Annotated in this window: 58 protein-coding genes and 2 tRNA genes (2 of these 60 running past the window's edge); 28 read left to right on the forward strand and 32 right to left on the reverse strand. The window is 44.7% G+C overall.

Features of this window, described 5'->3' with window-relative positions:
* Positions 1-4, reverse strand: partial view of a PhoX family protein gene (locus tag DN92_RS04835; RefSeq protein ID WP_173960187.1) — the 5' end (the start) only. 1,952 nt of this gene lie to the left of the window's left edge; the window shows 4 of its 1,956 coding nt (coding positions 1-4); it begins with the start codon at positions 2-4; its stop codon lies off the left edge, out of view.
* Between the two features lie 166 nt (positions 5-170).
* Between DN92_RS04835 and DN92_RS10745 the strand changes: the two genes are divergently transcribed.
* Together DN92_RS10745 and DN92_RS04840 are read left to right on the forward strand one after the other, a co-directional pair.
* Complete coding sequence (locus DN92_RS10745; RefSeq protein WP_367651929.1) at positions 171-383, forward strand: GDCCVxC domain-containing (seleno)protein; 213 nt, start codon at positions 171-173, stop codon at positions 381-383.
* A 190-nt stretch (positions 384-573) separates the two neighbouring features.
* Complete coding sequence (locus DN92_RS04840; protein ID WP_254598370.1) at positions 574-2,055, forward strand: Ppx/GppA phosphatase family protein; 1,482 nt, start codon at positions 574-576, stop codon at positions 2,053-2,055.
* Positions 2,056-2,058: 3 nt separating this feature from the next.
* Here the strand turns inward: DN92_RS04840 and DN92_RS04845 are convergent, their stop codons facing one another.
* Genes DN92_RS04845 through DN92_RS04860 form a run of 4 tightly spaced genes read right to left on the reverse strand, consistent with a single transcriptional unit; the run spans position 2,059 to position 5,298 of the window.
* On the reverse strand, positions 2,059-2,997 hold the full coding sequence (locus tag DN92_RS04845) for a GNAT family N-acetyltransferase (protein WP_254598347.1): 939 nt from the start codon (positions 2,995-2,997) through the stop codon (positions 2,059-2,061).
* Positions 2,998-3,040: 43 nt separating this feature from the next.
* A complete protein-coding gene (locus DN92_RS04850) occupies positions 3,041-3,445 on the reverse strand; it encodes a diacylglycerol kinase (RefSeq protein WP_173960188.1) in 405 nt (134 codons plus the stop codon).
* A 9-nt stretch (positions 3,446-3,454) separates the two neighbouring features.
* The gene (locus tag DN92_RS04855; protein WP_173960189.1) at positions 3,455-4,483 is read right to left on the reverse strand and encodes a glycosyltransferase family 4 protein; all 1,029 of its coding nucleotides are present in this window, start codon (positions 4,481-4,483) and stop codon (positions 3,455-3,457) included.
* A complete protein-coding gene (locus DN92_RS04860) occupies positions 4,480-5,298 on the reverse strand; it encodes a UDP-2,3-diacylglucosamine diphosphatase (protein WP_173960190.1) in 819 nt (272 codons plus the stop codon). Before DN92_RS04860 ends, DN92_RS04855 begins: the two co-directional genes overlap by 4 nt.
* An 85-nt stretch (positions 5,299-5,383) precedes the next feature.
* Between DN92_RS04860 and DN92_RS04865 the strand changes: the two genes are divergently transcribed.
* The 5 genes from DN92_RS04865 (at position 5,384) to DN92_RS04885 (ending at position 9,110) form a co-directional block, all read left to right on the forward strand.
* Positions 5,384-6,160 carry a lysophospholipid acyltransferase family protein gene (locus DN92_RS04865; RefSeq protein ID WP_173960191.1) on the forward strand — a complete coding sequence of 259 codons (777 nt, stop codon included), beginning with the start codon at positions 5,384-5,386 and terminating at the stop codon, positions 6,158-6,160.
* 64 nt (positions 6,161-6,224) lie between these two features.
* A complete protein-coding gene (gene ppk2 / locus DN92_RS04870) occupies positions 6,225-7,130 on the forward strand; it encodes a polyphosphate kinase 2 (RefSeq protein ID WP_173960192.1) in 906 nt (301 codons plus the stop codon).
* A 59-nt stretch (positions 7,131-7,189) separates the two neighbouring features.
* Positions 7,190-8,017: a CYTH domain-containing protein gene (locus DN92_RS04875; protein ID WP_173960193.1), complete on the forward strand. Its 828-nt coding sequence runs from the start codon at positions 7,190-7,192 to the stop codon at positions 8,015-8,017.
* Positions 8,014-8,586 carry a chromate transporter gene (locus DN92_RS04880; RefSeq protein WP_173960194.1) on the forward strand — a complete coding sequence of 191 codons (573 nt, stop codon included), beginning with the start codon at positions 8,014-8,016 and terminating at the stop codon, positions 8,584-8,586. Before DN92_RS04875 ends, DN92_RS04880 begins: the two co-directional genes overlap by 4 nt.
* Positions 8,583-9,110, forward strand: a complete 528-nt coding sequence (locus tag DN92_RS04885; protein ID WP_173960195.1) for a chromate transporter — start codon at positions 8,583-8,585, stop codon at positions 9,108-9,110. The genes DN92_RS04880 and DN92_RS04885 overlap by 4 nt, the downstream gene beginning before the upstream one ends.
* 8 nt (positions 9,111-9,118) lie before the next feature.
* Here the strand turns inward: DN92_RS04885 and DN92_RS04890 are convergent, their stop codons facing one another.
* Together DN92_RS04890 and DN92_RS04895 are read right to left on the reverse strand one after the other, a co-directional pair.
* Complete coding sequence (locus DN92_RS04890; RefSeq protein WP_173960196.1) at positions 9,119-11,206, reverse strand: TonB-dependent receptor; 2,088 nt, start codon at positions 11,204-11,206, stop codon at positions 9,119-9,121.
* Between the two features lie 91 nt (positions 11,207-11,297).
* Positions 11,298-11,663 (reverse strand): hypothetical protein, encoded by a 366-nt coding sequence (locus tag DN92_RS04895; protein ID WP_173960197.1) that lies wholly within the window; start codon positions 11,661-11,663, stop codon positions 11,298-11,300.
* A 60-nt stretch (positions 11,664-11,723) separates the two neighbouring features.
* Here DN92_RS04895 and DN92_RS04900 point away from each other — a divergent pair.
* Both DN92_RS04900 and DN92_RS04905 read left to right on the forward strand, forming a co-directional pair.
* Positions 11,724-11,800, forward strand: a tRNA-Pro gene (locus DN92_RS04900).
* A gap of 36 nt (positions 11,801-11,836) precedes the next feature.
* Positions 11,837-11,913 (forward strand) — tRNA-Arg (locus DN92_RS04905).
* 44 nt (positions 11,914-11,957) lie between these two features.
* On the opposite strand, the gene DN92_RS04910 is transcribed toward DN92_RS04905, so the two are convergent.
* Entirely contained in the window at positions 11,958-12,935 is a 978-nt protein-coding gene (locus DN92_RS04910) for an alpha/beta hydrolase family protein (protein ID WP_173960198.1), read from the reverse strand.
* A gap of 178 nt (positions 12,936-13,113) precedes the next feature.
* On the opposite strand from DN92_RS04910, the gene gorA reads away from it, so the two are divergent.
* Positions 13,114-14,505 (forward strand): glutathione-disulfide reductase, encoded by a 1,392-nt coding sequence (gorA, locus tag DN92_RS04915; protein ID WP_173960199.1) that lies wholly within the window; start codon positions 13,114-13,116, stop codon positions 14,503-14,505.
* A gap of 334 nt (positions 14,506-14,839) precedes the next feature.
* On the opposite strand, the gene yghU is transcribed toward gorA, so the two are convergent.
* From yghU to DN92_RS04945, 6 genes are all read right to left on the reverse strand, one after another.
* A complete protein-coding gene (yghU, locus tag DN92_RS04920; RefSeq protein ID WP_173960200.1) occupies positions 14,840-15,694 on the reverse strand; it encodes a glutathione-dependent disulfide-bond oxidoreductase in 855 nt (284 codons plus the stop codon).
* A 112-nt stretch (positions 15,695-15,806) separates the two neighbouring features.
* Positions 15,807-16,136, reverse strand: coding sequence for a thioredoxin domain-containing protein (locus DN92_RS04925; RefSeq protein WP_173960201.1), 330 nt, complete (start codon positions 16,134-16,136; stop codon positions 15,807-15,809).
* A gap of 108 nt (positions 16,137-16,244) precedes the next feature.
* Positions 16,245-17,330, reverse strand: a complete 1,086-nt coding sequence (locus DN92_RS04930) for a sulfate/molybdate ABC transporter ATP-binding protein (RefSeq protein WP_173960202.1) — start codon at positions 17,328-17,330, stop codon at positions 16,245-16,247.
* 26 nt (positions 17,331-17,356) lie between these two features.
* Positions 17,357-18,238: a sulfate ABC transporter permease subunit CysW gene (gene cysW, locus DN92_RS04935; protein ID WP_173960203.1), complete on the reverse strand. Its 882-nt coding sequence runs from the start codon at positions 18,236-18,238 to the stop codon at positions 17,357-17,359.
* Positions 18,235-19,089, reverse strand: coding sequence for a sulfate ABC transporter permease subunit CysT (gene cysT, locus DN92_RS04940; RefSeq protein WP_173960204.1), 855 nt, complete (start codon positions 19,087-19,089; stop codon positions 18,235-18,237). The genes cysW and cysT overlap by 4 nt, the downstream gene beginning before the upstream one ends.
* 6 nt (positions 19,090-19,095) lie before the next feature.
* Complete coding sequence (locus DN92_RS04945; protein WP_173960205.1) at positions 19,096-20,088, reverse strand: sulfate ABC transporter substrate-binding protein; 993 nt, start codon at positions 20,086-20,088, stop codon at positions 19,096-19,098.
* Positions 20,089-20,426: 338 nt separating this feature from the next.
* Here DN92_RS04945 and DN92_RS04950 point away from each other — a divergent pair, with 338 nt between their 5' ends.
* A complete protein-coding gene (locus DN92_RS04950; protein WP_173960206.1) occupies positions 20,427-20,900 on the forward strand; it encodes a disulfide bond formation protein B in 474 nt (157 codons plus the stop codon).
* Between the two features lie 188 nt (positions 20,901-21,088).
* On the opposite strand, the gene DN92_RS04955 is transcribed toward DN92_RS04950, so the two are convergent.
* Entirely contained in the window at positions 21,089-22,330 is a 1,242-nt protein-coding gene (locus DN92_RS04955) for a c-type cytochrome (RefSeq protein ID WP_173960207.1), read from the reverse strand.
* 339 nt (positions 22,331-22,669) lie between these two features.
* Here DN92_RS04955 and DN92_RS04960 point away from each other — a divergent pair, with 339 nt between their 5' ends.
* Positions 22,670-23,326, forward strand: coding sequence for a peroxiredoxin (locus DN92_RS04960; RefSeq protein WP_173960208.1), 657 nt, complete (start codon positions 22,670-22,672; stop codon positions 23,324-23,326).
* A 208-nt stretch (positions 23,327-23,534) separates the two neighbouring features.
* On the opposite strand, the gene DN92_RS04965 is transcribed toward DN92_RS04960, so the two are convergent.
* The 9 genes from DN92_RS04965 to DN92_RS05005 all read right to left on the reverse strand — a co-directional run bounded on the left by DN92_RS04965 (position 23,535) and on the right by DN92_RS05005 (position 32,103).
* Positions 23,535-24,644, reverse strand: coding sequence for a lipocalin-like domain-containing protein (locus DN92_RS04965; RefSeq protein WP_173960209.1), 1,110 nt, complete (start codon positions 24,642-24,644; stop codon positions 23,535-23,537).
* Positions 24,644-27,181 (reverse strand): ABC transporter permease, encoded by a 2,538-nt coding sequence (locus tag DN92_RS04970; RefSeq protein WP_173960210.1) that lies wholly within the window; start codon positions 27,179-27,181, stop codon positions 24,644-24,646. Before DN92_RS04970 ends, DN92_RS04965 begins: the two co-directional genes overlap by 1 nt.
* Positions 27,181-27,831 carry an ABC transporter ATP-binding protein gene (locus tag DN92_RS04975; protein ID WP_173960211.1) on the reverse strand — a complete coding sequence of 217 codons (651 nt, stop codon included), beginning with the start codon at positions 27,829-27,831 and terminating at the stop codon, positions 27,181-27,183. The genes DN92_RS04970 and DN92_RS04975 overlap by 1 nt, the downstream gene beginning before the upstream one ends.
* 160 nt (positions 27,832-27,991) lie before the next feature.
* Positions 27,992-28,456 (reverse strand): CIA30 family protein, encoded by a 465-nt coding sequence (locus DN92_RS04980; RefSeq protein ID WP_173960212.1) that lies wholly within the window; start codon positions 28,454-28,456, stop codon positions 27,992-27,994.
* Positions 28,457-28,700: 244 nt separating this feature from the next.
* On the reverse strand, positions 28,701-29,201 hold the full coding sequence (locus DN92_RS04985; RefSeq protein WP_173960213.1) for an isoprenylcysteine carboxyl methyltransferase family protein: 501 nt from the start codon (positions 29,199-29,201) through the stop codon (positions 28,701-28,703).
* Positions 29,202-29,211: 10 nt separating this feature from the next.
* Positions 29,212-30,186: a type III polyketide synthase gene (locus DN92_RS04990; RefSeq protein ID WP_217426055.1), complete on the reverse strand. Its 975-nt coding sequence runs from the start codon at positions 30,184-30,186 to the stop codon at positions 29,212-29,214.
* A 92-nt stretch (positions 30,187-30,278) separates the two neighbouring features.
* The gene (locus DN92_RS04995; protein WP_173960214.1) at positions 30,279-30,998 is read right to left on the reverse strand and encodes a class I SAM-dependent methyltransferase; all 720 of its coding nucleotides are present in this window, start codon (positions 30,996-30,998) and stop codon (positions 30,279-30,281) included.
* Positions 30,999-31,124: 126 nt separating this feature from the next.
* Positions 31,125-31,448, reverse strand: a complete 324-nt coding sequence (locus DN92_RS05000; RefSeq protein ID WP_173960215.1) for a hypothetical protein — start codon at positions 31,446-31,448, stop codon at positions 31,125-31,127.
* 142 nt (positions 31,449-31,590) lie between these two features.
* On the reverse strand, positions 31,591-32,103 hold the full coding sequence (locus DN92_RS05005; protein ID WP_217426056.1) for an acyl-CoA thioesterase: 513 nt from the start codon (positions 32,101-32,103) through the stop codon (positions 31,591-31,593).
* A 494-nt stretch (positions 32,104-32,597) separates the two neighbouring features.
* Here DN92_RS05005 and DN92_RS05010 point away from each other — a divergent pair, with 494 nt between their 5' ends.
* The 10 genes from DN92_RS05010 to DN92_RS05055 all read left to right on the forward strand — a co-directional run bounded on the left by DN92_RS05010 (position 32,598) and on the right by DN92_RS05055 (position 39,347).
* A complete protein-coding gene (locus tag DN92_RS05010) occupies positions 32,598-33,224 on the forward strand; it encodes a class II aldolase/adducin family protein (RefSeq protein ID WP_173960216.1) in 627 nt (208 codons plus the stop codon).
* Complete coding sequence (locus DN92_RS05015) at positions 33,214-33,639, forward strand: DUF2237 family protein (protein ID WP_254598348.1); 426 nt, start codon at positions 33,214-33,216, stop codon at positions 33,637-33,639. Before DN92_RS05010 ends, DN92_RS05015 begins: the two co-directional genes overlap by 11 nt.
* A gap of 378 nt (positions 33,640-34,017) precedes the next feature.
* The gene (locus DN92_RS05020; protein ID WP_173960217.1) at positions 34,018-34,365 is read left to right on the forward strand and encodes a hypothetical protein; all 348 of its coding nucleotides are present in this window, start codon (positions 34,018-34,020) and stop codon (positions 34,363-34,365) included.
* A 54-nt stretch (positions 34,366-34,419) separates the two neighbouring features.
* On the forward strand, positions 34,420-34,701 hold the full coding sequence (locus tag DN92_RS05025) for a copper-binding protein (RefSeq protein ID WP_173960218.1): 282 nt from the start codon (positions 34,420-34,422) through the stop codon (positions 34,699-34,701).
* Positions 34,702-34,748: 47 nt separating this feature from the next.
* Positions 34,749-35,348, forward strand: coding sequence for a hypothetical protein (locus tag DN92_RS05030; protein ID WP_254598349.1), 600 nt, complete (start codon positions 34,749-34,751; stop codon positions 35,346-35,348).
* A gap of 10 nt (positions 35,349-35,358) precedes the next feature.
* Entirely contained in the window at positions 35,359-35,685 is a 327-nt protein-coding gene (locus DN92_RS05035) for a heavy-metal-associated domain-containing protein (RefSeq protein WP_173960220.1), read from the forward strand.
* On the forward strand, positions 35,682-36,071 hold the full coding sequence (locus DN92_RS05040) for a hypothetical protein (RefSeq protein ID WP_173960221.1): 390 nt from the start codon (positions 35,682-35,684) through the stop codon (positions 36,069-36,071). Before DN92_RS05035 ends, DN92_RS05040 begins: the two co-directional genes overlap by 4 nt.
* Positions 36,072-36,403: 332 nt before the next feature.
* A complete protein-coding gene (locus DN92_RS05045) occupies positions 36,404-37,012 on the forward strand; it encodes an alternative oxidase (protein ID WP_173960222.1) in 609 nt (202 codons plus the stop codon).
* 370 nt (positions 37,013-37,382) lie between these two features.
* On the forward strand, positions 37,383-38,903 hold the full coding sequence (gene exaC / locus DN92_RS05050; RefSeq protein ID WP_173960223.1) for an acetaldehyde dehydrogenase ExaC: 1,521 nt from the start codon (positions 37,383-37,385) through the stop codon (positions 38,901-38,903).
* Positions 38,904-38,969: 66 nt separating this feature from the next.
* The gene (locus tag DN92_RS05055) at positions 38,970-39,347 is read left to right on the forward strand and encodes a DUF779 domain-containing protein (RefSeq protein WP_173960224.1); all 378 of its coding nucleotides are present in this window, start codon (positions 38,970-38,972) and stop codon (positions 39,345-39,347) included.
* Between the two features lie 151 nt (positions 39,348-39,498).
* On the opposite strand, the gene DN92_RS05060 is transcribed toward DN92_RS05055, so the two are convergent.
* From DN92_RS05060 to DN92_RS05075, 4 genes are all read right to left on the reverse strand, one after another.
* Positions 39,499-39,831 carry an ElaB/YgaM/YqjD family protein gene (locus DN92_RS05060; protein WP_254598350.1) on the reverse strand — a complete coding sequence of 111 codons (333 nt, stop codon included), beginning with the start codon at positions 39,829-39,831 and terminating at the stop codon, positions 39,499-39,501.
* A 179-nt stretch (positions 39,832-40,010) separates the two neighbouring features.
* Positions 40,011-41,573, reverse strand: coding sequence for a cryptochrome/deoxyribodipyrimidine photo-lyase family protein (locus tag DN92_RS05065; RefSeq protein WP_173960226.1), 1,563 nt, complete (start codon positions 41,571-41,573; stop codon positions 40,011-40,013).
* 24 nt (positions 41,574-41,597) lie between these two features.
* Positions 41,598-43,058, reverse strand: a complete 1,461-nt coding sequence (locus DN92_RS05070; RefSeq protein ID WP_173960227.1) for a glycine betaine ABC transporter substrate-binding protein — start codon at positions 43,056-43,058, stop codon at positions 41,598-41,600.
* Between the two features lie 139 nt (positions 43,059-43,197).
* Complete coding sequence (locus DN92_RS05075; protein WP_173960228.1) at positions 43,198-43,551, reverse strand: HNH endonuclease; 354 nt, start codon at positions 43,549-43,551, stop codon at positions 43,198-43,200.
* Between the two features lie 266 nt (positions 43,552-43,817).
* Between DN92_RS05075 and DN92_RS05080 the strand changes: the two genes are divergently transcribed.
* From DN92_RS05080 to DN92_RS05095, 4 genes are all read left to right on the forward strand, one after another.
* On the forward strand, positions 43,818-44,501 hold the full coding sequence (locus DN92_RS05080; protein ID WP_173960229.1) for a haloacid dehalogenase type II: 684 nt from the start codon (positions 43,818-43,820) through the stop codon (positions 44,499-44,501).
* A 33-nt stretch (positions 44,502-44,534) separates the two neighbouring features.
* Positions 44,535-45,029, forward strand: a complete 495-nt coding sequence (locus DN92_RS05085; RefSeq protein WP_173960230.1) for a DM13 domain-containing protein — start codon at positions 44,535-44,537, stop codon at positions 45,027-45,029.
* Positions 45,030-45,076: 47 nt separating this feature from the next.
* Complete coding sequence (gene msrP / locus DN92_RS05090) at positions 45,077-46,048, forward strand: protein-methionine-sulfoxide reductase catalytic subunit MsrP (protein ID WP_173960231.1); 972 nt, start codon at positions 45,077-45,079, stop codon at positions 46,046-46,048.
* 89 nt (positions 46,049-46,137) lie between these two features.
* The gene (locus DN92_RS05095) at positions 46,138-46,821 is read left to right on the forward strand and encodes a glutathione S-transferase family protein (protein WP_173960232.1); all 684 of its coding nucleotides are present in this window, start codon (positions 46,138-46,140) and stop codon (positions 46,819-46,821) included.
* 43 nt (positions 46,822-46,864) lie between these two features.
* Here DN92_RS05095 and DN92_RS05100 read toward each other — a convergent pair whose 3' ends face one another.
* From DN92_RS05100 to DN92_RS05115, 4 genes are read right to left on the reverse strand one after another with little or no spacing between them, the layout of a single operon-like run.
* On the reverse strand, positions 46,865-48,991 hold the full coding sequence (locus DN92_RS05100) for a M3 family metallopeptidase (protein WP_173960233.1): 2,127 nt from the start codon (positions 48,989-48,991) through the stop codon (positions 46,865-46,867).
* Positions 48,992-49,044: 53 nt separating this feature from the next.
* Positions 49,045-49,899 carry a bifunctional methylenetetrahydrofolate dehydrogenase/methenyltetrahydrofolate cyclohydrolase FolD gene (gene folD, locus DN92_RS05105; protein ID WP_173960234.1) on the reverse strand — a complete coding sequence of 285 codons (855 nt, stop codon included), beginning with the start codon at positions 49,897-49,899 and terminating at the stop codon, positions 49,045-49,047.
* A 39-nt stretch (positions 49,900-49,938) separates the two neighbouring features.
* Positions 49,939-50,586, reverse strand: coding sequence for a response regulator transcription factor (locus DN92_RS05110; protein ID WP_173960235.1), 648 nt, complete (start codon positions 50,584-50,586; stop codon positions 49,939-49,941).
* A 44-nt stretch (positions 50,587-50,630) separates the two neighbouring features.
* Positions 50,631-53,108, reverse strand: a complete 2,478-nt coding sequence (locus tag DN92_RS05115) for a PAS domain-containing sensor histidine kinase (protein WP_173960236.1) — start codon at positions 53,106-53,108, stop codon at positions 50,631-50,633.
* Positions 53,109-53,312: 204 nt separating this feature from the next.
* On the opposite strand from DN92_RS05115, the gene aceE reads away from it, so the two are divergent.
* Together aceE and aceF are read left to right on the forward strand one after the other, a co-directional pair.
* Entirely contained in the window at positions 53,313-56,009 is a 2,697-nt protein-coding gene (aceE, locus tag DN92_RS05120) for a pyruvate dehydrogenase (acetyl-transferring), homodimeric type (RefSeq protein ID WP_173960237.1), read from the forward strand.
* 15 nt (positions 56,010-56,024) lie between these two features.
* Positions 56,025-56,910: the 5' portion of a dihydrolipoyllysine-residue acetyltransferase gene (gene aceF, locus DN92_RS05125; protein ID WP_173960238.1), read on the forward strand. 428 nt of this gene lie beyond the right edge of the window; only the first 886 of its 1,314 coding nucleotides appear in the window; it begins with the start codon at positions 56,025-56,027; the stop codon falls past the right edge of the window.

Below are 56,910 nucleotides of genomic sequence, written 5' to 3' on the forward strand. Positions count from 1 at the left end.
ACATGGTGGGTAGGATCTTCTGAATAGACTTGTGAAAAATTTGCAAAATAATCATGGTGTTATTTTGGCTAAGAAATAATTGTGTTACTTCAATATGACAGTTTGATTAACAGCTCGATTAAGTATTGATTGTCTTTATCCTGAAATATTGTGAGCGCATAGTTAAGCTTGTGAATACTCTGCCTCAAATCCAGCACTCTGTCATTACTTGCCCCAACTGTCAGGGTCATGAAATTCTCGAGATTCCAGAGGGATCTCCACATCACCTATATCGCTGCCCATCCTGCAGCACTATTTTGAAGCCCAAGTCGGGTGACTGCTGCATCTTCTGTAGTTTTGGGAGTTTGGACTGTTCTAGTTCAGAGCAAAACTTGGCTGCCTAGCCCAATTGCAATAAGGCAGGGAGTAGGCTGGCTGGTCTTTTCATGAAGATGTCACGATAATTTCATAAAATAGACATATTCACTTCAGCCTAGCCCTATTGGAACCATTTTGGCATTAGATAAAGACGTCTCTGGAAAAAATGCATCAGACCTAGTTGCTGCGGTTGACCTGGGTTCGAATAGCTTCCGAATGGTTGTTGCTCAAGTTGTTCAGACGCCGTCTGGCACCCAGCTGCGCCCAATCGATACGCTTAGGGAATCCGTCCGCTTGGCTGCAGGCCTCACTGATAACAAATTATTGGGAAACGAAGCTTATCAGCGCGGCATTACTGCCATTCGTCGCTTTGGTGAGCGTATCCGGGGTTTCGATCCGTCCAAGATTCGCGCAGTTGCTACGAATACACTGCGAGTTGCCAAAAACGCCTCGAGCTTTATTCAAGAGGCTGAGGCGGCTTTGGGCTTCCCAATTGAGATTATTGCGGGTGTTGAAGAGGCCCGTTTAATTTACATTGGCGCTGCACATGAAGTTCCCGCTGTCCATGGCAATCGCTTAGTAGTCGATATTGGCGGAGGATCAACTGAGCTCATCATCGGTAAGGGATATGAGCCCAAGTTGATGGAAAGTCTGTACATTGGCTGTGTTTCCCATAGCCTACGTTTTTTTCCAAAAGGGAATATTGATTCTCATGCCTTTAAAGAGGCTGAGCTGGCTGCGCGTCGCGAGATTCAAGTGATTTCTGGCGCCTATTTAAAGTCAGGTTGGAAGCAAGTAATTGGATCTTCGGGAACAGCGCGAGCCTTAGCGGAGCTCATTGCCGATAACAACTTGGGTGGTCAGGCTGACAGCCTCACCATGGGGCGGGTCAATGGATCTAGTGGCCTGATTACGCGCGAGGGCTTGAGGGCCTTGAAGAAGCATCTCTTGAAGTATGAGCACATTAGTCAGGTGGAGTTAATTGGTTTAAAAGACGATCGCCGTTCTGTTTGGCCGGGCGGACTTGCCATCATGATTGCGGTATTTGAAGAGCTAGGTATTGAGAGCATGGAAGTGACCGATGCCGCTTTACGACTCGGCGTTTTATATGACTTACTGGGTCGTTCGCAGCATGACGATATGCGGTTTGTGACCGTAGAGCAGTTTATGCAACGCTATATTGTTGATCGGGAACAAGCGAAGCGCGTTGGTAATTTGGCAGCTGAGTTTTTAGCCCAACTTCCAAAGCCTGAAGAAGAAAGTAGGGCAGATAACATCGCCCTATTGCAATGGGCTGCCAACTTACATGAAATTGGTTTATCGATTTCTCATAACGGATATCACAAGCATTCTGCCTACATTGCAGGCAATGCAGACATGCCAGGCTTCTCTAAAAATGATCAGGCAAGATTAGCTGCTTTGTTAATTGGCCATGCCGGTAAATTAGGGAAGCTCGCTAACAATCCTATCTTTTCAGATTGGCGTATGTTGTTCTGTTTGCGTCTGGCTCAAGTGCTTTGCCGAGGTCGTAGTGATGGGAATCTGCCGAAGGTAAAAGTCTCAGAGCACAACGGCTCCTATTTAGTCAGTCTATCGAAAGAATGGGCAGATGAGCACCCATTAACAGAATTCAGTCTACAAAAAGAAGCGGCCGAATGGGAACGTATCGGCCGACCTTACAGCATTAGTTTGAAGTAAGCTCTACAAGCCTAAGAAGTGCTTGGCATAGCGAGGATTGATTTCAGATAAGCGGAGCATGGTGAGTACATCGGCTGTATTAAAGTCTGGATCCCAAGCGGGTGCACTGCAAATTTTCGCTCCCAACTTCAGGTAACCCTTAATTAGTGGTGGAGGCTCTACTTCTAAGCCCCCATTGAGGCGATCCAGAGGCAAAGGTAAACGTGGGAAAGCATGATTCTCTACCGGTGCCATCTGCTCATTGCTCAGGGAGTTATAAAGGCTGGCTGCAAAGTGACCTCCGTCTGCCATAGGGATACTTGCGCAACCAAGCATGATTTCATAATCGTGCTTTTGCATATATTGAGCAAGGCCACTCCACAGAGCCATGATTACGGCACCAGATCGGTAATCTTCATGAACGCAGGATCTACCAAGTTCTACCATTTTTGGGCGCAAATGGTTTAAGCGGGTCAGGTCAAATTCAGAATCAGAGTAGAGGCGGCCAATTTCCCTAGCCTTGTGCGGAGGAAGCACGCGATATGTTCCAACTACCTTGAGTGATTCTTGATCACGAATCAGCAAATGATCGCAATAGGCATCAAACTCATCGATATCTAAGTTTTCGGCATTAGGAGGGAGCTTAGCGCCCATCTCTTCTGCAAAGACCTTATAGCGAAGGCGCTGCGCCTCTTTAATTTCATTGGCATTGCTGGCCCAAGTAATCTGAAAAGCTGGGCGCTTTGGTTTGGCAATGGACTTTTCAACAACTACGGACTCTTGCGCGTTTAACTCTGCACGGCCTCGAGTCGCAAATTTCTTACCAAACAACTTCTTTGCTATTTTCTTGGAAAAAAGCTTTTTAATCGCTTCTGCCTTACCCTTCGCGCTCTTCCTTGGCTTACCTTCAAATCGTGAGTTGAAGATATCAAATGCGCCGAGTGGATTTGGAATATCCGACATAGTTTTCCTTAAAAATAGTGTTTCTAATGGTAGAAGTGCTTTATTACCAATTGATGACAAGAGGTGCACAAATGGTGATCCAGAGCAATGCGGCAATCAATAAGGCCAGCATGACAGCAGCGGATCCAAAGTCTTTGGCCCTTTTAGAGAGGTCGTGGTGATCAAAAGAAATTCGATCAATCGCTGCCTCAACGCTGGAATTGAGTAATTCGACTACCAAAACCAGGATCAATGAGGCAATCAAAGCACATTTTTCAATGGGAGTGATGGGAAGAAAAAATGCGATTGGCGTCAGGACGCAGAGCAGGGTCAGCTCTTGCCTAAAAGCACTTTCTTCCTTAAATGCATACACAATGCCGCACCAAGAGTTCTTGGCGGCATGCCAAGCTCTGGTAAGTCCCCGATTGCCTTTGTGGGGGTTTTGATTGATGTTGTAAGGGGTAGTCAAAATACTGCCCTATGCTAAAGCGGTGACATGAACCTCAGGCGATGTCACTGGCTTGAGATGGTTGGCAAATTGCTCTGAAGCGGCTCTCCATGAGAACTTTTCAGCATGCGCTCTAGCAACTTCACGGGGGATCTTCAGGGCTTGTAGACAAGCCTCACGTAGATCCTCATTCATGGCGCCGGCTGGAGAGTCACCCAAAACATCTATCGGGCCTGTAACAGGGTAAGCTGCAACGGGTGTGCCACAGGCCATTGCCTCAAGCAATACCAAACCAAAGGTATCGGTTTTGCTGGGGAAGACAAAAACATCGGCGGAAGCATATACCTTCGCCAACTCTTGCTGCTGGAGGACGCCAAGATAATTGATGTTGGGATATTTTTCTTTGATGCCCGCCATCGCTGGGCCATCGCCCACAACCCACTTGGAGCCTGGCAGATCAATTTCTAAAAATGCATTGATGTTTTTTTCAATGGCAACGCGACCTACATATAAGAAGATAGGATGTGCAGTGTTGAGTACTTTTGAATCTTGCATCTTGAAGATGTCCAGATCGACACCTCTAGACCACAGGACTACATTATTGAGACCATATTTTTCCAGGTCATCTTTCACCACAATTGTTGGTGCCATCACAGCCATAGAGGGTCCATGAAACCAGCGGATGAAAGTATAGGTAATCGCTAGTGGGATGCCTGTACGGGCTTTAACGTATTCTGGAAAACGGGTGTGATACGCAGTTGAGAAGGGAAGCTTATTTTTTACGGCATAAGATCTTGCTGAAAGACCAAGCGGCCCTTCAGTAGCAATGTGCATGGCATCCGGTGCGAATGCCTTAATTCTGCGAGCAACCTCTTTGCCAGGGAATAGTGACAAAGCGATATCCGGATAGGTGGGGCAAGGAATTGATTTGAAGCCATTGGGGGTAATCATTTCAACTTCATGCCCCATCCCAATGAGTTCGGCGCGCGTTTGCTTGAGTGTTCTCACAACGCCATTCACTTGCGGATCCCATGCATCAGTAATGATCATAATTTTCATGCGGTAGCTTCTTTCATGAGTACTTCAACAGCGGGTTGGAGAGTAATTTTTGGTGCTACTAGGTCCTCTACTGGATCTCCTTTAATATGGGTCCAGTAGATAATTTTGAGTTCGCCCTCTGTTGTCTCGACAAGAGCAGATAAGCTTTCAACCCAATCGCCATCATTGCAATAGAGCAGGCCATCGATTTCGCGGATTTCGGCCTTATGAATATGACCGCATACGACACCGTCACAGTTGCGTAAACGCGCCTCTCTAGCCATGATGTGTTCAAAATCTGCGATATAGCTGACTGCATTTTTAACTTGGTGCTTGAGGTACTGGGAAAGTGACCAGTACTGCAGCCCCATCTTGACTCGCATCCTATTGAAATGGCGATTGATATATAGGATGAAGGTGTATAGAGAGTCGCCAACATATGCCAGCCATTTGGCATATTGCATCACGCCATCAAACAGGTCGCCATGGGTTACCCATAGCTTGCGGCCGTCTAAAGTGGTGTGGATAACCTCCTCTCGAACCTGAATATCCCCAAAAGACATGCCAAAATAGTCGCGAGCAGCCTCGTCATGATTACCGGGTATGTAAATTACTTCGCTACCCTTACGCGCTTTACGCAATAATTTCTGAACTACGTCGTTGTGGGTTTGAGGCCAGTAAAAGGACTGCTTTAGGCGCCAGCCGTCGATAATGTCGCCGACCAAATAAAACGTGTCAGCTTCATTGTGTTTCAAAAAATCGAGGAGGTAGTTTGCCTGACACCCTGATGTTCCCAGGTGTACATCTGAAATCCAAATCGCTCTGTAATGCGTCATGAGTAAACATTAAGCCTACCCATAGTGTAATTTTGATGACAGTTTTAAGGCATTTTGATGACATGATTTATATTGATATCTCACTATGAAAAACCTTTCCCAAAGTTCCAGGCCAATTGAGACACCAAAACTCCAGCGTATATGGATATGGACCCAGATTTGGCTGCATGTAATTTGTGGCGTCTGTACGCTTTCTTTTATCTTTCCCTTTTTGGATCACAGAAATAAAGATCGAAAAATACAGGAGTGGTCACGATATCTTTTAAAGATATTCAATATTCAGCTTGTAGTGCATGATGCCCACTTGCTTGAAAAGAGCCCGCACTTGATTGCCTCTAACCACATATCGTGGCTAGATATTCATGTGATCAATGCATTTGAACCTATTCGCTTTGTTGCAAAGTCTGAAGTGGCGGAGTGGCCTATCTTTGGTTGGATGGCTAAACAGCTGGGTACGGTATTTATTCGCAGGGATAGCGCACGTCATGCCAGACAAGTAGTTGGTCAGATGGCGGATGTTCTCAAAACAGAATCGATCTGCATCTTCCCGGAGGGGACTTCTACAATTGGCGAACTTGTTCTACCATTCAAACCCAATCTTTTCGAGTCAGCAATAGTTGCTCGGGTGCCGGTTTTCCCGCTCGCTATTCAATACCTTTCAGAGGGTACTAAAGAGCGGAGTCAAGCCCCCGCTTTTATTGGGGATATGGGTTTATTAGGGTCGATGTCCAACATCATCAAAAATCGTTGTTTGGTCGCTCAAATTACGATTTTTCCGTCTTTTTCTAGTGTTAGCGAGCTTAATGTGGATCGTAAGCAAGTAGCCAATTACTGTCAGGAAACCATCTCTGAAAGCCTTTAAAGGGCATCTGTAACAAAAGTATCATAATCTTGAGATACAAAGTGTCTCAGACCCAGGAGAAGAAATGACGTCAAAACATCAAGAGATGGCCGAGTGGTATCAGCGTGCTCAAGAAGAAATTCTGGACAGCATGGATGAAGAGCTCGAAATGGAGCTTGATGATGACCGTCTATCCCCTGACGGTGGAAGCGGCTCTGTTATTCCTCGTAATGTCTACTTTAAGGAATTATTTCGTCTTCAGGGTGAATTAGTCAAACTCCAGGATTGGGTAGTAGAAAATAAACTCAAAGTGGCTGTTCTATTTGAGGGTCGTGATTCTGCGGGTAAGGGTGGGGCGATTAAACGGATTACTCAAAGGCTCAATCCCCGTGTTTGTAAAGTGGTTGCACTGACCGCGCCGAGTGAGCGTGAGAAAACCCAATGGTATTTTCAGCGTTACGTTTCTAACTTACCTGCCGGCGGAGAGATTGTGCTGTTCGACCGTAGTTGGTACAACCGGTCGGGCGTAGAAAAGGTCATGGGTTTTTGCACGGATGCTGAGTACGAAGAATTTTTACGTACAGTGCCAGAATTTGAGCGCATGATCATTCGCTCGGGAATCATCCTAATTAAGTATTGGTTCTCTATCTCTGACGATGAGCAATACAGCCGCTTTATGATGCGTATTCATGATCCACTCAAGCAATGGAAACTCAGCCCCATGGATCTCGATGCACGTCGTCACTGGGAAGCCTATACCAAGGCAAAAGAGACCATGCTGGAGCGCACCAATATTCCTGAGGCACCATGGTGGGTGGTAGCAGCAAATGATAAGAAAAAAGCCCGTTTAAATTGCATTTCTCATCTGTTAAATCAAATTCCTTATCAGGAAATTGACCACCCAGAGATTACCTTGCCCGAGCGGGTTCACAATCCTGACTATCTTCGTGGGCCTGTGCCGAAGAATATGTACGTCCCCGAGATCTACTAATTTGCCAAGTTGATTCTCGAAGAATGTTAATCTCTTGTTATTAAATAAGGGGTTAGCACTTGAAATCAAAGCATAGCATCACCAATAGAGAATTTAAGCTTCTGATTAAGCCTCAGGGCTTAGATAGGCGTAGCCGTATTACTGCCCTGAGCGATCAGATTCTCAATTTCTGTAAAAAGAATAAGGTGGAGTTTTTTCACCTTGATAACGCTACCACTGGCTTACGAAATATCTATTTTTACGACACGCCTGGGGAGGATTTCAGACGCAATAATATTATTTTGCGTGTCCGAGAATCCCGACAAAACGTGTGGGTGGATGATTGGTGCGAAGTCACCCTGAAGTGCCGAACTGATGATTTGGTTAAAGCTCATGAATTTGATCCATCACCAAAAAAATCGATTAAGTCCCGCTTACGTCTGAAAGAAGAAATTCTTCGAGGCGATACGCTTGGAACCGCCAGAACGATTTACTCTAATAATGCGATTTTGGATGTAGTGCCCATTGATAGCTTATTTGAAAAGTCTTTAGCTAGTGTTGCCAAGTTCTTTCCTGGCTTAATCACTCTACCTATTGATAAAAAATCACCTATCCGGATCGTGGGTGGACGTACCAATAAGATTCTTGAGGCATGCTTGCCTATTGGAAACCTAGTCTTTGGTGATGGGGTTCAAGCCCATTGCGAGATTGCCATCTGGATGAAAAGTGTTGGCGATCCCATTGTTGGCGAGCTAGCTTTTTCTTATCGGGTGAGTGATGCCAACCGTGGCCAAGCAAAAGCGCATAAACGCGCTGATAAATTCTTTAAGAAGTTGCAAATTGAGCTTGCTAACTGGCTGGAGATAGGGAGCACTAAAACAGCCTTGGTGTACGGGAAGCCTGAGTGAGCTTACAGCTTAAAGATGGCGCACAGTTAACGAAGTCTCCTGACTTACGCGATCTGTTCGTTCAGTTTTTAAGTATTGGCGCTATTAGCTTTGGCGGCGGCATTATTGCTTATGAACGCATTCTTTTGGTTGAGAAGCGGCAGTGGTTGAGTGCGGATGAGTTTATGGCGTACTTAGCGATTAGTCAGACCATGCCGGGCTTAAATTCCGTCAACATGGCTGTATTGGCCGGGGATCATCTGCGAGGAGCCCTGGGCGCTACCATTGCAACCTTAGGCTTAATCTTGCCTGGCTCACTCTTTGTTCTGGGTATTGGCCTCATTTATGCCAATACTGCAGATCATCCTTCGATTAATTGGATTCTCGGGGGTATTGCAGCGGCAGCTACAGGTCTGCTGGCAGCCATTACCTACAAAATTGGCGATACCCACTGGCGTCATGTTCAGTCTCTAGCGATCATTGTCTGTACATTTGTACTGATGAGTATTTTGAAGCTTTCGTTACCTTACGTGATTCTCATCATGGCGCCAATTTCGATCTATTTATACCGGCCAGGTAGGTCAAAATGAGTCTATTAATTCACTTGGCCTCGACCTTTGCCCTGCTTTCCATCCTGGCCGTAGGTGGCGGTACTGCAGTGTTGCCGGAGATGCAAACGCTGTTAGCGCAGCAGTTCAGCATTGACCATACCCAATTTGTCCACATTTACAGTATTGGTCAGCTAGCACCTGGCCCCAACATGCTAATGGTCTTAGTGATTGGCTATCAAATTGCTGGGCTGATTGGTGCAGGAGTAGTTTTACTATCCTTCTTTTTGCCTTCGAGCCTGCTGTGTTTTTATATGGGTAGACTTTGGAATCGCTTCGGGGAAAGTCCTTGGCGACGATCCATTCAAAATGCACTAGAGCCTATTTCTATCGGGCTGATGTCTTCGGGCGTTTATGCCGTTGCTAAAGCATCTGTTACCAGCAGCATCACTTTAGCGCTTGCGCTTGTCACCCTGTATCTCATTTTAAGAACGAAGATTAATCCAGTGCTAGTCATTCTGGGCTCTGGAGGGCTTGGCGCCTTGTTGATGGCTTATGTCAGTTAGTCAGCCGCTTAGAAGGTGCCTCTGATGCCTACCATGAGACTTCTTCCGGGTTGAGGGGCATAGAGTCTGACTGCCATCGGCGTAGTTGCATATCGTATTTGCTCATTGAGCAAGTTCTTTAAGTTCATAAAGATTGTCCAGTTCACATCACGAATCTTTTCGCTATAGGAAATGCCAGCATTGAGTAAGTTATAACTCGGGGCAGGGCCTTGTTCCCAGTTGGCCAGTCGATTCTGTTGGTAGCTATAGATGTAAGTTGCACTAGTAAGCCAGCCATTACGTTCGTGCGCAATTTCAGCGCCTAGACGTGGGGCTGGCTGGAGAGGTAAATTGCCACCGGCATCAAAAGTGCCTTGCGAGGCGTCACCAAATACACGACCACCAACACCATGCTGTCGCCAGTTGTAGGTCAACTCACCCTCGATGCCTTTAATCGTAGCTGCGGCCTGCTGTGTTACAACAACAGAAAAGTCATCCGCATCAGGAACAGATTGACCGGTGTAGTAGCCGTAGATGTAATTATTAAATCGATTGACGTACACACTAGCCTTGGCTCTCATCATGCCACTCGTTTTTTGCACATTGAACTCTAAATTATGTGAAGTTTCTTTGGTGAGATTAGGATTACCAATGTCAAATGTCGCAGTCGATTCATGAGCGCCGTAGGAGTAAAGCTCTTGTGCACTTGGCGCCCGTTGGGAAACTGTATAAGCAATACCAGTGCCATATCCTTTCATGAAGTTCCATAGGCCGCCTGCAGAGTAGGACATCAAATTAAAGGTGCGGTTTTGTAGTGCAATACTCGGCGTATCAGCACCTGTATTCATTTCCTGTGGCACTAGTTCAGTCCCTAAATTCGGTTTCTGCGCTACGTTGTTGTAACGCAGTCCTAAACTCCCTTGAAAAGAATTCCACCGGCCTTCTTCAATCCAAAAAATCGCATTAGAGTTAGTCTTGGTTGGCGGGACGATGGCATAGCTTCCCGTACCTACTTCAGTTGCATTGAGTGATGCAGCTGATAGCTGTGCTCCGAAGATGCCTTTCCAGCCAGCAATGGGGTTATGAGCCAATTCAAAGCGAGCTTCATTGGCAATGTTTTTCCATTGAGATGCTGCTTCTCCAGCATTATTAAATTCAGTATGGGTGTAATTAGAATTGGCTGCGCTCAATTTAAAGGACGAGAATCCTGCAAACGGATCGCGAGTTTGATGCTGTAGATCGTAGCGATTTTGCGATTGATTAATCGAGCCACCTTCAGGCGTCGGTATGCCGTAGTTATTATTTAAGCGCTCAACCGACACCCCGGTATAGCCGTTCTCTCCAATATAAGAAACGCCCACTCCCAAGTTATTCTGATTGCTGAAAGAGTTAGGTAGCTTGCCGCTGTAATTATTTCCGCCATTGCCAGTGGGTGGTACAGTCCAGCCACCTGCAGGTTCACCTTGGGATTGTGTTGAGTTCCCAGGGATGCGGTAATTATTGGCATTATTAATTGCTGTATCCACGTGAACCGCAACTGAGCCAAAGGCGCTATCGACTTCCAGGGCGGCGGCACGACCGTTGTTGACTGTTTCATAGCTAGTATTAATGGCACCTGTTGGTCTATCAGGCAGATTAGTCAAGATACGGTCATTCACCACATTAACCAGTCCACCGCTAGAGCCTGAGCCATAGAGTAGGGCAGCTGCCCCGCGCAATATTTCTACTTGGTGCGCATTTTGCATATTGTTACCAACGGCATGGTCTTGAGAGATATTGGATACATCGCCAACAGATAAACCATTTTGCAAAATCTGTACGCGTGATCCTTCAAGTCCTCGAATAACTGGTCGAGATGATCCAGCCCCATACCCGGTTGCAGACACTCCTAACTCATTGGCTAAGGTAGCTCCAAGTGTCGTACCCAATTTATTCAGCAACTCCTCACCTTGCAAAATCTTCGTTGGTGTCAGAATGCTTTGAGTAGCTTCACTTGATCCTGTAGCAGTAATTTCGAGGGAGGGCGGAGATTGTGCAAAAGCAGTAGAGCTGATGGTTCCGCATATTAGGATATAGAGTAACTTTTGCTGAGCCAATGGCCGATGATGTTGATACATTTGATTTCTTTCATTCCAATTGCGCCAATCCAAAAAGGGTGGACACAAAAAACCGGGGTACCAAACGTTAACGTTTGGCAGATTGCGCGATTTACAGAATGAAAGTAGGTGGGGCTCTCGACTGATACAACCCCACCTGAATACCTACGACAACTGACTTACCGGTAAGAGGTTTGAAAGTGGTGATCGAATTAAGGGCAGCAAATGAAGCGGTAGTAGATGCAACAAATCCAGCGAGTGTGAGCGCATCAAATAAATGACAGCCAACTGAATCATGCCCAAGAGCGGGTGTTTGATCTAGGCAACTGAGTTCAATAGCATGCTGCTGAATTCCGGAGTGGGAAATGCCATGGGCAAAGCCAATCCAGTGAGTGCCTAATAAGCTGACAAGCAAAAAACTCAGGGCAATAAATGCCCTGAGTTGCTTTGTAAATTTGCTTAAAAATAAGGCGTTCATGCACCAAATACTACAGTATTTGCCCTCATAGGCCATCTCGGTGTAGAATATCGATTCCGTCGGAGTGTAGCGCAGCCTGGTAGCGCACCTGCTTTGGGAGCAGGGGGTCCAAGGTTCGAATCCTTGTACTCCGACCACTTTCCCATATTGTTCTAAATAGACCCAGCATATATCTGCCCATAGCTCAGCTGGATAGAGCAACGCCCTTCTAAGGCGTAGGTCGCACGTTCGAATCGTGCTGGGCAGGCCAACACTCTCATGCGATTTGAATTCAAATTAGGCAATTTAGCTCTCTTACGCAATCACCTTAGACAAAATCGCTTCGTGGCGAATAGTCCATGTTGGAATGCCCGATTCTTGGTTATTTAAAACCTGCGCTATAAAATCAAGGCTTAACTCTTGTGTCGCCTCTTTGACCTGATGGTTTAAAACGGCGCCGCCCGTTAATGTTCGATCGGTAAACATGCTGTGCGAGCCACCTTCAAAAACTGCCAAGACTTTGCGTTCACTGCCGATGGCTGAAAAAATAGCCAAGCGATCGGAATAGCCGCTAAAGTAACCTGGAATTTGAATGTTGTCCTCTGTGGATGTAATGTGCAATGTAGGTAAGCGAACCGGCTCTAAAATTGAATTCACGGCATTTTGACCATAAAAACGCGGGGCTGAAATGACAATCGCAGCAGTAATGCGATCATCACTGAGGTCAACAGGAATGTTGTCTTGACTGACGCGGGCGCCAGAGGCTAGTAGGACTGTATTTGCTCCATAGGAATGCCCTGCAGCGATGATCTGATTGGATTGCACTGTTTGTCCAAGGGGGTCTTTGAGCAAACGCGTCAAGGCAAAGCGCAAATCATATACCCGGTTCAGCGCCTCTTTAGCTTGAGCCGCCTCTTGAAGTCTGGATACCAGATTAAAGGGATTGCCAAACCAGATTGAGCGGTCACTACCAACGTGCTGAGCATGCAGGCTTGCGAGTCCATGACTTGCCCAGTAGCGCCCAAGATAGCTATAACCTAAGCGTGATTGGCCTATACCATGGGAAAAAATAATGAGGGGTGAGGGCGTCCTTGCAGTTGCTTCGCTCGGCTGGTAAAGTCGAATCGGCACAGCACGTTCACGGACGTCATCAAACCAATCGATATCATGGATTTGAAACCCTGCAGTAGCTGCAGCTCCACACAAAGGATATAAAGCAAGTGAGGGCGCTGCCACACACAGTGCTGCAGCCGGAAGACGCTTTAGGAGTTGCCTTCTTGAGTACAGAGTCATGATGCATTCTAGTGCGCTTTTCAAAATCAAGCAGCAAAGTTTAAGTACTAGAAATGAATTGCCTTTTACTTTAAAGCCTTGAGCTACTCACCCCTAAGAACCCTACAAAAACATCAAAATAGTTTATCGTCTTAAGTTGACTCGATAGACTTTTAAAATAACAATTAAATAAGAAAATATGACTACACATAATTACGATGTTGACTACTTTGTGATTGGAGGCGGATCTGGAGGTGTTCGATCTGCACGTATAGCGAGTCAATTAGGTGCCAAGGTTGCAATATCTGAAGAATTTCAGTACGGAGGAACATGCGTTGTACGCGGTTGCGTACCAAAAAAACTGATGGTTTATGCTTCGCATTTTTCAGAAATGTTTCAAGATTCTAAAGGTTTTGGTTGGGAGTTTGAAGAGCCAAATTTTTCATGGCAAGCACTCATTGAGGGAAAAAATCATGAGATATCAAGACTAAGTAGTGTCTATGAAAAAAACTTATTAACATCAGATGTACGGGTATTTAAAGGTCACACCTCTTTAATCGACGCCCATACAGTCCAAATAGAAGGCGAATCAATAAGTATAGTTACAGCAAAATATATCTTGATTGCAACAGGTGGTAAACCTGCTTTGCCATCGATTCCTGGGATTGAATATGCAATATCCTCAAACGAGGTTTTTTATCTTCAAAAACAACCAAAAAATATCCTGATTGTTGGCGCTGGATATATTGCACTTGAGTTTGCAGGAATTTTTCATGGCCTTGGTTCTCGAGTACGGGTAATTCATCGAGGGCAAGATATATTAGGTGCATCTTTTGACGCAGATGTACGTAAACATCTTAAAGAGGAGCTTACCAATAAAGGAATTCAATTTGAATTATCTTGCGAGCTCGAGAGAATCGAAAAAAATGATGAAGGGAAATTTTCAGTATTTTTCAAAGATGGTAGAAATAGCCAACATCAGATTGATCAAGTGATGTTTGCAACAGGTCGCATCCCTAATACTAAACATTTAAATTTGGAGCAAACTGGCGTAAATCTTTCTAAAAATGGTGCAGTAGAGGTTAATGCTTATGGTAAATCCTCGATTGACTCAATTTATGCTGTTGGGGATGTCTCAAGTCGCGTTGCACTGACTCCAGTTGCCATTCGAGAAGGTAATGCCGTAGCCCAAACCCTGTTCGGTAAAGAGGCAGTAACGGTTGACCTTTCTCAGGTGCCAAGCGCAGTATTTACCCAACCGCCTATTGGAACTGTGGGACTAACTGAACAACAGGCTTTAGAGCTTTATAAAGAGATAGATATTTATGAGGCGCACTTCAAGGCTTTAAAAAGTGCATTATCAAATCGATTAGATAAAGTTTATATGAAGCTTTTGGTTGATGTAAAAACACAGCAAGTTGTTGGAGCACATATGATTGGTGATGAAGCGCCGGAAATCATTCAGGCTATAGCGATTGCTATAAGGATGGGAGCCACCAAGCAAGACTTTGATGCAACGATTGCCATTCATCCCACAGTGGCGGAAGAATTAGTCACTATGAAAACAGCAATACGTAAGTGCTTGGAATAAAGTGTCAGGTCTAAATTTCTTATAGTTTTGATTTTTTTGCATTCCATGATTCTCATTAATTAGTAAAGCAGAGCACCAGCTTTTGCTGTCAACCTACCCTCTGGTTAGTAGAGGGTAATTTCCCGTTCGCCGTAGCTCCGCTCTAGTCGATTTTGTCCGAACCGTTAAGAAATACTAAGACCATCCTCATGAGCTGACCTCCTTGATTGAGCTTGTTATTCAATTTTTGAGATTAAGTTTCTTCGGGTAGTTTTTTTAATTGAATCTAGTCATTGAGTACTGAGTTAAGCCGAGCTAAATTTATTACATGATGCAATGGATAAAATTTTATCTGTTAGAACGATTTTTCATCAAAATCACTTGAGTCGTGACGTTCAAGAAGTTGTTCTGAGGGTGCACCCCAAGTGCGGTTAACCATTCGACCGCGTTTTACAGCAGGGCGTTCAAGAATCTTGTCTGCCCACCGCAGAACGTTTGTATATTCTTGCACGCTAAGGAATTCTGCAGCTCCATAGAGCCATCCTTTAACAAGCGCACCATACCAAGGAAAAACAGCGATATCTGCAATGGTGTAATCTTTTCCGGAAAGATATTCATTTCCGGCTAAACGTTGATCGAGAACATCAAGTTGTCGTTTGGTTTCCATCGCAAATCGGTCAATAGGGTATTCCATTTTGTAAGGAGCATAGGCGTAGAAATGGCCAAAGCCTCCCCCTAAGTATGGGCCGCTACCCATTTGCCAGAAAAGCCAATTCATTGTTTCAGTTCGAGTAGCAATATCTTTTGGAAGGAAGGCATCAAATTTTTCGGCTAGGTAGAGCAAAATGGAGCCGGATTCGAAGACGCGAATAGGTGTCAATGTGCTGCGGTCAAGTAGCGCAGGAATTTTTGAGTTTGGATTGATCTTTACAAAGCCAGAGCTAAATTGATCGCCCCCACTAATTTTAATTAACCAGGCGTCATACTCTGCCCCAGTGTGACCCAGTGCGAGCAGCTCTTCAAGCATGATGGTTACTTTGACGCCATTTGGTGTTCCCATAGAGTAGAGTTGAAGAGGGTGGCGACCAATGGGTAATTCTTTTTCTTCTCTTGAGCCCGCTGTTGGTCGATTTATACTCGCAAACTCGCCACCATTTGGCTTTTCCCAAGTCCATACTTTGGGGGGTGTGTACTCGATTGAATTAGTCATTTTTTACCTTATTAAGTTGTCAGCATGTTTAATTTAGCTTTATATCTTAACGAATCTTGCTTTAAGTGCTACTTACGCTAATAGATAAAAACACTATGAAACAATGACGCGTTTAGGTTATTGCACCGGGTAAATTTTGGAGCAGATTAGTAAAGCGAGCCTCAATTGGTTTAGATTCAAATTTCCCCGCTTCGAGGTCTGCAAGAATTTTTTCTATAAAAAGTAGGCTTGGGCGAATTTCACCGAAATACCAACTTAGCTTGTCAGTTGACAAAATAAATACGCTCGGTAGATTTTCAACCTCAATTCCTGACATGATGTGTTCTTCATTTTCTATATCCACCCAATAACTTGATAGGCCTGGAATATTGAGTGCATCAAAAGTGGGTTTAAATTCTCTGCATGAGCTGCACCAATCAGCGCAAAAAAGTATTAATGTCATGGAAATTTCAAATTCACTGGATTAGTTTGTTTGGATTTTTTACATTAGGGGCTAGCTGACATAAGATGATCCACACAGGTCACTCAGCATTACCCTTTACATGACTTCTTAGGCAAAAATACGAACTTTCTGTGGGACGATCAACAAAGTTTCCCCGACCACATAGTGGTTTTCTCGTTGTCGTGTGGCAGGTATTTGAACTTCAATTATTTTTTCCTCGGCTGTGTCACTAGCTTTGGGTAGCAAAAACTCCAGCCTAGCAATAGGGCCAATATTAATGATGCGGCTTAATTTAGCCTCGAATCCGCTTGTGTTGTGAATATTTCGTTGGATATCACAATCATGTGGGCGAACATAGGCAACAGCATCAGTATTACAAGCTGTGGAATGATCGGGGGCAGGAATAGTTGTAATCTGACCATTTAAGTTGATTTGCATCTCACCAGCATTCAGGCGACCATGAAATGAATTTACATCCCCCAAAAATTCATAAACAAACGGACTAGTCGGTTCTTCCCACACTTCATTTGGGGCTCCAACTTGCTCAATGTTGCCTTTGTTCATCACCACAACACGATCTGCTACCTCGAGCGCTTCCTCTTGATCGTGGGTCACGAAAATGGTGGCAATATGTAACTCATCGTGCAATCGCCTAAGCCAACGGCGTAACTCTTTGCGTACCTTTGCATCCAGGGCACCAAATGGCTCATCCAGTAAGAGTACTTTTGGATCTACCGCCAATGCCCTTGCCAAGGCTACGCGCTGCCTTTGCCCACCTGATAGTTGGGCTGGAAATCGATTGGCGAGCGTATTCAATTGCATTAAATCAAGAAGATCATGTACTTTTCTCTGAATCTGAGGCTCAGCTAGTTGCTCATTTTTGGGTTTTACTCGAAGGCCAAATGCAATGTTTTCAAAAACAGTCATATGGCGAAATAGAGCATAGTGCTGGAAGACAAAGCCTACATGGCGTTCGCGAACATGCACATGCGTAGTGTCCTGCCCACCGAATAGAATTGCGCCCGAATCTGGATTTTCCAAGCCCGCAATAATACGTAAAAGGGTCGTTTTCCCGCATCCAGAGGGTCCAAGTAAGGCGACAAGCTCGCCATCACCAATATCTAAATTGATGTTGCTGAGTGCTTGGAAGTCACCAAAATGTTTATTAATATCCCGAATTGCAATGCTAGTCATTTAGTACGTACTCTTCTCTTAAGTGGTTATTCAGGGGGTAGGACTACATTAGAAGCAATTTCGCGTGAGTGACGCCATTCGACGATGGATTTAATCGCCAGGGTAACAAGAGCCAATAGTGCTAAAAGGGAGGCTACAGCAAAAGCAGCAACCGATTGATATTCGTTATACAAAATTTCAACATACAGTGGCATGGTTGTTGTTTGACCGCGAATATAGCCAGACACTACCGAAACTGCTCCAAATTCACCCATTGCTCTAGCATTACAGAGAATGACTCCGTAAATTAATCCCCATTTGATGTTGGGTAATGTAATGTGCCAAAAGGTTTGCCAGCCTGTAGCACCCAAAACAATACCCGCCTGCTCTTCGTCGCTACCCTGTGCCTGCATTAACGGAATGAGTTCGCGTGCAATAAAAGGGAAGGTCACAAAAACGGTTGCCAAAACAATGCCCGGAATGGCAAATATGATTTTGATGTCATTAGCCTGTAGCCAAGGTCCAAACCACCCATTGGCACCAAACACCAACACGATAACCAAGCCAGCCACTACAGGTGACACTGAGAATGGCAAATCAATCAAGGTAGTTAAGAATGCTTTTCCAGTAAATTCATATTTAGCGATTGCCCATGCCGCGGCAACACCAAATACCAGATTTAAAGGAACGGTAATTAATGCAACAAAGAGTGTGAGGCGAATGGCATACCACGCATCTGGTTCTTGCAAAGCCGACCAGTAGGCATCAAATCCTTTGCGCAGAGCCTCGGTAAATACTGCAGCTAGCGGCAGAACTAAAAATAAAAACATGAAAGTTAAGGCCAGGGTAATCAGGCCGTACCGGATCCATACTGGCTCTGAAGTACTGCTTTTAGCTCGGCTAAGACCCTCGGTCAATGGCGCGCTCATGATTGGGTTCCTGCATGTCGCCGCTGATAGGCCTGTAGTGCATTGATGATGAGTAGCAAAATAAACGAAATGACTAGCATCACAAGTGCGACGGCGGTGGCACCTGCATAGTCATATTGCTCTAATTTGCCAATGATGATGAGTGATGTGATCTCTGAAACCATAGGCATATTTCCAGCAATAAAGATGACTGACCCGTACTCACCAATGGCGCGTGCAAAGGCCATAGCAAATCCAGTCAGTAATGCTGGCGCTATGATCGGCAGAATAACCCGAAAAAATGTTTGAATACGAGTGGCACCAAGGCTGGAGGCTGCCTCCTCTAGTTCTTTCTCGGCGACTTCCAGCACAGGCTGTACTGTTCGGACCACAAAGGGCAGGCCAATGAATATCAGTGCAATGACAATGCCGTTTGGATTAAAGGCAAGCTTTATTCCTAAAGGCTCTAAGTATTGCCCAATCCAACCATTACCAGCCAAGATAGCAGTGAGTGATATGCCTGCTACTGCAGTTGGTAAGGCGAAGGGAAGATCTACTAAAGCATCAACAATTTTTTTCCCAACGAAGTCATAGCGCACCAATATCCAAGCAATCAGCAGCCCAAAGACAACATTGATCAGAGCAGCAATCAGGGATGCGCCAAAAGTGAGTCGGTATGAAGCCACCACTCGGGGGCTGCTAATGGCCTCCCAAAACTGTGGCCAGCTAAGCGCAAATGTTTTGAAAATCAAAGCCGATAGTGGAATTAGCACAATCAAGCTTAAATAGACCAGCGTAAAACCGAGCGTTATATTAAAGCCCGGGAGAACCCGCGCAGCTTTTGGGCCGCGCGGCTGAATTAAAGTACGCATGAAAAATTACTTTACGGTGTAAATCTTATCGAACTGACCGCCATCGTTAAAGTGAACTTTTTGCGCCTCGCTAAGGGAGCCAAAATATTCGCTTACAGGTACAAGTTCAATAGGCTTAAAAGTAGAGGCGTATTTTTTAAGTATTGCAGCTGAGCGCGGACGCAATGCATGTTTTGCTGCAATTTCCTGGCCTTCATCTGAGTAGAGATAGTTGAGGTACGCATTTGCTAGCTCGCCAGTACCCTTTTTATTGACAGTACGTTCAACTACTGCAACGGGGTTTTCTGCAATGATGCTGACGGATGGGTAAACGGCATCAACCTTGCCTGTACCGTATTCGCGATCAACTGACAAAACTTCGGATTCAAAGGTTAACAGTACATCGCCAATGTTACGTTGTAAGAAGATAGTAGTTGCATCTCGCCCACCTTTAGCCAGCACCGGGGCATTTTTAAACAACTTACCCACAAATTCAGCTGCCGCAGCATCACTCATTCCCTTTTTCTTGGCATAACTCCATGCAGCCAAGTACACCATGCGGCCATTTCCGCCTGTTTTGGGATTCACAATAACAACCTGTATGCCCGGCTTGACCAAGTCATCCCAATCTTTAATGCCCTTTGGGTTGCCATTACGTGTCAGAAAGAGAATGGTGGAGGTAGTAGGGGAGGCATTAAATGGAAACTTTTTGGCCCAATCTTTGGCTACGACCCCGTTATTTGCTAAAAATTCAACATCCGTTGTGGTGTTCATGGTCACAACGTCGGCATCTAAGCCGTCGTTTACTGCCCGCGCTTGGGCACTAGAGCCACCATGTGATTGATCAATTTTGACATCTTTACCCGTCTTTTTTTTGTATTGCGCAGTAAAGGCCGTGTTGTAATCTTTATAAAACTCACGAGCGACATCATATGAGGCGTTGAGCAGGGTTTGTGACACAGCGATCGAGCTAAACGCTATCAGTCCAGCAGAAACAATGGCGTGAACGTACTTTTTCATGTTTTTAAGACTCCATCCCGGTTAAGTAAAATGCATTGTGCACCGCAATATCTCAATACCAAACTACTTTATCTGCATTAGCAAATGACATTATTGTCTATAAGACAAGAAAATGAGGCTAAGAAAGCTAAGGAAGCCTTAACCACTAGAGCAAAGGTCCTTGCCGGGGTTGTTCATAGCTTCTGTGGATCTGGGGGGCGAAGATGTTGAGGGAGCGCCAAGCCGGTATGTTTTACAAATAAATTGATATCAGTTCAAGTATCAAGCTGAGACGGAAATGAATTCGACTGAAATGTTGATAAACGCATACACAATATAAGTTTGGTTATCATATTTACATGCGCCAAGTTCATTATATTTACCTCTCCCTACTCAGCCTGGGACTGATCATCTTTGCTGTAATACTTCAGCAAGTGGGGTATCAAGGGGCGCACTATCTTCCATGCCCGCTTTGCATTTTGCAGAGAATCGGATATTTAGGCATTGTCATCTTCTGCTTTTTAGCTGCCTACTTCAATCCACTTAGAAAACTTTTCCATGTATTGGCGGCCTTATCTGCGGCTTACGGGCTATCAGTAGCAGGGCGTCAAGTCTGGCTGCTATCGCATCCAGAGACCTCTTGCGGTATCGACCCACTAGAAACCTGGATCAATCAGTTTCAATTAGCCAAAGGTCTGCCTTGGTTATTTCAAGCGGATGGCCTTTGTTCGGCAAAGTTGCCAGCTATTTTGGGGTTGCAGGTGCCCGAATGGTCTTTATTCTGGCTTGCTACCTTTCTGCTGGTTTTGGTCATTTCCTTTTTTAGAAAATAATCCTCATATGAGGGCGCTCATTTACTTAGAGTTTAACTAATAGATATAGTGTCAAGTAAGCGTTAGTTGCTCTAGGACGTAGGTCGCGCGTTCGAATTGCTCCGGGAAGGCCAAGCTTTTAATCCTTATCAAGCGCTGATTACTCAACTCATTTAATAGATTAGGTGCCCCAATGGGTCATGCCTTAATTAAAGCCCTGGATTCTTCCTAATGTTTTCTACCAGAGATTTAGTTGTATTAGGATCTGCACCATTTCCCCAGCTAGATCTAACGTAATTTGAAATTTCTAGAATTTCTTGATTGTTTAAGCTGGCTGCATAAGACGGCATCGCAATGTAACCATCACGTTGTTTGATCCCCTCAATCATCACCTTAATAATATTGTTTGGTTTTTCAGCCATCACTACGGGGTTTCCAGCGAGTGGTGGGATAACACCCGTGATACCTCTTCCAGAGGACTGATGACAGCCACCGCAGTTATCTATATACAGCCGAGCACCATTAAGATGAGTTGCATCTACCTTTTTGCGATTTTCAGAGAGACTTGAATTCGAGGGTATAGTTTTGAGGTAAGTACCCATCGCCAATAAATCCATATCAGTCATTTTTCCTGTGCTGTTGTGGACTACTTCTGTCATCGGACCCAATACAGTGGTTTTGTCTTTATAACTGCCGGTTTTTAAGTAGCGCGCAATATCTTCTGCTGACCACTTGCCTAGACCCGTGAGGGGATTTGAAGTGATATTCATGGCATACCAGCCGTCAATTACAGAGCCTGAATACGCTTTCGAATCTTTGATAGCTCCCATCAAGTTACGAGGCGAGTGGCAAGAGCTACAGTGGCCCAGCCCTTCAACTAAATAAGCCCCGCGATTCCAGACTGCGGATTGAGTGGGGTCGGGCTTATAGACTCCCGCCCTAAAAAATAACTCACGCCACACAATCATGCTGCTACGAATATTAAAAGGGAAGTCTAGATTATTAACTACAACAGCATTAGAAACAGCCGGAACTGTTCTCAAATAATCATAAATCTTATCTGAGTCCGCTCTGGTGACTTTGGTATACGCTTCATAAGGCATAAATGGATAGAGATCCTGCCCCTTTTTATTCACCCCATTATGTAATACGCGGAAAAAATCATCTTTGGTGTAGGCTCCAATGCCAGTTTCCATGTCTGGAGTAATGTTTGGTGTTAATACGTAACCAAATTGGTTAGCCATTTTTAGGCCGCCAGCAAAGGGTTTTCCGCCTGGTGCCGTATGACAAGAAATGCAATCTCCGGCTACAGCTAAATAGGCGCCATCTTTTACAGCATCATTAGCAAGGGCATTGGAAGAGGCAAATGCAACAGTCGCGCAAAAAAGGAGATCTTTGAACCTGCTGATAAGAGTAAATAAACGGTAAATCTTTAAGCTGATTTTTGACATAATTAAAATAGAGTTCTAGGATATCTTTTAATAGAAATTGCACTAATCGAAGGCATATTATCAAAACATAATTGATAAAAGCATACTACTAATTAGTTTCACTTTTTTGCTATTTAATGGCATTAAATTCCCGCTGTCTAATGATGCGCTACGAACACCTTTTTTAAAGTTGCTATTTCTGGCTCATATAGGCTGATTTCAAGCTATGATTGATTCATGATTGCTTTTAATGCCAGTTAGAAGGGGTTATCGGGCAATCAGTTCTTAGTTTTTTAGTCCTTATTTCAAATATGGCTAAAAAGTATTGAAGTACAAAAGCTATATAAAGGAGTTGCCCCCATGTCACTACGAATTAATGATGTCGCACCAAACTTTACTGCCGACTCTACTGCCGGTACCGTATGCTTGCATGATTGGATCGGTGATAGCTATGCCATCTTGTTTTCTCATCCAAAGGATTTCACACCAGTATGTACTACTGAGTTCGGAGCAGTAGCGCAATTAGTCCCTGAATTTCACAAGCGCAACACAAAAGTGTTGGGTGTATCTGTAGACAACGTAGATGAGCATCAAAAGTGGAAAAAAGACATTGCCGCGTTTGCAGGAGCTCCGGCAGATTTTCCAATCATTGACGATACCTCTTTGCTAGTATCAAAACTCTACGACATGTTGCCTGCAGATGCTTACCTACCAGATGGACGCACTCCCGCCAATACTGCTACTGTTCGTACCGTTTTTATCATTGGCCCAGACAAGAAGCTGCGTCTGACTATGTCTTATCCAATGTCTGTTGGACGTAATTTTGCAGAGATCTTAAGAGCATTGGATGCAATTCAGGCTACTGATGGTAAGCCATTGGCAACCCCAGCTAATTGGATCCCTGGGCAAGATGTGATTGTTGGTTTAGCTTTAAATGATGAACAGGCAAAAGCTCAGTTCGGAGAGATTGATATCAAATTACCGTATTTGCGCTTCGTTAAGGCACCAGCGAAGTAACTTTCTGACTGCCTTTAAATACTGGGGAGGAAATTAGAAATGTTCACTAATTTTTTCTCCAACAACACTCTCTCAAATTGAATCAGCTTTTTTAATTATTAATGATTAACAATTAACCATTAACGATCAATAATGTGCGATGTGTTTTCAAGCCGATTTTGACAGAAGTTTGCGTGGTTACCGCCTTCATTTGCACTAAGAGAAGATGTTATAACTTCACTGCTTGACTATAGCCAGTCAGCTCAAGGTAGCCTCGGCCAATAATTACCTTATTCCGACTCATTTCAACAGCACCCTCATAGTAAAAACCGCCTGTACTGGCGCGAGCATCTACTTCTTGATTTTGCATCAAAGTTTGCAAGCGAAATTCTTGATTACCCGCCCGAATTAAAAACCCTGCCGGATAATTTGCCAGGGATCGGGGTGAGCGCCATTGGCCTATTGCCTCCCAAACAGCATTTGTGTAGCGCTCTAGGGCTCGACCTTTTGGATCGCGCCGATCCCATTCGCTAAATAAAGTCTTGCCTGTCTCATCTCGGATACGAAAGGCCATGATGCTTCCACCATCGAGCAGGTTTATGCCAATCCAATCCCAGCCAACTGCTCCTGGCATCAGTAAACTACTCGACCATTCATGATCAAGCCAGCCAACGCCAGAGTATTTCATGGCAGAGTTTTTTTTGGATCTTGATGATGTGTCTTTTATCTCAATCTGAGCGGTGACATTGAGTTGTGGGCGGCTGTAATAATGGCTAGCCAGTTCTGTGCTGGGACCTTTTGCTGAAAACCCCTGATTCCCCCTTAAAATAGGAAGTTGGGATGGAATCGCTTCCAAATGTAACGTGAAGGTATCCGCTGGAATGTAAAACTGATAGTGATCATTTTCAGTCCTCTCCATTGTCCAATTTGCTAAACGTAATTGAGTGTCGGTGGTACTGAAAGCAGCGCCCGCAGTACCAACCCTTCCCGCAGCCTCAGCGTGTCGTAATTTACCCTCTGCCGGTATGGCCAAGGCCGCATGCGCAAATAGGAGTTGAGTGGGCGCAAACCGACTTGGATTATCAGATGAATGTTGAGTGCGACTCCGAAAGAAAGTGACCTGGAAACCCATTGCGTCTGGATCTGAGCCAAGCCAACCAGTGAGGTACCACCATTCGGTTCTAAATTCGGGATGTGCTCCGTAATCTCGCGGGAATACCAATGCTCTCGCACGAACGGGCGGATAGTAAACTGAAGCTGAGTGCGCCCATTGAGAAATCGGGAGGGCATAAGACATTACTAATGCTTGTATAAAATGACGGCGTCTAGAATGGTGCATCACCACTCCTTTCGTAATGCAGTAATTAAATTTGCTGGGTTGAGATTACGCTTAGTAGCCCATATAGCTGCTGCAATACCTGAACCTACTAAAGCGACCATCAGAACAGCCAAGGCAAAATAAGGCACGCTCGTATCCATGGTCCAATGAAAGGATTGTGGGTTAATGCGATGAATTAATATCTGACTCATTAGCAAACCTAACAGTGTCCCCCAAATCACAGCTAAACCTAACAATAGCCCTGACTCAATACTAATCCAAGCGGTTCGCTGGGCATTTGATTGTCCCAAGTAGTGCACCAAGGCGTACTCTTTCTGACGCAGTAAGGCTTGACCTGTAAATCCTGTTGCTATAGCAAACAGTGCCACTAACAGAGCTGCAATCTCTAGGGCATAGGTCAAGGCAAAAGTTCGATCAAAGATCGTCAATGATAAGGCTCGTAGATCACTCCGATTATTAAACTCCTGATCTCGTAACTGTGGAATGGCAGCTCGTAGTGCACTGAGCACTGCTACGGGATCCGCTTGATTGACAAGCCAAAGCGCAATACCTGAATACCGATAGTCTCCACTCATCCTTTGGTAAGTAGCAAGATCAATCACTACGGCACCATGCTGTCGACCATAGTCCCGAAAAATGCCTGCAATCCATACTTTTTGCGGGCCTTGCTGTTCATTAAAAGCCGGAAGACTGTGAATCTCACCAGGACGCCAGCCGTATAAATCCACCATAGCTTCAGAGATATAAACCGCCGGAAGGGAGGGCTGATTTGGTAGGGAGCTTACGGGGAGGGTCGAGCCCATTAAAGGAAGGGATTGTGCTGCCCGATCTTGTTGGATTGGCCGAGCAATTAAAGTGACCTCAGGTCGATCAGATTGAAAAAGAATCTTACGCTGAACAGTGAGTTCATAACGCTCAATACCTGGCACTCTCTCAAGAATGCCCAGGAGATTAGGGTTCTTGAGTAGTTCATCGCCCAAATTCAGCTGCTTAAAGTTGGCATATAAATCTGCCGGTAATACCTGGTCAAGCCACTGGGTCATAGAATCTCGAAAACTAGCAACCATCACTACCATGGCCACGCTTAGCGCCAGAGCTGCCACAACACCAGCTATCAATCCTGCAGCGCTAGCAGGTGCTTGAGCTAAGCGCCAGACAGCCAATGTAAGGGACGATGGTTGTTTTTTCCAGTGCGCCAGTCCGATTGCGAGTTTAGAAAAACAATGATGAACTAACCAAGGAATCAGAGCTAAGCCAGCAAGTAATAAGCAGGCAATTGATGCATACGCAGCTAAGGGAAGATCATCAAGAGCAGGCATAAATGCCAGAGCTAAGCTAGCAAGACCAAAGAATAGGGCAATACGATGATCCATAACAGGCTCTAATACACGCTCTGCAGAGTCCGATCTCAATTGCTCAGTGGGGCGTCCTGCCGTTGCCGCTTTTGCTGGAAAGTAAGCAGCCAATAAACCGACTGCAATTGCGAGGATCCAAAAGCTCAACAACACCAAGGGATCAATCTCTAAGGGCGGTATCACTGCAGAGAAATAACCGCCTCCTAAATCACCACCTAAAACATTCAATAAAGCCCATGCAAGAGCAAGCCCCAAGCCAGTGCCTAATAGTCCTCCTAGGGCAGCAATACTGCCAGCTTGTGCCAGAACTAAGGAAAATATCCAGCGAGAGCTCGCGCCTAATATACTTAAAAGTGCCAGTTGTGACTGTTGGCGTAAGACTGAAAAGCTAATAGTCGTAAAGACCAAGAAAGCGCCTGTAAAGAGAGCAACGAGGGCCAAAACATTCAAGTTGACACGGTAGGCGCGAGATAGATTGGAGGCGCGGCGATCACGCTCTTGGGAGCCAATTAAACGAACACCAAGATTGAGGTTTTGGACGGCATTGGCTACTTCCTCAATCCCTTTGCCATCCTGTAACTGCACATCAATTCGACTAATCCGCCCAAGCCCTCCTAAGCGCCACTGCATAGTCCCCAGGTCCATCACTGCAATTGCTTGCCCTATTGCTCCCGGCACGGTACCAGTCACCTTAAGTCGTACTATCTTCCCTTCGTAATCCAATGCCAAAGAATCGCCTACCGATAATTGCAACTTTTGTAAGGCAGTAGCCGATAAAAAGATTGCGTCATCTGAAAATAATCCTTGTCCTTGCGCTTCAGAGGTCAAGGGTACCAAAGCAGGCGATACTCGAGCCGCCTGAAAAACATCTATTCCAAGAACATGAATTTGAGCAGTGCTTCGCTCTAAAACTGGGCTGACTGCGCGGATCCCAAGTTCGGTTTGTTGCGCAACAATTTGGTCATATAGTTGGTCTGAGAATTCACCGGTGGGCATCACGATTTGGGCGGATGCCTGGCCATTGACGAGGTCTAATGCGCGGCTAAACTCATTTAGCGCTGAACGATTAACTGTATGAATTGCAACTGCAAGCGTTATACCTAAGGCAATTGCGAGGCCCGCTATAAGCCATCGACCAGGTTGCGCCTTAAAAGCGGACGAAAGCAGCCAATAAAACAGCATTAGTTTGTTAAAACTAAACGGCGATCTAAGCGCTCAGCAGCTTTCTCTGAATGGGTGACCATGACTAAGGCCGCATTATTTTCACGACAGGTGCGGCATAAAAGCTCCAAAGCAAGATTAGCAGTAATCGGGTCGAGGTTGCCAGTTGGCTCATCCGCAAATACAATTTTGGGACGATGTACTAAAGCACGCGCGAGCGCAACGCGTTGTTGCTCCCCCCCGGATAAAACAACCGGAAATTGTTCATAAGCAGCAGCTAAACCTAGCGCATTTAAAAGAGTCTGTGCACGTTCTTTTGCTTGGTCAATGGGGAGTCCCCCTATTAAACATGGCACCATTACATTTTGTAATGCAGTAAGGTGTGGCATTAAATGAAATGCCTGAAACACAAAACCGAACGCTGCTCTGCGTAGATGCAGTCGTTTATCTTCTTCCATTACTTTGAGATCTTTACCTTCAAAAAGCAAGCGACCTTCATCGGGTTGATCCAGACCTGCCAAGAGATTGAGGAGGGTCGATTTACCTACCCCAGAGGCGCCCTGAAGAGCGAGTTGCTCGCCAGCAGCCAGGGCAATATTTAATCCCCGAAATAGCCAGCGATCAGTACTTACGCGACGCGCTAGGCCTTCAGCTTGTAGTAAGGTCGTCATAGGCCCTCATGTTGAATGTTGCTGGCATATCGATATTGTTACATTCTCTAGAGATTGATGGGTACGGCTCAGGATGTAGAAAGGCAAAACGTTTTCCTATTCGGCATAAAAAAGATTTTAAATATAAGCGCTGTAGTTCTCTAGCCTGACTTAACCTGAGCTAGGTGGATTGCAGTGTTTTTAATTGAATAGCAAAGCTTTCGGCCTGATTGTTTGAAATTAGAATGCCAAATTCAATTACATCAGAAAAGGATAGGGCGGGTGCATTAATGGTTTGTCCACGGAATGTCGGTTTGAATTGATTTACGGTAAACCGCAAAGCTTGCCAAGTCGGTTCAGCAATGAAATCTGCTGCATAAGTCACCCGTGGTGCTAACTCAGTACGTAAGACTAGCTTGTAACGCTTTCCATCTCCTTTTGCTAAAAGCTCAATCTGTTGAGTACCTTTGGGAAATTTTGCTGTTGAACGCATGGAAGCAAAGCCACCATTATTTGCTAGTGATACTTGCCCCTCAAAAAGTATGCCTTGCTCGTCTTGGCGAAGACCCGACTGAGAAATGCCACCCATCACGCCATCATTCACAATCCAGCAGTTACGCATCAGATCAGGGTTAGTAAAGTTCATCAGAATTCCTTGCGAGCGAGAGGGCGCTGACCAACATAAAAAATAAAGACTGCAGGTGCAAAGAAAATGTCTTCTTGAGTTCAATGGGTTTAGAAGAAAGTTAATTTATTCATGCTGAATCTGAAGTGTAGGGCTATTCTGGTGAATCACCTACTTTTACGAACACTTATCAGTGAAATTGTCGACTATCTAGAAAATGTAAGTAAAAGAATCTTGAATCAACTCTTCGTCATAAATGATCGTTTTAGTGTGGGGAGTCTGCCTCGGCAAGAGCCTTAGACTCAGCGCGTATGCGCACCCAAAGAATGGCTGCATTGAGTACAGTGAAAACCAAAGCAATCCATGGCAACCCTAAGGCCATTGGTAAAGCAATTATTTCGGCAGCTACGATTACATAATTAGGATGGGAAAGATAACGATATGGACCTCGTTGTATACGTGCCTCACCTGGAACTATGATGATGCGCGTTGTCCAGCGATCACCGAGCGTAGCAATAACCCAGATGCGTAAAAATTGCAGCACAATGAAGAGGGATAGCCACCAAAAGTTTATGTAAGAGTCGCGGACATTGAGCCAGAGTATGGCCAACCAAGCGAAATGCATTGCAACAATAAAAGCGTAGTGACCTGGTGATTTTTCAATTCCCCCACGTGCGAGTAAGCGTGCGGTATTGCGTTTTGCAAGTCCTAATTCAGCCAAACGTTGCACTGTTAAAAGGGATAAGATTAATATGGCAAGAGTCAAGATGTAGAACTCAATTTCGAACTGTTACAGGAATCGCGACTGCGGTAAAACCGGGACCTAAGGCTGACATGAGGTATGTGCCAGTAGTAGCATTCTTGAGAAGTTGTTTTAGAACAAATAAAACAGTGGGAGCTGACATATTGCCATGATTTTTTAGCACGCTTCGCTCTATATCAAGAGATCCTGTTTTGATCTTAAGGGCAGCCTCAAGCGCTTCAAGAACTTTTGTACCACCAGGATGAAATGCAAAACGCTTAATTGCATCAGGCGTCAAACCTAAGCGGTTAAGAAACTCCGCCATTACTGGCGCAATTTGTCGTCTAACAAACGGCGGAATATCTCGGTCGAAGACTACCTCTAAGCCCTCATCATTTACATCCCAGCCCATAATTCCTAATGTCGATGGCCATGTATGCTGTACGCCAAAGCCTACGATATTGCAATCATTTGCTCGTGCCTTAGTGAGAACTACGGCTGCAGCACCGTCTGCAAATAGCGCCGAAGCGATGATGTTTGCTTTTGTTAAGGTATCTTGATGAAACCACAGCGAACAAAGCTCGACTGCAACTATCAAAACAACAGAACCCGGATTTGCTTGTGCTAAATGGGCTCCTAGTACTAATCCGCTGACACCGCCAGCACATCCCAAGCCAAATACGGGTACACGCAGAATATCGGGTCGCAAGCCAAGCTCTACAAAAGCTCGCGCTTCGAGTGTGGGCGTTGCGATACCACTTGAGCTAATGGTAATAACAATATCTACATCGGCTGCACTAATTTTTGCTTCATTAAGAGCATTTTGAGCTGACTCGATAAATAGGCGATTTGCGACCTCGAGATAGGCGGAGTTACGCTCCTTCAAACCAAGTGGCTGAAGATACCAATCAAGTGGCATTGCAATAGCTCTACTCTCGATGCCCGCATTTTGAAACACAGATGCTAGGCGATCGAATTCAGGAAAGCGCTCTTGAAAATGATCGCGCATTGCGGCCAAAGCATCTGCTTGAGAGAGGCGATGTTTAGGCTGGGCCGTACCTAGGCCAATAAGAGCAATGTCGGTCAGTTTATTGCACCTAATTAAATTAACTTACGAAAGATGACAACATGTTGCCAAGGTAGTGAACTGACAGATCGCTCCCACTCCAGCGCAAAAATACTTGCTTCTCGCTTAATCTGTGCCTCACTCATTTTATGGAGGGGTTTGATTGGCACTCGTACATCTTCTGCCTTATATTCAACGAAGACGATACGTCCTCGGGGCTTGAGGGCCTGCATGATGCTGCTCATGATTTCGTATGGGTAGGCCAGTTCATGATAAACGTCGACCATAATAGCCACATCGATTGAATTTTTAGGTAATTTGATGTTATCGACTGAGCCAAGCTTCACTTCAATTTGCGTAAGCCCTGAAAGCTTTACTCCAGTCTGGAGAATATTGACCATTTCAGGCTGCAAGTCCAGCGCGATAATTTTTCCGCCTGGCATCACTAGCGGTGCCATGCGACGGGATAGATACCCAGTACCCGCACCAATGTCAGCCACAACCATTCCTGGTTGCAAAGCCAACGCATCTAGCAATAAATCGGTACGTTCCTCACGCTCCCGCTTTTCTCGCTCAAGCCATGAGGCACCTTGCCAGCCCATGACCCCTGATATTTCACGACCCATATAACACTTACCAATACCATCAATGCTCCCTGATACCGAGACATAGCCCGGCGGACTAGCCTGCTGTGCCATAGTAAGGTTAACAGCAAGTAATAATGTAAATAAGCCAACAATCTTAATATTTTTCATTTAACTTTTTATTAGTTTTTATAGTCGGTCTTTCAATAATCAAGATTGCCGAGCCGAGGTCATTCTTTTATTTGATTTTGAGCAATGATTTAAACAATATCGATTAAATATTGGTATTTAGAAATACTATGTACTCATTTTTGGATCTGTAATACAAGCCTTCATTGCTTTTACCTCCAGTGCCTTGAGCCACTCAGGCTTTGCTTTTGGAGTCATGATCAATTCATTGACCTGTCGATTTGAAGCATTTTTAGAAACAAAGTCAGCCTGGCAGCCGCAATAAGCTGAAAAGTCCTCCTCAGTAAGGGCTTTACCTTTAATACCTTGATGTTCTGCCACTTGTTCACGGGCGCAATTTTTTTGATAGTCCTTTGAGATTGCCTGAGCAAACGACTGGCTAGACGTGATTAATAGAAATACTAATGTAAGACTAATGCGTAATGTTGACATATTTTCTTTCTTTTTTTGATCTCATTGATAAATATTTTTTCCACAAGCATCAAGATTTGACCCATATAAAACTAAATAATCAATTTCAATGACTCTTGATGATCCTGAACCTCATTATGAAAGACGGCTAGTTTCATACTAATTAGCTCTTACCGGATTCTAGTATTGCCTTGGATTGTCTAATATCTAGAGACTCTTCTTCATAATGACGACGTAATTCTCGACGAAGTTCTGCACCTTTATGGCGACGAAACTGATCTGGTGTATTTGGAGTAAAAGTTGGTACAGGTGTGGGTTTACCACTTTGGTCTGTGGCTACCATCGTGAAAAAACAACTATTTACATGTCGCTTAATCTGCGATTGAATATTCTCGGCAATCACCTTAATGCCAATCTCCATTGAAGTGTTTCCAGTGAAGTTTACAGAAGCATAGCAAGATACTAGCTCTCCCACATGCACGGGTTGCCTGAAAGTTACCTGGTCAACACTCATAGTTACTACTTGTTTCCCAGAATAACGGCTAGCACAGGCGTACGCTACTTGATCAAGCAGCTTAAGTAAATCACCGCCATGAACATTCCCGATAAAGTTTGCTTTATCGGGTGTCATCAATACAGTCATCATTAATTCAGAATTAGAATGATTCAAGTCCATACCTCATCAATATCATTTAAGGGCTTATGATCCCAAGGGGTAATTGACGCAACGATTGTCGTAAGCCTTACGAGTCTCAAGCCAAATAAACACCAAATTATTTAAAAGCTAATTAAGTTTAATGATGATTTAACGCCTCCTAATTACAGCATATTGAAACTTGAGTCCAAAGATCGTTTTCTTTGCCTGATAATGACTGTTGCGATTGTGACTAGTAAAGAATTGCTTTAAATACTTATTATTCACGTGATGGGCGAATATTTGGCTTATGGTGCTTAACAAGTACGTCATTTCATTTTCCTTTTTTTAAAAAATACTTGGGGCACTGCCCAAACACTATGCACCTTATTTGTATATGTCGCACCAAGGCAAAAGCCCCTCTAAAAGTAGTCTTATACGTAAAAACCCTAATAGGTACACAATGGTTTTGTCCTTGACCGCTGAGAAAGGGTCCTTAAGTCGCCTTTGGGCGACTTTTTTGAAATGAGAAAAAAATGCTAGAAACAATTTGTGACACCTTGATAGACGCATATAAGCGTAATTGGATTACCAGTAGAGACGGTAATGTCAGCATCAGGCATCACGATCGTGATCATTTTTACATTACACCTAGTGGCGTTCGTAAGCAAACATTGCAGCCTGATCAGTTCAAAAAAATTAAGTTATTGGGCGAAACTTGGGAAGAGCTTGATTACACCGATATTAGTAAAAATTTAAGACCTAGCGGCGAGATACCATTGCATTTTGGACTTCAGAAAAAATTGGGGCAACACAGCAATGAGGTGAGGGTGGTGGTGCATTTACACCCAACCTACTGTATTGCAGCCATGCATGCTGGCATTGATCTTAGCACTGTTAGTGAGGCATTCCCCGAGCTTAATCGTTATACAAAGGTTGCTCCCAATGTACAAGATGTTGAACCGATTAGTCAGCAACTTGCGGATCAGTGTCATGCTAATTTACAACTAGATGAAGATGGCTTTATTGGCTTTGATATTGTTGGCATTAAGGGGCACGGAGTGGTTGCAGTCGACGTTTCTCCTTGGCAAGCCTATGAACACATCGAGCGACTTGAGCACATATGTAAGATAGTTCTAGCATCTGGAAAATATGATTCGTAAATTACTTTCCCTTTTTTTGATAGCTTTATCTTCTTCAGTTATGGCTGATATGGCAAGAGGTTTCAATGTTTTAGAGCAAGAGCTAGCTCCTCTTAAGGGCAATCAAATTACGGGGTTTTATAGAGATGGATATTGTCGTACCGATGAAAACGATCCAGGTCAACATGCGGTTGCAGCAACCATGACCCAAAAGTTTCTTGATTACACAAAATCTCGTGGAAACGACCTTCAAACCCCGAAACCACGCTCGAGTTTTCCAGGTTTAAAGCCTGGTGATAAATGGTGTCTCTGTACTGCCAGATGGATAGAAGCAGAAGAGGCGGGTGTGGCGCCCCCGGTTAATCTACCGGCAACACATAAGGCCGCCTTAACTCTTGTGCCCCTCAAAACTCTACAAAAATATCAAACTAAATAACTTAGAGTTGCTAATTGCCTTAATGGACCTTTAAATGAAACCAAGGCCTTAACAAATTTCTACTTGATCCTGCAACTGGTGCTGCCGAAGATCCCCCTCAAAAGTATGTAGGTTTGTATGTTTTGGAGAAATTGTTGCTCATGTTGAATTATTGGTTGGTGCACTGACCGTCATGCCACGTCTAAAAGATATCTCGGTGAGAGCGCAGTTAGGTGACTTCATCACACGCTTTAGTGGAATCACAATGTGCTGCGTGGTGACAGGCCTTATTTGGGTAGCTATAAAGCTAGATAAACAATTAAATACTCAGTTTCGGGCCTGTGAGCATCTAATTTGTCATCGGTAGCAAGTTAGGAGGAGAAGTATTAAAATTAACTAATGTTCAAAAAGCTTTCGCTTATCTTTTTAATTCTTACCTTGCCCATTCAAGCTTGGGCAGTTTCGGACATGCCATTTAAACATCAATCGACAGCAGTTGGTGTTGAAACTCAAAAATCTTCTCATCCATGTCATCAAGATCTCAAAGTAACGACAACAGATAAGTCTGATCCACAGAATTACTTCCAAGATAGTGGTTGTAATTCTTGCGTGCTGTGTATGGCATTTGCCCCTCATTCATACCTGCCATTTTCTGGTCTGATTTCTCATCAGACCACATCAAATGTCGGGAATTTTAGTTTTGCTAGTTACAACACGCCATCGCTAATTAAGCCACCCATTCTTTAACTCCACAGCATAAGTCCGCCCAAATTTTGGGTATTTACTTCACTGGAGAGTTTTATGAAACAAATTATTATCGCTTTAGTTTGCTTGCTATCGTCTTATGCCATAGCAAACCCAGAATGGGTCAATGGTGAGATCGTCAGAATCGACCCATCCCGTGATCGTATTGTGCTTAAGCATGAATATATTGCCAGTATCAGAATGCATGCAATGACCATGCCTTTTGGTACCTCAAAGGACTTGAATCTAGATGCCTATCGTCCTGGTGATAAGGTGCGCTTTCAAATCAAAGTGGTAGATGGCACTTTGGATATCGCTGCTATTGAAAAGCTGAAATGAAGCGGACTCTATTTTTAAAGTTTGCATTTCTTATGGCAATAGGATTTATGACACAGCTCAGTGCTGCGCCTTTGGGCTATAAAAATAGCTGGATGGTGATGGGTGACTTTAGCAAAACCTATCAAGAATTGTCGGTAAACTATTCCACCACAGCAAATGATGCACTCGGAGTTTCAGTTAGCGCGATGCAAACAGAAGATTCCGTATCAAGAAGGCAAAATGCAGAAGTGGTCTATACCCGCAAGGTGGCACGCTGGAACCTACCTAATGCACAGGCTAATGTTTGGTTTATTGGTGGTTTAGGCTCTACAACTGGGAATACGTTCGGAGGATCAAAGGCAATGGCGTCACCCGGTCTTCAGGTCGATTATGAAACTACCCGGTTTTACTCCATGGCATCTGCCCGGGTTTATGCGGCACAGGGAGCAACAAGCAACATCACTACGGCACGCCTTGGGGCTTCATTTTATGAGGTTGATTATGACCAGCCACAGCCATGGCTCGTGATTGAGGCTCGGCGGATGACGTTTGTATCAAATCAGTATGAGTTCACTCCCATGCTGCGGGTTATTCACAATCGGTATTTTGTGGAAGCGGGCGCAAATCTATCTGGACAACTGCGTTTTAACTTTATGTATAACTATTAGGATGATAAACATGAAAATGATTAATTTTATATTGGCAATTTCTTTACTAGGATTGAGTCAAGCAGCTTTAGCTAGTATGAAAGTCACAGTAAATGGTATGGTCTGCTCTTTTTGTGCGCAAGGCATCGAAAAGAGCCTCTTAAAACTCGATGAAACAAAGGCGGTATTAGTTGATTTAAAAAATAAGGTTGTGATAGTTGAGGCAAAAGATGGAAAAACGCTTAATGAAAAGTTAATCAAAGAGGAGATTACCGATTCTGGTTATGACGTTGTTAGTGTTGAAACAATTCCACAGACAGTCGCTCAATTTAAAGAGCAGATGAAGGCTAAGAAATGATGCAGGATGATTTGCATGATGTAAAAACCTCCTTCTTTAGCTCCTTAGTAACTCTTTTTGCTAGCTCCAGCACCTTAGTCTGTTGTGCCATTCCTGCATTACTGGTGAGCTTGGGGGCGGGTGCGGCTCTGGCTTCACTCGTTGCTGTATTTCCTCAAATTGTGTGGATCAGCGAGAACAAGGAGATCATTTTTTTATTCAGTACTGTGTTGATGGTGATTGGCGGCATCGTACAGTGGCGTAATCGTTATGCCCCATGCCCAGTAGATCTGAGGCTAAGGCAGGCATGCTTAAGAACTCGTAAAGTATCTTTAGGTATTTATTTGTTTAGCTTGGCTCTGCTGATAATTGGCGGTTGGTTTGCTTTTATCCAGCCACTTTTATGACAAAACAAGTTGAAAGTTTGGGATTAGAGGCCTCAGACTGCAGTTAATACCGCCTCGAGCTACCAAGTAGCTCAGAAACTCCCATCAGAAATCGTGGGGGTTTTGTCGCTTGAGAGTAGTTTTAAGTAATCCTCATGCACTGCACAATTTATTTCACGATTCGCTTTTTCGCTATAAGCCATTGAAATATATAGACTTTAAATTAGATATGAATACTGCCGAGGCGTAGTTAGCTGGCTCGGATCGTGCTGTGCAGGCTAGATTTTCTAGGTCCAAAGTGAGCAAATAACTGACTTTGGGCATGGATCCTAAAAAAGACTTAGAGTGTTCTTATGAGCGAATCTATCCACTACACCCCCATTGATATTTCTGATCGAGTTGCATTGGCGTTTACCAAGGGTATGCGCTTTTTTGCTGACACCTTTTTTAAGAAGCGGTATGGACATCGAGCCGTTGTTTTAGAAACCGTAGCAGGTGTTCCAGGAATGGTTGCTGGTATGTGGACTCACTTAACCAGCCTTCGTAGTATGAAAATTGGCTATGGACCAAAGATTCGTACGCTTTTAGCGGAAGCTGAGAACGAAAGAATGCATCTAATGACTTTTATCGAGATTGCTAAGCCTAATGTGTTTGAGCGTTATCTCGTCTTGTTTACTCAGGCCATCTTCTGGAATTTCTTTTTTATTATTTATGTGTTTTTTCCAAGAACAGCACATCGCATAGTTGGCTATTTTGAGGAAGAAGCGGTCTACTCCTATACCGAATATCTAAAAGAAATTGATGAGGGACGCACGCCTAATGTGCCGGCTCCAAGGATCGCTATTGATTACTGGAAGCTTGGATCTGATGCAACCCTTCGGGATGTCGTGATTGCCGTTCGTAATGATGAAGCGCATCATCGGGATACGAACCACCAATTTGCGTGCGACTATGACCATTAGTTCGGTATTGAAGGCGTCAGCGCCTATCGAAAAGAGTGAGCAAGATCTAGATTGAGCCTCCTCGACCTCTTCAAATGTAGTCTTAGGTCAACAAAGCCCTATGTCTTTTCCAGCGCTGACAAGGTTTTTATTTAACCTATGCAAAAAGTACCTGAAGTTTTAATACACAGATTGTGCGTAGGACATAGAATTAATCTGAGTCCATTTAATGTCAATACTAGTGCTGAGAAACGTTTAAGTTACTGGTATTTTGCGTAAGCGGATTACTGTTAATTTTTAAGCCACACCGTTTATTGATTAACTGCTTCACTACAGTTGTAAAGCATTTCGTGTATGTAAATATTCTAACCATAACAAGTAGGAGATAGACATGATTTATGCAAACCCAGGCCATGCTGACGCCCTGATGAAATACAAAGCCCACTACGATAATTTTATTGGCGGTAAGTGGGTAGCCCCAAGTAAAGGCCAATATTTTGATGTGATTTCACCTATTAATGGCAAGGCGTACACCAAGGTAGCGCGCTCTGATGCTAGCGATATTGAACTGGCTTTGGATGCCGCGCATGCTGCTGCCGATCAATGGGGTAAAGCTGACGTAACAACGCGTAGCAATATTTTGTTGAAGATTGCCGATCGCATGGAGCAAAACTTAGAACTATTGGCCTATGTTGATGCTATTGATAACGGTAAAGCAATTCGGGAAACCTTAAATGCGGATATTCCGCTTGCAATTGATCACTTTCGATACTTTGCCGGGGCAATCCGTGCACAAGAGGGAGGTCTGAGTGAGATTGATGAAAACACTGTGGCCTATCATTACTTGGAACCATTGGGTGTTGTAGGACAAATCATCCCATGGAATTTCCCAATCTTGATGGCCGCATGGAAGCTTGCCCCAGCTTTAGCTGCAGGCAATTGCGTAGTCTTGAAGCCAGCGGAATCTACTCCCATTTCAATCCTGATCGTAGCCGAGTTGATTGCAGATCTATTGCCACCAGGTGTTCTTAACATCGTCAATGGGTACGGCCGCGAAACTGGTATGCCACTGGCCAATAGTAAGCGCATTGCTAAGATTGCTTTTACCGGCTCGACCTCTACTGGTCGTGTGATTGCGCAAGCTGCTGCAAATAATTTAATCCCGGCAACTTTAGAGCTAGGCGGAAAATCTCCTAATGTCTTCTTTGCCGATGTCATGGATAAAGATGATGCATTTTTAGATAAAGCAATTGAAGGTCTTGTGTTGTTTGCCTTCAATCAAGGTGAGGTGTGCACTTGCCCAAGCCGCGCCTTAATTCAGGAAAGTATTTACGACCGATTTATGGAGCGTGTGCTGAAGCGCGTTGCCGCAATTAAGCAGATCAATCCATTAGATACTGATAGCATGATGGGTGCGCAGGCATCCAAAGAGCAGCTCACGAAGATCCTTTCTTATCTTGATCTAGGCAAGCAAGAAGGTGCAGAGTTGCTCGCTGGCGGTGCACAAGCACACCTAGGCGGTGATTTAGAGGGTGGCTATTACGTTCAACCCACTATCTTTAAGGGTCATAATAAGATGCGGATCTTCCAAGAAGAAATCTTTGGCCCTGTCTTGGCTGTAACTACCTTTAAAGACGAAGCAGAAGCCCTTGAGTTAGCCAATGACACTCTGTATGGATTAGGTGCGGGCGTATGGACGCGTAACGGTAATTTGGCGTATCGAATGGGCCGAGCCATTAAAGCAGGTCGCGTTTGGACAAACTGTTATCACGCCTATCCAGCCCATGCTGCGTTTGGTGGCTATAAGGAATCCGGTATCGGCCGTGAAAATCACAAGATGATGCTAGCTCACTACCAACAAACCAAAAACTTATTGGTTAGCTATAGCGAAAATAAACTCGGCTTTTTCTGATCGTTTTATATCGTATCAAAAAGGGGTAAAGCAATTTACCCCTTTTTCTACTGAAAGGAGCACAGCATGGTTGAGCGTATTGTGGCAACGCCGGAAGCATTAGCACTCATTAAAGAGATGCAAACGCTTCATGGAGAAATTCTATTTCATCAATCTGGTGGATGTTGTGACAACAGTGCTGCAAATTGCTATTTGCCTACTGACCTGACGATCGGTCCCTATGATGTCAAATTGGGGGAGGTTGGCTCAGTACCATTCTATATTGGCAAATCGCAATATGAGTATTGGAAACATACCCAATTAATACTGGATGTGATTGAGGGTAGTGGGGGTACGTTTTCATTGGAAGGTAATACAGGCAAAGCTTTTCATACACGATCACGACTGTTTTCGGATGAGGAGTGGGAGCTTATTAAATCCACTGTAGAAAATGATTTAGCTTAGGGTGTACGGTTTAATCGTACTGGGCAGACCAAGCGCGATTGGTCCTGGACTGCATATTAAAAAATACGTGTTGTGCCGGTTGGTTGATCAAGCCATCCAATCGATTAAAAAAGGCCACCACCCTTTCCGTAGCATGATAGTGGCCCTCTATTTATCTTCCGCGAATAAATAATCCGACGATTAACCCCAGACCAGCAGCAACTCCCACTGACTCCCAAGGGTTGCGATGAACAAAGTTATCCGTATCTTTAGCAGCAGATTTGGCCTTGTCTATAACTACGCCTTCAAAGTTGGCAATGCTTTCTTTAGTAGCGGCAAGGGTTTTTAAAGCCTTTGAGCGAACGGTCTTAATAGCATCATCCACATGCCCCTCGGTAGCTTCAATTAAAGCTTCAGCATCTTCAATTAGTGCTTTGTACTCGCTAATTAATTCATCAACTGCTTTATTAGAAGCTTTGCTTATAGCGCTATTGATTTTTCTCATCATCATTCTCCACTGATATCTACATTGGGGGTACTACCCAACACAAAGATAATTGTGCTGTAAATCGATGATAGAGATAAGCGATGGATTTATATGTCTGGTAGCCGACATAGCTATCCAATAACAATCAAACATCTAAGCCTTGATTACTGAATATCAGTTGATTTCTGTAACTCCCTCTAAAATTCAAGAGTAAGCTGTGAGCTAGTGTCCTTTGATTTAACTTTAGAGTTTTTACGTTCAGCCCCTTTTTTTCTCGAGGCATGCTTATTAATAACGGATTTCTTGCCAGCTCGAACTTCTGATAAGTTACGTCTTGAATGCAGGCGATCTTTAGATGTTTTGGTAGCGGTGGCAATGTCTACAATCGGTTGAGGAATTTCTTTACCGATATAAATACCTAAATGATTTTGCACATCTTGGGTCATGTTCCAAGGCTCAAAAATCCATGTGTTCGGTATTTGACGCATGTGGGGCAGCCATTTCCTCACAAAAAAGCCCTTTTGATCATGATCTTGCGCTTGTTTGATCGGGTTATAAACGCGGGTGACGTTGATTCCGGTAGTGCCAGATTGCATCTGCATTTGACTCCAGTGAATTCCTGGCTCATAGTCCAAAAACTGGGTGGCTAACCAATCTCCTACAGGTTTCCAGTGCAACCAAAGCGGATAGGCTGCAACTGAAACCAGCATTGCCCGCATTCTAAAATTAAGCCATCCCGTTTCACGAAGCATGACGACACAAGCGTCCACCATGGGCCAGCCTGTCCTGCCATCCTTTAGGGCATTAAAGTGATCAACATTAAATTCATGCTCACGTAATCCATCATAACCACGATGCATGTTCTCCCATTCAATTTCAGGCTCACTCTCCAGCTTTTGAATAAAGTGACAATGCCAATACAGGCGACTGATAAAAGCAACTAAACCGGATTTTCTTCTGCTAGCTTCTGGCGGCATTTGAAGTAGCTCTTCGTTTGTTGCTTGCACTACCTCTCTGATGCTAAGACACCCATAGCTTATAAACACAGATAATCGTGAACATGCATCTGGCGCTGATAAAGGCGATGAAATCCCGCCTCGGTACCACATGCTTCTCTGCTTTAAAAAACTATTGAGTGTTTTGAGCGCAACGGATCTTCCACCGCGCTGTCTCAATGGCGGATTGTGCCTAAGGTGGGCAGGGGCCTGCATTGCCGCTGGCGTCACAAAATGAGCGCTAGGATTCGTTACTGGCTTGTTGGAAAGCGGGGTCTTCCAAAATTGAACCAGTGGAAGTTCACACATAGGTGCTTCCATATGCCTTTGCCAACAGGCTTGCCATTCGTTACGATTCTTCAGTCCTCTGACTACACCAAACTGGGCATATTCACCCCAATGAATACCATGAGACTGACACCATTTGCCAACATCTTGATCTCTGGCATAAGTAAATCTGTTGCCAGTTTCTTGATGGGAATATAAGCCTTGAAAAGGAGTTTCTTGCCAAATTTTACTCAGCACTTCAGTGACTTCACCTTCATGAATTTCTATTTCGCCTCCGAGCAAACGCAGCTGACCATCCAGATCTTGAAGAGACTCCCGTATGAACTCAAAGTGTTGGAGTGCAACATCTGGCTGTAGCCAGAGTGTTGGTTCGAGCACATAAATACATCGAATGGGGCCTAGCTTTGTAGCCTCGACAAGAGCGGCATGATCTTCAGAGCGCAAATCACGCTTAAACCAGACCAGTTGATAACTCATTATTTAAAAGTATTTGAAATTGATTTAGACGTCACTGAGCTTACGTTTCGGTGTCAGGATGACTTGAGCAAGCAGAGCCAAAATAGCGGCCGGTATTGCTCCGGCAAGCATCAGCGCATGGTCGTTTACGGCAAGTCCTGCCACTATTCGGTCGCCAAATCCACCGGCACCTACGAGCGCCGCAAGGGTGCAGGTACCAACGCCAATCACCGTTGCTGACGCTAAACCAGCCATGATGATTGGTTTTGCAAATGGAAGCTCGATAAAAAATAACAGTTGCCACTCTTTGCAGCCAAGAGCCAAAGCTGCTTCTTTTAGACTCGATGGAACCTTCATCAAGCTAATGTAGGTCGCATTCACAATCGGTAACAGGCCATAGATAAATAAAGCCAAAATGGCTGGTACAGCACCGATTTGGTCTAGTACGGCGATCAAAATAGTAAGTAATGCGAGTGAGGGTATGGTTTGTAAGACACTCACACACCCCAAAATCCACGATGCAGAGAAGGGCCGGCGGTATGCAAGAATACCGAGAGGAATTCCGACCAGAAGGGCCATCGTTGAGGAGATAGCTACTAGCAGAACATGGGCTCGAAGGGCTGTAAAAAAATCTGGACCAAAAAGTAACTTAAAAAACCTAGAGAACTGCGAAGGATTAACTTGCTCATCAACAGATGCATTTAAAAACCCGCGCGCTACTTTTTCAAAACTAAGTCCAGATTCTGCTAGTCCATTGAGCTTTGCCATAGAGACTTCATTCAATGACCCAGTTAACGAGTCTAAGGGCTTCTCATTGAAATTAGAGCGCATCAACAGTACTGCATCGTAACGAGGAAATGCTTGCCTGTCATCTTCCAGTAGAACTAGTCTTTGCCGTGCAATCGCTGCATCAGTGGAGTAAGCATCAACAATATCGGCATCACCACGTACGAGAGCATCGTAGGCTAAGCCATGTTCCAGCACTTTCCCTGATTTATTTTTTAGGTCGTAAGTCTGCACAAGAGCAGGCCAGCCATCAGTCCTAGTCTTAAATTCTGGAGATAAGGCGATCCGAAGGGCAGATTGTTGCTTGGCTGTCAGGTTTGCAATATCACTAATTTTCTTAATACCTAGCGCACTTGCTTGTTCTGATCTCATAGCAAGTGCATAAGTATTATTAAAGCCTAACGGTATACCAACCTTTAATCCCTGAGGTTTGAGCCAGCCATTGAGCTGGCTCAATGAGGCTTCGGTCTCCGATCGTTTTAATATTTCTCGCAGAATGGTACCGGTGTATTCCGGGTAAACATCAATCTGACCTGTTTTTAGTGCTTGAACAACAATTGCAGTGTTGCCAAGACCTTGTCGATGTTCAGCTTGTATTCCAGCATCACGCAATTTGAGCTTAATCAATTCTCCAAGGACATAGCTTTCCGTAAACCGCTTTGAGCCAACTACGGTAGTTTTTTCCGTAGGTTGAGCCAATACTGAGCAGCTCAAGGCCATCCCTATATATAAACTGGCTTTAATCAATGCTAAGGGGGCATACTTTCTAAAATACAAACGAGATCAACCGTGGTGTAATTGCAATCACCCATAATAAAAGCCCTTGGGTAAATTTGCTTACTAGAAAGATTAAAGGATGCTATTTAGACTTAAGTCTTCGACTTTTACGTGTGCGCTCAAAAAAATTGTCGGGCTTTAGACGAATCCACTGGATAAAACCGCTCATATCAGCCTGTAGCTTGAGTTGTTCAATATCGTTATATTGACGCGCCAGCTCAGTTTCAGTAAAGGTAGCATGAATCTGTCGATGGCAAATGCGGTGCAAAACTACGGTATGACGACCCCCATGGGATTTAGGAATCAGGTGATGCTCATCTCGTTGTGATTTGGGGACGGCTCTGTCGCAAAGCGGGCATATAACTACCTCAGGCAGTAGATCTGTTGAATTACTAAATTCCTCCAGGATGTATTTTTTCTTGATACGCCCAGTCATCGTATTTATAGTCCAAAAAAGCACGTTTAATTAATTTCTAAATCATCTCTTTAAATAATATAGGTAGATCTAATGACTTAGCGCCTCATTTGGTGCATTGAACGCTAATTACATAGTTTCTTCATCATTTGCACTCCAAAGGGCTTGGAATGTCACATCCAATGGGTTGGCCAAGGATCGATTTAGGGGGGGGGCTCATTTTGGATTAGCTTTAATGGTCTTTTTAAACGACAATAAAAATTCACAATAAATGGCTAGAAATAAAAATGTATAAGCTAATTGCTTTTGATGCCTATGGCACATTATTTGATGTCTATTCAATGGGGCAGCTGGCTGAAGAGCTCTTTCCTGGTCACGGTCAAGCATTTGCCTTGATGTGGCGAGATCGCCAAATTGAATACACCCGTCTAGTCACCATGAGCGATCCTAATCCCAGCGGTAGCAAGCACTATCTCCCTTTTTGGGAATTAACGATTCGTTCTTTGCGGTATGTCTGTAAGCGGATGAGTTTAAATCTCACCCCGGAATACGAAAAGCGACTGATGGATCAATATGCCAAGCTCACTGGTTTTGAGGATAGCTTGATTGTTCTAAAAACTATTAAAGAAAAGGGTTTATCAACCGCCATATTGTCTAACGGTAGTAGAGAGATGCTTTCTACTGTCGTGGAGAGCAATGGATTAAAGCCTTACCTTGATCAAGTTGTAACCATAGAAGATATCCGTTTATTTAAAACGGATCCTCAAGCTTATGGACTTTTATTAAAAGCCTTTCCCATCAAAAAAGAAGAAGTGCTGTTTGTATCCAGTAATGCATGGGATGCTCTAGCGGCTAAATGGTATGGCTTTGACGTGTTTTGGGTCAATCGCTTGGGTCACCCCTTTGAAGAGATTGGTGAAAAGCCAAACTATGAAGGCAATTCGTTGAGCAAAGTATTGGCAGTGGTTTAATTTCCTGCGGGAAAAATTCATGCGAGGTCTTAAATGAAAAAAGTAAATATCCTTCTGGTGAGCGTTTTAATATTGCTTCCCATTTCAGTAAGCGCCCAAATTCTTGATGCAATCCGCGGCCACGTTCAAGACCTGAAGGTGCGCTTTGATGATCATCAAAAAATTGAAGGTGACATTATTAAGCGGGGGCAAATTGACAAAAGTGCAAAGGGTCAAGATTTAATACACAACTCCTCTGGTGAGTGGCAATTAGTCAAAGTGGGCAACCAATTATTTTTACAATCCAGCGAAGACTTTAGATCAAGTCCTGGGCCTGACTATCATATTTATATCAGTAGTAAGCCTGCCATTAAAGATAATGATGAGTTCAGCTCCCAACAGATTGAAGTCAGTCGTATTAAAAAGCCGAATGGCGCCGCATTCTATCTTTTAAAGACTCAAGATCCTGATGACGTCAGCAGCATGTTAATTTGGTGTAAGCAGTTTAAAGAGTACATCGGGTCGGCAGATTTACGATCAGTGAAGTAGGCCAAATTACTCACACGTTATTAGTCAAGCCGAGACAAGGATAAAAAATGCATTTTTATACAGATCGAAGCATTCAATCATCTGACATCACACCAAGAGAAGTCTTTGAAGGGCGAAGAGAAATACTAAAGACAGCTGCCGCGGGTAGCATGGGTCTTCTACTTGCTTCATGGGCAAGTCGTGATGCTTTAGCTTCTAATCCTGAGTCACAAAGACTTCCAGCAACTCTTAATTCTTTATTTTCAGCAAAAGATGATTTAACTAGTTTTAAAGACGTCACTACCTACAATAACTTTTACGAGTTTGGTACCTCCAAATCCAATCCTGCCTCACGCGCGCACACCTTGAAAACCCGTCCATGGACTCTGACAGTGGAGGGCTTGGTTAAAAAACCTACTGAATTTAGCTTAGATGACTTACTCAAGCTTGCCCCTATGGAGGAGCGTATTTACCGTATGCGCTGCGTGGAGGGTTGGTCCATGGTCATTCCATGGGATGGTTATCCATTATCCAAATTGCTGAAGAAAGTTGAGCCACTGGGGTCTGCAAAGTATGTGGAATTTACCTCTTTGGCAGATCCAAAGCAAATGCCGGGACTTAAAAACCCTGTATTACGCTGGCCTTATACAGAAGGCTTGCGCTTAGACGAGGCCATGAATGCATTAACCCTGTTGAGCTTTGGTATCTATGGTGAGATGATGCCCAATCAAAATGGCGCACCCGTACGATTAGTAGTGCCCTGGAAGTACGGATTTAAAAGCGCTAAATCGATTGTCAAAATTCGCCTATTAGAGGAGCAGCCTGCAACTAGTTGGAATATTTTTAATCCACGTGAATATGGTTTTTATTCCAACGTAAATCCTACGGTTGCCCATCCGCGCTGGACTCAGTCTACCGAGCGACGAATTGACGATAGCGCTCGATTACTTACGCCAAGACTTAAAACAGCGCTATTTAATGGCTATGAAGAACAGGTTGCCCGTATGTATGCGGGGATGGACTTGAAAAAGTACTACTAAATCGAAATCCCATCGCCACAGCAGCTATTCAGGTTTCAACTTGCTTTTAACCAACTATTATTAAAGCTTCTCAATCTCAGGAATACATCATGCTCAAACTCTACTATCACCCATCACCCAATCCAGTAAAAGTAGCCCTCTATTTAGAAGAGACCAACACTCCATATGAAATTATGGTGACAGATACCCGCAAGGGCGATCAACACACACCAGAATTTAGAGCGCTTAATCCCAATGGTAAAACGCCTGTTTTAGTCGATGGCGACATTACGGTGTTTGATAGCAATGCCATCATGCTGTACTTGGGCGAGAAGATTGGCAAGTTCATGCCAGCAAATACCCCGCAGACACATGCCCAGCTTTACTCGTGGCTCATGTTTGTAGCTACTGGTATTGGACCGTATTGTGGGCAGGCCGTTCACTTTAAGCACTTTGCTCCAGAGCCAAAAGAATACGCGGTTAATCGCTATGACTTTGAGGCTTGGCGTCATTGGCTCTTAATTGAGGAGCGCTTATCTCAACAGACTTATATGCTCGATGAATACAGTATTGTGGACATGTCAGTTTGGGGCTGGGCTAGAGTGATTCCTTTTGTACTGGGGGAAGGTGCCTGGGAAAAGCTGCCCAGCGTAAAGCGCTTGCTCGATGAAATCAATGCCAAGCCCAGCGCTCAAGCTGTGGAGGCCATTAAGACAAAGTACACCTTCAAAACTGAAGTAGATGAAGAGTCAAGAAAGAACCTATTCCCCAGCAATGAGCGCCTTAAGAAGTAGGATGAGTTTATGCCCGACATTTACTGCCGGATACTTTTAAATACTAGGCTAAGCCCCCATGACGAAGTAAAGCATCAATACTGGGTTCTCTGCCGCGGAAGGCTTTGAAAGATTCCGCAGCAGGGCGGCTACCGCCCACCTCCAGAATTTCTTGTCTGTAGCGTGTACCTGTTTCAGTGTCCAATACACTGCCTGTCAGCTTAGCGGCTTCTTCAAACGCAGCATATGCATCGGCAGAGAGTACTTCTGCCCACTTGTAGCTGTAGTAACCAGCTGCGTAGCCACCAGCAAAGATATGGCTAAAGGAATTAATCCAGCGCGAGAGTGCTGGCTGCGGGATGATGTTGTATTCGTTGGCGATGGCTCTAGAAGCATCTAATACGGCATGGCCCTTTGCGTTGCTTGCATCAAAGCGTGAATGTAAGCGCCAATCTGTTAATGACATGATCACTTGACGAAGTGTACCCAAGCCATTTTGGAAATTCTTAGCAGCCAGCATTTTTTCAAATAAGGCTTTAGGTAAGGGTTCACCTGTTTGGGCATGTGCAGTCATTTTCTCTAGTACTTCCCATTCCCAGCAGAAGTTTTCCATAAACTGACTTGGTAATTCCACGGCATCCCATTCAACGCCATTAATTCCTGAGACACCTAAAGCACTTACTTGAGTGAGTAGGTGATGTAATCCATGCCCGCTCTCATGGAAGAGGGTGATGACATCATCATGAGTAATAGTAGGTTGGCGCATGACACCGTCAACCTTCACAGGCGATGCAAAGTTACACACTAAATATGCTACCGGTATCTGAATCTCTCCATTCGGTAATTCTCGACGACCACGAGCATCATCCATCCAGGCGCCGCCACGCTTACCAGGGCGGGCATAGGGATCTAGGTAGAAGTAGGCTCGTATGTTTCCAGATTGATCCTTAACAGCAAACGATTGCACATCAGCATGCCAAATGGGTAAGTCAGCAGCTTCAATCTTGACAGCAAAGAGCGTTTGAATCACTTCGAATAAGCCATCCAATACTTTGGGTAACGGGAAGTATTGCTTGAGCTCATTTTCAGAAAATGCATAACGCGTTTGCTTCAAGTGCTCAGAGGCAAAAGGTATATCCCAAGGCTCCAGCCCCTTTGCCAGCCCCAGCTCGGCCTTTGAAAACTCACAAAGAGCTTGCCAATCTTTCTGGGCAAATGGTTTTGACTTGTCAGCAAAGTTGGTAAGAAAGAGATCAACCTCATCTACGGTATTGGCCATCTTTGGTGCAAGGCTCAAGTCCGCGTAATTGGTAAAGCCCAGCATACGAGCCTCTTCATCTCGCAGTCGGAGCTGGTCAAGCATATTTTGGGTGTTATCCCAATCGAGATTGCCTATAGCATATTGCGGTGCTAGCTCAGAAGCGCGGGTGACATAAGCCTGATACATCAGCTTTCGCAGCGCTCTATTTTCTGAATACTGCATGACAGGGTAGTAGGAGGGAAAGTGCAGGGTAAATGCCCAGCCCTGAAGACTCTTTTGCGACGCAAGATCAGCAGCGGCAGCGATAGCATCCTCTGGTAGTCCTGCCAACTCAGTAGCATCTTGAATGACATGAACGAATCCATCTGTTGCATCTAATACGTGATCAGAAAAGGATTTGCCCAACAAAGCCTGTTCATCTTGAATCTCAGAAAACCTTGGTTTTTGAGAATCCGCAAGTTCTGCTCCACCTAGACGAAAATCTCTCAATGAGTTCTCAATCACTTTTTTCTGTGCAGCATTCAGTTTAGAAAAGTCAGCGCTTTGACTAAGCTGCTTGAACTTTTGATAAAGCGCTAGATTTTGCCCTAAGCTTGAGAAGAAGGCAGTGACTTTGGGCATCATCTCACCATAGGCCGCACGAAGTTCAGGTGTATCCGCAACACTATTGAGATGAGAAATTACACCCCAGGATCTACCCAGACTTTCAGTAGCATCCTCCAGAGGCTCGACTAGATCATTCCAGCTTGCAGAGGTGGCAGTATCGACTGCATGATCTACAGCAAGCTGTGCTTGTTTTAGTAGATATTCAATTGCGGGTGCAATGTCACTGGGCTTTATTTCAGAGTAAGCAGCAATCCCTCTACCAAAGGAAATTAATGGATTTTTTTGCAGTTCAGCAGAAGGCTTTGGGGATGTGGAAATAATCATCCCTCAAGCTTAACGGACTGTGAGATTTTTTGTTTAAAGCCCCAGCAATATCTTTAGTGTTTTGCTGCTTTTTCTGCTGCCTCAAGGGTATTCATGAGTAGCATGGTGATAGTCATAGGGCCCACACCACCGGGAACAGGCGTAATCCAGCCGGCAATGTATTTGGCGGTATCAAAGTCAACGTCACCACATAACTTGCCATCAGGTAGGCGATTAATGCCAACGTCGATCACTACTGCACCATTTTTTACCATGTCACCAGAGATCATCTTTGGCTTGCCAGTAGCCACTACCAGAATATCTGCATCTTTAGTATGGTGCGCTAAGTCACGGGTCTTACTATTGCAGATGGTGACAGTGGCGCCAGCTTGAAGCAATAGCATCGCCATTGGCTTACCAACAATATTTGATGCGCCCACTATGACTGCACGTGCTCCACGAATGGGGTAATCAATACTCTCGAGGATCTTCATGCAACCATAAGGCGTACAGGGCTTGAATTCTGGTTGGCCTACCATTAAGGCACCAGCATTAGCCACATGAAAACCATCCACATCTTTTTCTGGAGAAATTGCTTCCAGTACGCGCTCAGCTGCAATATGTTCGGGCAGGGGCAGTTGCACTAGGATGCCATGGATTGTTGGATCGGCATTGAGCATGGCAATTCGAGCTAGCAATGCTTCTTCGCCAAGCTCTAAGGGGTAGCGCTCCAATACAGAATGAAAGCCGACATCCTCGCAAGCTTTGACTTTGTTTCGTACATACACCTGACTAGCAGGATTTTCCCCGACCACAATCACTGCTAGACCAGGCCTAACCCCTTTGGCTGTGACGATTGCGCCACGTGCGGCGATTTCAGTACGAATCTTTTTGGAGAGGGCGACACCATCAAGTAGCTGTGCAGGCATAAGAGTTTAGTAAGCGTGTAGTAAGTATGTAATACGTATTTAGTTAGGCTGCGGATCAGAAAGAGCCAAGCGTAGCAGATCAGCTACGGTATTGACGTTGAGCTTCTCCATGATGTTGGCGCGATGCGCCTCTACTGTTTTGATGGAGATGCCAAGATCATCCGCAATCTGCTTATTCAAGCGTCCGGCCACGATGCGTTCGAGTACCTGACGTTCTCGACCTGTAAGCTTGCTTAAGAGGCTTTGGGTCACCTTGCGATTACTAGCTTGCGAGTAATCAATACGGGCTTTTGCTAGCATACGATCCACTAAAACACAGAGATCATTTTCTTTAAAAGGCTTTTCAATGAAATCGACTGCACCACGCTTCATGGTGGAGACTGCCATTGAGACATCGCCGTGACCAGTGATAAAGGCGACCGGCATCGGTAGGTTTTCACTAATCAAACGCTCTTGTAATTCGAGGCCAGACATGCCAGACATTCTGACGTCTAAGATAGCGCAGGAGATTGTCGACTTATCTGTACTTTGTAGGGACTGCAAGAATCGCTCGGCACTGGCATGACAGCGCACAACATAGCCGTTGCTCTCTAGTAACCAAGTGAGGGAGTCGCGAACCGCCTCATCGTCATCTACAACATAAACCACTTCAGCTTGGCTGGGTTTGGCGGTAGCACTGATATTCATATTCGCTCTCACAGATAAATCAAAAAAATGCATCAATAAGCCAGTTACCCCAAAGAGCCCGGGGATTCTAAGGGCAATAGTATTGTAAAGGTGCAACCAGAAATCTTGGTATGTTCTGCGTCCATACGATTTTTTGCCATAAGGCGCCCTTGATGGGATTCAATGACGGACCGGCAGATATTCAAACCCATGCCCATTCCATCGTTTTTAGTGCTGAAAAAGGGCTCAAAAATGCGCTCAATGACAGATTCTGGGATTCCGCCGCCGTTATCAGTGACTTGAATGCGCAGCATCGCCGGGAAGGTGCTGGTATCAAGATCTGCTGATATCTGAACTGGAGGAGCTGTCCAGCGGGAGGAGAGGGGGTAAACCTCCCTTAGGCTATCAAGAGAGTTCTTTAGAAGATTGACCAAGACCTGCAGAATTAATACGGGGTCTAGGTCAACCTGAGGTAAATTTTGGGCAAGTTCCGTGCTGATGCTGAGTCGATGTCGATGAGCCTCAATTTCCACTAAACCAACGGCATCATGAATGATTTCACTGATGTCGCAGGATTTACGTTGCGGCTCACTACGCTTTACAAAGCCCTTGATGCGTTGAATGATGGTTCCGGCACGATGCGCTTGATCAGAAGCTTTTTGTAGTGCGGGCAAAATATCTTTTTGTAAAACGGGATCGAGCTGTCCTTGCAATCGTTTTACTACGCCCATGCAATAGTTGGAGATTGCAGCAAGAGGTTGGTTTAATTCGTGGGCTAATGAGGAGGCCATTTCACCCATAGTAGTTAAGCGACTAGTAAATTGCATACGCTCTTCTTGTTGTCGAGCTAAATCATCCGCCTCGATACGTATCGTAATATCGGTTGCGATGAGCAGTTGTGCTAGGTGCCCATCCACCCAAGGGACAAAACGTCTGCGGACTTCATACCATTTTAAAGTTCCAGTAGCCTCATCAAGTAATTGAATTTCTTCTGATTCAGACTCTTGATTTGCTGCATCAATCTGATGTTGGTGTATGTCACCACCAGCTAATTCGAAATGGCCCTTAGCAGTATTGCCAAAACGTTCCCGATAGAAGCGATTTGTAAATAGCAATTCTCCGGTCTGATCTGAGACTACTGAAACGGCTGCATCCAAACCTTCAAGCACAGTGACAAAGCGCTCCTGTGAGGCTGCCAATTCTTCACGAATCTTTTTTGGTTCTGAGATATCAATTAATGAGGTTACCCAGCCAGTCTGGAAACCCTTCTCATTAATTAAGGGTGCAATAAAGGTTCGTGTCTGAATGACTTGACCATTGCGGTGAATGATTGCACCCTCGATACCCACTTTTCCATCCTGATTTAGCTCTAAGGTTAGGGCTTTATCCATTTTTTCAGTAAGCTCACCTTTTTGCCCCTCTGGCCAAAAGGCAAAGGGAGGTTTCAGCCCGATGAGCTCCTCTGCTGACCAGCCCGTCATCTCGCAAAACGCAGGATTGACATAGGTAATCGCTTTCTTCATGTCGTGAGCACGAATTCCCACTGGGGTGGAGTTTTCCATCGCGCTTCGAAAATTCGTCTCTGCTCGAAGATTGGCCTCTGCCTCTTGCCTTACTTGCATTTGCTTTAATACTGACCAAAGGCTCCAAATCACAAATGCACTTAATCCCAAGACCACGCCAATGAGCATTCTGAAAGTCAAATTGGTAGCCGGTGGATAGGTATCAATTCTGAGAATGAGATTGGGGCTGAGTACACCAATATCTAGGCTAGTTTGGTTACTAAAGGCGCGTCTTGGCGTATTTTTATCAGAGGATATAGCGAGCAACTTTTCACCATCTGTCATGAGCGTAAACCGGTATTGCCCTTTGAGTTCTCCGGGGATCATTTCAAGCAGTCCCTGGGTTGTATACAGTATCGCCACCATACCTTTGACTTCACTTCCATAGAGCTGGGGGACGACCTGCCAAAATACATTGCGAATTTCTTTAGAGACAAGCTCTTCGCTTGGAACTTCCAGCGAAACGAACTGACTAAAAGCCGGCCGATTGGTTGCAGCGCTGAGCTCAATCGTCTTACTTAGCGCCTGACTCATTGCACCAGCATTCTCTTTTTTATAAAACCAATCTGTTTTTAAGTTGTTCGGTGGCACTTTCCACTGACGTTGACCTTCAGTATTGATCCAAATGAATTGCACAATTTCATGATTACTTTGCAGTAAATTTTCTGCCTCAATAACGATGTTGTCTTTTGATTTGCTGGACTCACCAGTACTGACATAGTCTCTCCCGATGGATTGCAGAACTTCGGTATTGTTTGCAAAACGTAGCTGAATGCGTTGTTTTGCAAAGGAGAGCTCTCTAAATAAGGCCGCCTCTTGCTGACTTTTTTCCTGAAGCTGAAGGGTGCCCATAATTACACCCATCACTACAGTGAATAGCACGATTGCTAGTAATGGGGTGTAGACAAGCTTAAAACCCCGTATCCGACGGGCCCACTTTACGGTTTTCAGTTGCGAGATAGCAAAAACGATTTTTTTCATGTAATTTGCCTTATTTTGCCTGATTGCTATCTTTATCTCACCCACTAACAAGCCCTGTGCCTGTTATTTGCGCTGCAACAAATTCTCATATAGTGAGAAAAGTTATCATTATGTGGAAAATTGCTTGTTTACACCCATAGACCTTCCTAGAATATTGCCTATAGAGTGAATCGATAACACCAATGTAATTAACGGAGGCAGTTTATGGCAGCAGTTCCAGATCAAATTTTGGGTAGCGCAGGAAAACAAGATGCGGATCCAGGTGAAACTCAAGAGTGGTTACAGGCACTTGATGGTGTTATTCGCAATGAGGGTCCAGCAAGAGCTGCCTATCTTATCGACCAGCAGATTTCGCATGCACGAGTCAATGGTGTCAGTCAGCCATTCCATGCAGAGACACCCTATATCAACACGATTCCAGTGGAGCAGCAAGCACGCTTACCGGGTGACCAGAATGTAGAGCACCGCATTCGTTCATACACCCGTTGGAATGCGATGGCTATGGTCTTACGCGCCAATAAAGATACTAACGTTGGTGGACATATTTCTTCCTTCCAGTCGGCGGCTACTTTGTATGACGTTGGCTTTAATCATTTCTGGCATGCGCCATCTCCTGATCATGGCGGTGATCTCATATTTGTTCAAGGACATTCAGCGCCTGGTATTTATGCCCGCGCTTATATGTTGGGACGCTTATCCGATGAGCAACTAAATAATTTCCGTCAAGAAGTTGGCGGCAATGGTATTTCAAGCTACCCGCATCCTTGGTTGATGCCTGATTTCTGGCAGTTTCCAACCGTATCTATGGGTCTTGGGCCGATCATGGCGATTTACCAAGCTCGATTTATGCGCTATATGCAGGACCGTGGTTTTATCAAAGCCGAAGGTCGTAAGGTTTGGGCTTTCTTAGGTGATGGTGAAACTGACGAACCAGAATCACTAGGCGCAATCGGTATGGCTGGCCGTGAAAAATTAGATAACCTGATTTTTGTTGTGAACTGTAATTTGCAACGTCTTGATGGTCCCGTTCGTGGAAACGGCAAGATTATTCAAGAGCTTGAAAGTGAATTCCGTGGTTCAGGGTGGAACGTCATCAAAGTGGTTTGGGGTGGGCATTGGGATGCCTTATTTGCACGCGACAAGAAGGGCATCTTGATGCAACGTCTCGGCGAAATCGTCGATGGCGAGTATCAAACCATGAAAGCTAAAAGTGGCGCTTATGTTCGTGAGATTGTATTTAATACACCAGAGCTCAAAGCCTTAGTGAGCGATTGGAGTGATGATGAGATCTGGCAACTGAATCGTGGTGGTCATGATCCTCACAAAGTATTTGCATCCTTTTACTCAGCCGTTAACCACAAAGATCAACCTACCGTTATTTTGGCTCACACCATTAAAGGCTACGGCATGGGTAGTTCAGGTGAGGCAATGAATATTGCACACCAAGCCAAGAAAATGAATGCGGATGACGTTCGTCGTTTCCGCGACCGCTTTGAGATTCCTGTTAAGGATGATCAGTTAGATGAATTGCCTTTAGTAAAATTTGCTGATGGCAGTCCTGAGCTTGAGTACATGAAAGCTCGCCGTCAGGAGCTCGGTGGTTACTTGCCCCAACGTCGTATGAAAGCGGAAAGCCTCCCGGTTCCTGCTCTGGATGTATTTGGTCCGCTGTTAGAGGCTACAACTGAAGGCCGTGAAATTTCTACGACCATGGCCTTTGTTCGCATCCTGAATACGATTGTTCGCGACAAGGTGATCGGTAAACGTGTGGTGCCGATTGTTCCGGATGAGTCACGTACATTCGGTATGGAAGGTATGTTCCGCCAGTTAGGTATTTGGAGCCAGTTGGGTCAGCTGTACACGCCAGAAGATCATGATCAATTGATGTTCTACAAGGAAGACAAGACAGGCCAGATTTTGCAAGAGGGTATTAACGAAGCTGGCGGTATGTGCGATTGGATTGCTGCTGCAACTTCCTACTCTACTCATGGTGTACCGATGTTGCCTTTCTACATCTTCTATTCCATGTTTGGCTTCCAACGTATTGGTGACTTGTGTTGGGCTGCCGGTGATATGCGTAGTCGCGGCTTCTTATTGGGTGGCACTGCAGGTAGAACTACATTGAACGGTGAAGGTCTTCAGCATGAAGATGGTCACAGTCAAGTATGGAGCTCTGCAATTCCAAACTGTATTAGTTATGACCCTTCGTTCTCATTTGAGGTGGCTGTAGTTATTCAGGATGGTATGCGTCGCATGCTCGCCGATCAAGAGGATGTCTACTACTACATCACTTTGATGAATGAAAACTATGCTCATCCAGCAATGCCAAAGGGCGCTGAGCAAGACATTATTAAAGGGATGTACAAACTGAAATCCGTTGGTGATGCGAATGCGAAATTGCGCGTACAACTTCTGGGTTCAGGCACCATCTTCCGAGAAGTAGTCGAGGCCGCTGAACTATTACACAAGGATTGGGGCGTAGCTTCGGATCTGTGGGGTTGTCCAAGCTTTACGGAGTTGGGCCGTGATTGGAATGCAGCTCACCGCAATAATTTATTGAACCCAACTGTAGCGCCAGCTTTATCTCATGTAGAAAAATGCCTTAAAGACACTGTCGGTCCCATCATTGCTGCAACGGATTATGTGCGTTTATTTGCCGAGCAAATTCGCCCAGCTATTCAACATATGGGTCGTCGCTTCGAGGTATTGGGCACGGATGGTTTTGGCCGTTCTGATACTCGTGAAAAATTACGCGACTTCTTTGAAGTGGATCGTCGTTGGGTTGTCCTTACAGCATTACGCTCCTTAGTCGATGCAGGGCAGCTTGATCGTCAAAAGCTTGCTGAAGCAATTCAGAAATACGAAATCGACACCACCAAACCCAATCCAATGACGGTTTGATAAGAGATAAATACTATGAGCCAATTAATTGATATTAAAGTCCCGGATATTGGGGATTACTCAGGCGTACCAGTGATCGAAGTCTTGGTAAAAGTCGGTGATCTCATTGAGAAAGAGCAGTCTATTGTTGTCCTTGAGTCAGATAAGGCGACTATGGATGTGCCATCATCACACTCCGGTGTGGTGAAAGAAGTCAAAGTCAAAGTAGGTGACTCTATTTCTGAAGGCGCTGTTGTTTTAGTTTTAGAGGAGAGTGGCGAGGCGGTTGCACCAGCTGCGGCGATAGTGCCTACTGTTCCCACAGTAGCGAAAGCTGAGCCAGTGTCAGCACCCGCACCAAAAGTTGAGCCGCCGATTGTGCGTGCCCCAACACCCGCTCCTGTTAGCGACACACCCGTAGTTGTAGACCCAACAGCAAGTCATGCTAGCCCCTCAGTGCGCAAGTTTGCCCGTGAGCTTGGAGTTGCCGTTCATCAGGTAACCGGTACAGGTCCAAAAGGAAGAATTACTCAAGAGGACGTACAGGCATTCATCAAGGCGGCCATGAGTGGCGGCGCTGTAAACAGTACTAACGCGACTGGCGGAAGCTTAGGTGGTCTGAATTTAATTCCTTGGCCTAAGGTTGATTTTTCTAAATTTGGTGAGACTGAGCGTCAGCCATTAAATCGGATCAAGAAACTTACCGCAGCGAACTTAGGACGTAACTGGGTCATGATTCCTGCGGTGACTTATCACGAAGATGCTGACATTACGGATTTAGAGGCATTTAGAGTACTTACGAATAAAGAGAATGAAAAGCAGGGAATCAAAATTACCATGCTGGCTTTCCTGATGAAGGCTGCCGTTGCAGCGCTGAAGAAATATCCTGAGTTCAACAGCTCTCTTGATGGCGATGATTTGG

Origin of the sequence: Polynucleobacter arcticus (genome assembly GCF_013307205.1) — a bacterium.
GTDB classification, from domain to species: Bacteria; Pseudomonadota; Gammaproteobacteria; order Burkholderiales; family Burkholderiaceae; genus Polynucleobacter; species Polynucleobacter arcticus.

Bases quoted from the DNA above. Each gene is read 5' to 3' on its own strand.
- DN92_RS04840 (WP_254598370.1), top strand. From the start codon at position 574: ATGGTTGTTGCTCAAGTTGTTCAGACGCCGTCTGGCACCCAGCTGCGC.
- DN92_RS04845 (WP_254598347.1), bottom strand. From the start codon at position 2,997: ATGTCGGATATTCCAAATCCACTCGGCGCATTTGATATCTTCAACTCA.
- DN92_RS04855 (WP_173960189.1), bottom strand. From the start codon at position 4,483: ATGAAAATTATGATCATTACTGATGCATGGGATCCGCAAGTGAATGGC.
- DN92_RS04860 (WP_173960190.1), bottom strand. From the start codon at position 5,298: ATGACGCATTACAGAGCGATTTGGATTTCAGATGTACACCTGGGAACA.
- DN92_RS04865 (WP_173960191.1), top strand. From the start codon at position 5,384: ATGAAAAACCTTTCCCAAAGTTCCAGGCCAATTGAGACACCAAAACTC.
- ppk2 (WP_173960192.1), top strand. From the start codon at position 6,225: ATGACGTCAAAACATCAAGAGATGGCCGAGTGGTATCAGCGTGCTCAA.
- DN92_RS04885 (WP_173960195.1), top strand. From the start codon at position 8,583: ATGAGTCTATTAATTCACTTGGCCTCGACCTTTGCCCTGCTTTCCATC.
- DN92_RS04890 (WP_173960196.1), bottom strand. From the start codon at position 11,206: ATGTATCAACATCATCGGCCATTGGCTCAGCAAAAGTTACTCTATATC.
- DN92_RS04895 (WP_173960197.1), bottom strand. From the start codon at position 11,663: ATGAACGCCTTATTTTTAAGCAAATTTACAAAGCAACTCAGGGCATTT.
- DN92_RS04910 (WP_173960198.1), bottom strand. From the start codon at position 12,935: ATGACTCTGTACTCAAGAAGGCAACTCCTAAAGCGTCTTCCGGCTGCA.
- gorA (WP_173960199.1), top strand. From the start codon at position 13,114: ATGACTACACATAATTACGATGTTGACTACTTTGTGATTGGAGGCGGA.
- yghU (WP_173960200.1), bottom strand. From the start codon at position 15,694: ATGACTAATTCAATCGAGTACACACCCCCCAAAGTATGGACTTGGGAA.
- DN92_RS04925 (WP_173960201.1), bottom strand. From the start codon at position 16,136: ATGACATTAATACTTTTTTGCGCTGATTGGTGCAGCTCATGCAGAGAA.
- DN92_RS04930 (WP_173960202.1), bottom strand. From the start codon at position 17,330: ATGACTAGCATTGCAATTCGGGATATTAATAAACATTTTGGTGACTTC.
- cysW (WP_173960203.1), bottom strand. From the start codon at position 18,238: ATGAGCGCGCCATTGACCGAGGGTCTTAGCCGAGCTAAAAGCAGTACT.
- cysT (WP_173960204.1), bottom strand. From the start codon at position 19,089: ATGCGTACTTTAATTCAGCCGCGCGGCCCAAAAGCTGCGCGGGTTCTC.
- DN92_RS04945 (WP_173960205.1), bottom strand. From the start codon at position 20,088: ATGAAAAAGTACGTTCACGCCATTGTTTCTGCTGGACTGATAGCGTTT.
- DN92_RS04950 (WP_173960206.1), top strand. From the start codon at position 20,427: ATGCGCCAAGTTCATTATATTTACCTCTCCCTACTCAGCCTGGGACTG.
- DN92_RS04955 (WP_173960207.1), bottom strand. From the start codon at position 22,330: ATGTCAAAAATCAGCTTAAAGATTTACCGTTTATTTACTCTTATCAGC.
- DN92_RS04960 (WP_173960208.1), top strand. From the start codon at position 22,670: ATGTCACTACGAATTAATGATGTCGCACCAAACTTTACTGCCGACTCT.
- DN92_RS04965 (WP_173960209.1), bottom strand. From the start codon at position 24,644: ATGCACCATTCTAGACGCCGTCATTTTATACAAGCATTAGTAATGTCT.
- DN92_RS04970 (WP_173960210.1), bottom strand. From the start codon at position 27,181: ATGCTGTTTTATTGGCTGCTTTCGTCCGCTTTTAAGGCGCAACCTGGT.
- DN92_RS04975 (WP_173960211.1), bottom strand. From the start codon at position 27,831: ATGACGACCTTACTACAAGCTGAAGGCCTAGCGCGTCGCGTAAGTACT.
- DN92_RS04980 (WP_173960212.1), bottom strand. From the start codon at position 28,456: ATGAACTTTACTAACCCTGATCTGATGCGTAACTGCTGGATTGTGAAT.
- DN92_RS04990 (WP_217426055.1), bottom strand. From the start codon at position 30,186: ATGCGCGATCATTTTCAAGAGCGCTTTCCTGAATTCGATCGCCTAGCA.
- DN92_RS04995 (WP_173960214.1), bottom strand. From the start codon at position 30,998: ATGAAAAATATTAAGATTGTTGGCTTATTTACATTATTACTTGCTGTT.
- DN92_RS05000 (WP_173960215.1), bottom strand. From the start codon at position 31,448: ATGTCAACATTACGCATTAGTCTTACATTAGTATTTCTATTAATCACG.
- DN92_RS05005 (WP_217426056.1), bottom strand. From the start codon at position 32,103: ATGGACTTGAATCATTCTAATTCTGAATTAATGATGACTGTATTGATG.
- DN92_RS05010 (WP_173960216.1), top strand. From the start codon at position 32,598: ATGCTAGAAACAATTTGTGACACCTTGATAGACGCATATAAGCGTAAT.
- DN92_RS05015 (WP_254598348.1), top strand. From the start codon at position 33,214: ATGATTCGTAAATTACTTTCCCTTTTTTTGATAGCTTTATCTTCTTCA.
- DN92_RS05020 (WP_173960217.1), top strand. From the start codon at position 34,018: ATGTTCAAAAAGCTTTCGCTTATCTTTTTAATTCTTACCTTGCCCATT.
- DN92_RS05025 (WP_173960218.1), top strand. From the start codon at position 34,420: ATGAAACAAATTATTATCGCTTTAGTTTGCTTGCTATCGTCTTATGCC.
- DN92_RS05030 (WP_254598349.1), top strand. From the start codon at position 34,749: ATGACACAGCTCAGTGCTGCGCCTTTGGGCTATAAAAATAGCTGGATG.
- DN92_RS05035 (WP_173960220.1), top strand. From the start codon at position 35,359: ATGAAAATGATTAATTTTATATTGGCAATTTCTTTACTAGGATTGAGT.
- DN92_RS05040 (WP_173960221.1), top strand. From the start codon at position 35,682: ATGATGCAGGATGATTTGCATGATGTAAAAACCTCCTTCTTTAGCTCC.
- DN92_RS05045 (WP_173960222.1), top strand. From the start codon at position 36,404: ATGAGCGAATCTATCCACTACACCCCCATTGATATTTCTGATCGAGTT.
- exaC (WP_173960223.1), top strand. From the start codon at position 37,383: ATGATTTATGCAAACCCAGGCCATGCTGACGCCCTGATGAAATACAAA.
- DN92_RS05055 (WP_173960224.1), top strand. From the start codon at position 38,970: ATGGTTGAGCGTATTGTGGCAACGCCGGAAGCATTAGCACTCATTAAA.
- DN92_RS05060 (WP_254598350.1), bottom strand. From the start codon at position 39,831: ATGAGAAAAATCAATAGCGCTATAAGCAAAGCTTCTAATAAAGCAGTT.
- DN92_RS05065 (WP_173960226.1), bottom strand. From the start codon at position 41,573: ATGAGTTATCAACTGGTCTGGTTTAAGCGTGATTTGCGCTCTGAAGAT.
- DN92_RS05070 (WP_173960227.1), bottom strand. From the start codon at position 43,058: ATGGCCTTGAGCTGCTCAGTATTGGCTCAACCTACGGAAAAAACTACC.
- DN92_RS05075 (WP_173960228.1), bottom strand. From the start codon at position 43,551: ATGACTGGGCGTATCAAGAAAAAATACATCCTGGAGGAATTTAGTAAT.
- DN92_RS05080 (WP_173960229.1), top strand. From the start codon at position 43,818: ATGTATAAGCTAATTGCTTTTGATGCCTATGGCACATTATTTGATGTC.
- DN92_RS05085 (WP_173960230.1), top strand. From the start codon at position 44,535: ATGAAAAAAGTAAATATCCTTCTGGTGAGCGTTTTAATATTGCTTCCC.
- msrP (WP_173960231.1), top strand. From the start codon at position 45,077: ATGCATTTTTATACAGATCGAAGCATTCAATCATCTGACATCACACCA.
- DN92_RS05095 (WP_173960232.1), top strand. From the start codon at position 46,138: ATGCTCAAACTCTACTATCACCCATCACCCAATCCAGTAAAAGTAGCC.
- DN92_RS05100 (WP_173960233.1), bottom strand. From the start codon at position 48,991: ATGATTATTTCCACATCCCCAAAGCCTTCTGCTGAACTGCAAAAAAAT.
- folD (WP_173960234.1), bottom strand. From the start codon at position 49,899: ATGCCTGCACAGCTACTTGATGGTGTCGCCCTCTCCAAAAAGATTCGT.
- DN92_RS05110 (WP_173960235.1), bottom strand. From the start codon at position 50,586: ATGAATATCAGTGCTACCGCCAAACCCAGCCAAGCTGAAGTGGTTTAT.
- DN92_RS05115 (WP_173960236.1), bottom strand. From the start codon at position 53,108: ATGAAAAAAATCGTTTTTGCTATCTCGCAACTGAAAACCGTAAAGTGG.
- aceE (WP_173960237.1), top strand. From the start codon at position 53,313: ATGGCAGCAGTTCCAGATCAAATTTTGGGTAGCGCAGGAAAACAAGAT.